Annotated in this window: 65 protein-coding genes and 1 tRNA gene (2 of these 66 only partly in view); 23 read left to right on the forward strand and 43 right to left on the reverse strand. The window is 57.8% G+C overall.

The features are described from left to right. From B9Z52_RS03765 to B9Z52_RS03785, 5 genes are all read right to left on the reverse strand, one after another. On the reverse strand, positions 1 to 88 hold the 5' portion of the coding sequence (locus tag B9Z52_RS03765; RefSeq protein WP_108412516.1) for an AzlD domain-containing protein. 248 nt of this gene lie to the left of the window's left edge; 88 of the gene's 336 nt are visible here — the first part of the coding sequence; it begins with the start codon at positions 86 to 88; its stop codon lies off the left edge, out of view. Then, a complete protein-coding gene (locus B9Z52_RS03770; protein ID WP_108412517.1) occupies positions 85 to 816 on the reverse strand; it encodes an AzlC family ABC transporter permease in 732 nt (243 codons plus the stop codon). The genes B9Z52_RS03765 and B9Z52_RS03770 overlap by 4 nt, the downstream gene beginning before the upstream one ends. Continuing rightward, positions 816 to 1,781, reverse strand: coding sequence for a methionyl-tRNA formyltransferase (gene fmt, locus B9Z52_RS03775; protein ID WP_108412518.1), 966 nt, complete (start codon positions 1,779 to 1,781; stop codon positions 816 to 818). Before fmt ends, B9Z52_RS03770 begins: the two co-directional genes overlap by 1 nt. 5 nt (positions 1,782 to 1,786) lie before the next feature. Further along, a complete protein-coding gene (gene def, locus B9Z52_RS03780) occupies positions 1,787 to 2,293 on the reverse strand; it encodes a peptide deformylase (RefSeq protein ID WP_108412519.1) in 507 nt (168 codons plus the stop codon). Positions 2,294 to 2,358: 65 nt separating this feature from the next. After that, entirely contained in the window at positions 2,359 to 4,011 is a 1,653-nt protein-coding gene (locus B9Z52_RS03785; protein WP_233251803.1) for a phosphoethanolamine transferase, read from the reverse strand. A gap of 166 nt (positions 4,012 to 4,177) precedes the next feature. On the opposite strand from B9Z52_RS03785, the gene dprA reads away from it, so the two are divergent. Together dprA and B9Z52_RS03795 are read left to right on the forward strand one after the other, a co-directional pair. Continuing rightward, entirely contained in the window at positions 4,178 to 5,326 is a 1,149-nt protein-coding gene (dprA, locus tag B9Z52_RS03790; RefSeq protein WP_108412521.1) for a DNA-processing protein DprA, read from the forward strand. Between the two features lie 121 nt (positions 5,327 to 5,447). Next, positions 5,448 to 6,956, forward strand: coding sequence for an FAD-linked oxidase C-terminal domain-containing protein (locus B9Z52_RS03795; protein ID WP_108412522.1), 1,509 nt, complete (start codon positions 5,448 to 5,450; stop codon positions 6,954 to 6,956). A 211-nt stretch (positions 6,957 to 7,167) separates the two neighbouring features. Here B9Z52_RS03795 and B9Z52_RS03800 read toward each other — a convergent pair whose 3' ends face one another. Next, positions 7,168 to 7,668 carry a transposase gene (locus B9Z52_RS03800; protein WP_108412523.1) on the reverse strand — a complete coding sequence of 167 codons (501 nt, stop codon included), beginning with the start codon at positions 7,666 to 7,668 and terminating at the stop codon, positions 7,168 to 7,170. A gap of 220 nt (positions 7,669 to 7,888) precedes the next feature. Between B9Z52_RS03800 and B9Z52_RS03805 the strand changes: the two genes are divergently transcribed. From B9Z52_RS03805 to B9Z52_RS03825, 5 genes are read left to right on the forward strand one after another with little or no spacing between them, the layout of a single operon-like run. After that, complete coding sequence (locus B9Z52_RS03805; RefSeq protein WP_108412698.1) at positions 7,889 to 8,407, forward strand: MarR family winged helix-turn-helix transcriptional regulator; 519 nt, start codon at positions 7,889 to 7,891, stop codon at positions 8,405 to 8,407. Positions 8,408 to 8,430: 23 nt separating this feature from the next. After that, positions 8,431 to 10,119, forward strand: coding sequence for an FAD-dependent monooxygenase (locus B9Z52_RS03810; RefSeq protein ID WP_108412524.1), 1,689 nt, complete (start codon positions 8,431 to 8,433; stop codon positions 10,117 to 10,119). Between the two features lie 9 nt (positions 10,120 to 10,128). Further along, a complete protein-coding gene (locus B9Z52_RS03815; RefSeq protein WP_108412525.1) occupies positions 10,129 to 10,317 on the forward strand; it encodes a DUF2783 domain-containing protein in 189 nt (62 codons plus the stop codon). A gap of 26 nt (positions 10,318 to 10,343) precedes the next feature. Beyond that, positions 10,344 to 11,669: a fumarylacetoacetase gene (gene fahA / locus B9Z52_RS03820; RefSeq protein ID WP_108412526.1), complete on the forward strand. Its 1,326-nt coding sequence runs from the start codon at positions 10,344 to 10,346 to the stop codon at positions 11,667 to 11,669. A gap of 53 nt (positions 11,670 to 11,722) precedes the next feature. After that, on the forward strand, positions 11,723 to 12,694 hold the full coding sequence (locus B9Z52_RS03825) for a Bug family tripartite tricarboxylate transporter substrate binding protein (RefSeq protein ID WP_108412527.1): 972 nt from the start codon (positions 11,723 to 11,725) through the stop codon (positions 12,692 to 12,694). Between the two features lie 111 nt (positions 12,695 to 12,805). On the opposite strand, the gene B9Z52_RS03830 is transcribed toward B9Z52_RS03825, so the two are convergent. After that, positions 12,806 to 14,617 carry a carboxyl transferase domain-containing protein gene (locus tag B9Z52_RS03830; protein ID WP_369907848.1) on the reverse strand — a complete coding sequence of 604 codons (1,812 nt, stop codon included), beginning with the start codon at positions 14,615 to 14,617 and terminating at the stop codon, positions 12,806 to 12,808. A gap of 291 nt (positions 14,618 to 14,908) precedes the next feature. On the opposite strand from B9Z52_RS03830, the gene B9Z52_RS03835 reads away from it, so the two are divergent. From B9Z52_RS03835 to B9Z52_RS17570, 5 genes are read left to right on the forward strand one after another with little or no spacing between them, the layout of a single operon-like run. Beyond that, entirely contained in the window at positions 14,909 to 16,174 is a 1,266-nt protein-coding gene (locus tag B9Z52_RS03835; RefSeq protein WP_158270506.1) for a TolC family protein, read from the forward strand. A 5-nt stretch (positions 16,175 to 16,179) separates the two neighbouring features. Further along, positions 16,180 to 18,384: a type I secretion system permease/ATPase gene (locus tag B9Z52_RS03840; protein WP_108412530.1), complete on the forward strand. Its 2,205-nt coding sequence runs from the start codon at positions 16,180 to 16,182 to the stop codon at positions 18,382 to 18,384. After that, positions 18,381 to 19,592, forward strand: a complete 1,212-nt coding sequence (locus B9Z52_RS03845; RefSeq protein ID WP_158270507.1) for an HlyD family efflux transporter periplasmic adaptor subunit — start codon at positions 18,381 to 18,383, stop codon at positions 19,590 to 19,592. Before B9Z52_RS03840 ends, B9Z52_RS03845 begins: the two co-directional genes overlap by 4 nt. Before the next feature lie 30 nt (positions 19,593 to 19,622). Beyond that, positions 19,623 to 20,279 carry a helix-turn-helix domain-containing protein gene (locus B9Z52_RS03850; RefSeq protein WP_108412532.1) on the forward strand — a complete coding sequence of 219 codons (657 nt, stop codon included), beginning with the start codon at positions 19,623 to 19,625 and terminating at the stop codon, positions 20,277 to 20,279. Further along, complete coding sequence (locus tag B9Z52_RS17570; RefSeq protein ID WP_146182780.1) at positions 20,267 to 20,986, forward strand: helix-turn-helix domain-containing protein; 720 nt, start codon at positions 20,267 to 20,269, stop codon at positions 20,984 to 20,986. The genes B9Z52_RS03850 and B9Z52_RS17570 overlap by 13 nt, the downstream gene beginning before the upstream one ends. Before the next feature lie 14 nt (positions 20,987 to 21,000). On the opposite strand, the gene B9Z52_RS03855 is transcribed toward B9Z52_RS17570, so the two are convergent. Beyond that, positions 21,001 to 21,076, reverse strand: a tRNA-Arg gene (locus B9Z52_RS03855). Between the two features lie 142 nt (positions 21,077 to 21,218). Between B9Z52_RS03855 and B9Z52_RS03860 the strand changes: the two genes are divergently transcribed. Then, a complete protein-coding gene (locus B9Z52_RS03860) occupies positions 21,219 to 21,740 on the forward strand; it encodes a cytochrome c5 family protein (RefSeq protein ID WP_108412533.1) in 522 nt (173 codons plus the stop codon). 40 nt (positions 21,741 to 21,780) lie between these two features. Here B9Z52_RS03860 and B9Z52_RS03865 read toward each other — a convergent pair whose 3' ends face one another. The 12 genes from B9Z52_RS03865 to B9Z52_RS03920 form a co-directional block, all read right to left on the reverse strand. After that, a complete protein-coding gene (locus tag B9Z52_RS03865) occupies positions 21,781 to 22,323 on the reverse strand; it encodes a DUF2946 family protein (RefSeq protein WP_108412534.1) in 543 nt (180 codons plus the stop codon). Next, a complete protein-coding gene (locus B9Z52_RS03870; protein ID WP_108412535.1) occupies positions 22,316 to 23,329 on the reverse strand; it encodes a YheT family hydrolase in 1,014 nt (337 codons plus the stop codon). Before B9Z52_RS03870 ends, B9Z52_RS03865 begins: the two co-directional genes overlap by 8 nt. After that, a complete protein-coding gene (locus B9Z52_RS03875) occupies positions 23,329 to 23,778 on the reverse strand; it encodes a nuclear transport factor 2 family protein (protein WP_108412536.1) in 450 nt (149 codons plus the stop codon). Before B9Z52_RS03875 ends, B9Z52_RS03870 begins: the two co-directional genes overlap by 1 nt. 195 nt (positions 23,779 to 23,973) lie before the next feature. Beyond that, entirely contained in the window at positions 23,974 to 24,387 is a 414-nt protein-coding gene (locus tag B9Z52_RS03880; protein WP_108412537.1) for a F0F1 ATP synthase subunit epsilon, read from the reverse strand. Positions 24,388 to 24,456: 69 nt separating this feature from the next. Further along, the gene (gene atpD / locus B9Z52_RS03885; protein ID WP_108412538.1) at positions 24,457 to 25,860 is read right to left on the reverse strand and encodes a F0F1 ATP synthase subunit beta; all 1,404 of its coding nucleotides are present in this window, start codon (positions 25,858 to 25,860) and stop codon (positions 24,457 to 24,459) included. A 38-nt stretch (positions 25,861 to 25,898) separates the two neighbouring features. Beyond that, the gene (gene atpG, locus B9Z52_RS03890; protein WP_108412539.1) at positions 25,899 to 26,786 is read right to left on the reverse strand and encodes a F0F1 ATP synthase subunit gamma; all 888 of its coding nucleotides are present in this window, start codon (positions 26,784 to 26,786) and stop codon (positions 25,899 to 25,901) included. A 27-nt stretch (positions 26,787 to 26,813) separates the two neighbouring features. Next, a complete protein-coding gene (atpA, locus tag B9Z52_RS03895; protein WP_108412540.1) occupies positions 26,814 to 28,367 on the reverse strand; it encodes a F0F1 ATP synthase subunit alpha in 1,554 nt (517 codons plus the stop codon). A 44-nt stretch (positions 28,368 to 28,411) separates the two neighbouring features. Then, positions 28,412 to 28,954, reverse strand: coding sequence for a F0F1 ATP synthase subunit delta (locus tag B9Z52_RS03900; protein ID WP_108412541.1), 543 nt, complete (start codon positions 28,952 to 28,954; stop codon positions 28,412 to 28,414). A gap of 22 nt (positions 28,955 to 28,976) precedes the next feature. Beyond that, positions 28,977 to 29,447: a F0F1 ATP synthase subunit B gene (locus tag B9Z52_RS03905; protein ID WP_108412542.1), complete on the reverse strand. Its 471-nt coding sequence runs from the start codon at positions 29,445 to 29,447 to the stop codon at positions 28,977 to 28,979. A 37-nt stretch (positions 29,448 to 29,484) separates the two neighbouring features. Further along, a complete protein-coding gene (atpE, locus tag B9Z52_RS03910; RefSeq protein ID WP_019429175.1) occupies positions 29,485 to 29,733 on the reverse strand; it encodes a F0F1 ATP synthase subunit C in 249 nt (82 codons plus the stop codon). A 57-nt stretch (positions 29,734 to 29,790) separates the two neighbouring features. Next, on the reverse strand, positions 29,791 to 30,669 hold the full coding sequence (atpB, locus tag B9Z52_RS03915) for a F0F1 ATP synthase subunit A (protein ID WP_108412543.1): 879 nt from the start codon (positions 30,667 to 30,669) through the stop codon (positions 29,791 to 29,793). Positions 30,670 to 30,691: 22 nt separating this feature from the next. Continuing rightward, positions 30,692 to 31,177 carry an ATP synthase subunit I gene (locus B9Z52_RS03920; RefSeq protein ID WP_233251804.1) on the reverse strand — a complete coding sequence of 162 codons (486 nt, stop codon included), beginning with the start codon at positions 31,175 to 31,177 and terminating at the stop codon, positions 30,692 to 30,694. Between the two features lie 251 nt (positions 31,178 to 31,428). Here B9Z52_RS03920 and B9Z52_RS03925 point away from each other — a divergent pair, with 251 nt between their 5' ends. Genes B9Z52_RS03925 through lipA form a run of 4 tightly spaced genes read left to right on the forward strand, consistent with a single transcriptional unit; the run spans position 31,429 to position 33,909 of the window. Then, a complete protein-coding gene (locus B9Z52_RS03925; protein WP_108412545.1) occupies positions 31,429 to 31,875 on the forward strand; it encodes a CopD family protein in 447 nt (148 codons plus the stop codon). A gap of 27 nt (positions 31,876 to 31,902) precedes the next feature. After that, positions 31,903 to 32,202 (forward strand): DUF493 family protein, encoded by a 300-nt coding sequence (locus B9Z52_RS03930; RefSeq protein WP_108412546.1) that lies wholly within the window; start codon positions 31,903 to 31,905, stop codon positions 32,200 to 32,202. A gap of 2 nt (positions 32,203 to 32,204) precedes the next feature. Beyond that, a complete protein-coding gene (gene lipB, locus B9Z52_RS03935) occupies positions 32,205 to 32,867 on the forward strand; it encodes a lipoyl(octanoyl) transferase LipB (protein ID WP_199222027.1) in 663 nt (220 codons plus the stop codon). A 46-nt stretch (positions 32,868 to 32,913) separates the two neighbouring features. Further along, positions 32,914 to 33,909, forward strand: coding sequence for a lipoyl synthase (lipA, locus tag B9Z52_RS03940; protein WP_108412548.1), 996 nt, complete (start codon positions 32,914 to 32,916; stop codon positions 33,907 to 33,909). 36 nt (positions 33,910 to 33,945) lie between these two features. Here lipA and ptsP read toward each other — a convergent pair whose 3' ends face one another. From ptsP to B9Z52_RS03965, 5 genes are read right to left on the reverse strand one after another with little or no spacing between them, the layout of a single operon-like run. After that, positions 33,946 to 35,703 (reverse strand): phosphoenolpyruvate--protein phosphotransferase, encoded by a 1,758-nt coding sequence (gene ptsP / locus B9Z52_RS03945; protein ID WP_108412549.1) that lies wholly within the window; start codon positions 35,701 to 35,703, stop codon positions 33,946 to 33,948. A 43-nt stretch (positions 35,704 to 35,746) separates the two neighbouring features. Then, entirely contained in the window at positions 35,747 to 36,016 is a 270-nt protein-coding gene (locus tag B9Z52_RS03950) for an HPr family phosphocarrier protein (protein ID WP_108412550.1), read from the reverse strand. Continuing rightward, positions 35,985 to 36,428: a PTS sugar transporter subunit IIA gene (locus B9Z52_RS03955; RefSeq protein WP_108412551.1), complete on the reverse strand. Its 444-nt coding sequence runs from the start codon at positions 36,426 to 36,428 to the stop codon at positions 35,985 to 35,987. The genes B9Z52_RS03950 and B9Z52_RS03955 overlap by 32 nt, the downstream gene beginning before the upstream one ends. A gap of 10 nt (positions 36,429 to 36,438) precedes the next feature. Next, positions 36,439 to 37,686, reverse strand: a complete 1,248-nt coding sequence (locus tag B9Z52_RS03960; protein ID WP_199222028.1) for an MFS transporter — start codon at positions 37,684 to 37,686, stop codon at positions 36,439 to 36,441. Further along, complete coding sequence (locus tag B9Z52_RS03965; RefSeq protein ID WP_108412552.1) at positions 37,683 to 38,231, reverse strand: hypothetical protein; 549 nt, start codon at positions 38,229 to 38,231, stop codon at positions 37,683 to 37,685. The genes B9Z52_RS03960 and B9Z52_RS03965 overlap by 4 nt, the downstream gene beginning before the upstream one ends. A gap of 52 nt (positions 38,232 to 38,283) precedes the next feature. Between B9Z52_RS03965 and B9Z52_RS03970 the strand changes: the two genes are divergently transcribed. Both B9Z52_RS03970 and B9Z52_RS03975 read left to right on the forward strand, forming a co-directional pair. Continuing rightward, positions 38,284 to 39,525: a CaiB/BaiF CoA-transferase family protein gene (locus tag B9Z52_RS03970; RefSeq protein ID WP_108412553.1), complete on the forward strand. Its 1,242-nt coding sequence runs from the start codon at positions 38,284 to 38,286 to the stop codon at positions 39,523 to 39,525. Continuing rightward, entirely contained in the window at positions 39,525 to 40,256 is a 732-nt protein-coding gene (locus B9Z52_RS03975) for an alpha/beta fold hydrolase (protein WP_108412554.1), read from the forward strand. Before B9Z52_RS03970 ends, B9Z52_RS03975 begins: the two co-directional genes overlap by 1 nt. A 13-nt stretch (positions 40,257 to 40,269) precedes the next feature. Here B9Z52_RS03975 and B9Z52_RS03980 read toward each other — a convergent pair whose 3' ends face one another. After that, positions 40,270 to 40,968, reverse strand: a complete 699-nt coding sequence (locus B9Z52_RS03980; protein ID WP_108412555.1) for a DUF4197 domain-containing protein — start codon at positions 40,966 to 40,968, stop codon at positions 40,270 to 40,272. Positions 40,969 to 41,007: 39 nt separating this feature from the next. On the opposite strand from B9Z52_RS03980, the gene B9Z52_RS03985 reads away from it, so the two are divergent. Beyond that, positions 41,008 to 41,484: a TlpA disulfide reductase family protein gene (locus tag B9Z52_RS03985; RefSeq protein ID WP_233251813.1), complete on the forward strand. Its 477-nt coding sequence runs from the start codon at positions 41,008 to 41,010 to the stop codon at positions 41,482 to 41,484. A gap of 36 nt (positions 41,485 to 41,520) precedes the next feature. On the opposite strand, the gene B9Z52_RS03990 is transcribed toward B9Z52_RS03985, so the two are convergent. Then, on the reverse strand, positions 41,521 to 41,973 hold the full coding sequence (locus B9Z52_RS03990) for a cytochrome c (RefSeq protein ID WP_108412556.1): 453 nt from the start codon (positions 41,971 to 41,973) through the stop codon (positions 41,521 to 41,523). A gap of 81 nt (positions 41,974 to 42,054) precedes the next feature. On the opposite strand from B9Z52_RS03990, the gene B9Z52_RS03995 reads away from it, so the two are divergent. Further along, on the forward strand, positions 42,055 to 42,732 hold the full coding sequence (locus tag B9Z52_RS03995; RefSeq protein ID WP_108412557.1) for a cytochrome b/b6 domain-containing protein: 678 nt from the start codon (positions 42,055 to 42,057) through the stop codon (positions 42,730 to 42,732). Between the two features lie 82 nt (positions 42,733 to 42,814). Next, positions 42,815 to 43,306 carry a GNAT family N-acetyltransferase gene (locus B9Z52_RS04000; protein ID WP_108412558.1) on the forward strand — a complete coding sequence of 164 codons (492 nt, stop codon included), beginning with the start codon at positions 42,815 to 42,817 and terminating at the stop codon, positions 43,304 to 43,306. A 328-nt stretch (positions 43,307 to 43,634) separates the two neighbouring features. Here the strand turns inward: B9Z52_RS04000 and B9Z52_RS17965 are convergent, their stop codons facing one another. Further along, positions 43,635 to 44,141, reverse strand: a complete 507-nt coding sequence (locus B9Z52_RS17965) for a transposase (RefSeq protein WP_199222029.1) — start codon at positions 44,139 to 44,141, stop codon at positions 43,635 to 43,637. Positions 44,142 to 44,266: 125 nt separating this feature from the next. Beyond that, a complete protein-coding gene (locus B9Z52_RS18260; protein ID WP_369907846.1) occupies positions 44,267 to 44,485 on the reverse strand; it encodes a hypothetical protein in 219 nt (72 codons plus the stop codon). Here B9Z52_RS18260 and B9Z52_RS17975 point away from each other — a divergent pair. Next, complete coding sequence (locus tag B9Z52_RS17975; protein WP_199222030.1) at positions 44,423 to 44,683, forward strand: hypothetical protein; 261 nt, start codon at positions 44,423 to 44,425, stop codon at positions 44,681 to 44,683. The two genes, B9Z52_RS18260 and B9Z52_RS17975, sit on opposite strands and share 63 nt — an antisense overlap. A gap of 86 nt (positions 44,684 to 44,769) precedes the next feature. On the opposite strand, the gene B9Z52_RS04010 is transcribed toward B9Z52_RS17975, so the two are convergent. The 14 genes from B9Z52_RS04010 to fusA all read right to left on the reverse strand — a co-directional run. Next, a complete protein-coding gene (locus B9Z52_RS04010) occupies positions 44,770 to 45,276 on the reverse strand; it encodes a peroxiredoxin (RefSeq protein WP_108412559.1) in 507 nt (168 codons plus the stop codon). 96 nt (positions 45,277 to 45,372) lie between these two features. Next, positions 45,373 to 45,642: a 30S ribosomal protein S17 gene (gene rpsQ, locus B9Z52_RS04015; RefSeq protein ID WP_108412560.1), complete on the reverse strand. Its 270-nt coding sequence runs from the start codon at positions 45,640 to 45,642 to the stop codon at positions 45,373 to 45,375. A 9-nt stretch (positions 45,643 to 45,651) separates the two neighbouring features. Continuing rightward, the gene (gene rpmC, locus B9Z52_RS04020; protein WP_053172813.1) at positions 45,652 to 45,846 is read right to left on the reverse strand and encodes a 50S ribosomal protein L29; all 195 of its coding nucleotides are present in this window, start codon (positions 45,844 to 45,846) and stop codon (positions 45,652 to 45,654) included. A 17-nt stretch (positions 45,847 to 45,863) separates the two neighbouring features. Beyond that, positions 45,864 to 46,280 carry a 50S ribosomal protein L16 gene (gene rplP, locus B9Z52_RS04025; RefSeq protein WP_019426900.1) on the reverse strand — a complete coding sequence of 139 codons (417 nt, stop codon included), beginning with the start codon at positions 46,278 to 46,280 and terminating at the stop codon, positions 45,864 to 45,866. Between the two features lie 11 nt (positions 46,281 to 46,291). Beyond that, positions 46,292 to 47,170 carry a 30S ribosomal protein S3 gene (rpsC, locus tag B9Z52_RS04030; protein WP_100120206.1) on the reverse strand — a complete coding sequence of 293 codons (879 nt, stop codon included), beginning with the start codon at positions 47,168 to 47,170 and terminating at the stop codon, positions 46,292 to 46,294. Between the two features lie 12 nt (positions 47,171 to 47,182). Then, positions 47,183 to 47,512 carry a 50S ribosomal protein L22 gene (gene rplV, locus B9Z52_RS04035; RefSeq protein ID WP_019426902.1) on the reverse strand — a complete coding sequence of 110 codons (330 nt, stop codon included), beginning with the start codon at positions 47,510 to 47,512 and terminating at the stop codon, positions 47,183 to 47,185. Positions 47,513 to 47,521: 9 nt separating this feature from the next. Next, on the reverse strand, positions 47,522 to 47,800 hold the full coding sequence (gene rpsS / locus B9Z52_RS04040) for a 30S ribosomal protein S19 (protein WP_108326812.1): 279 nt from the start codon (positions 47,798 to 47,800) through the stop codon (positions 47,522 to 47,524). A 10-nt stretch (positions 47,801 to 47,810) separates the two neighbouring features. After that, complete coding sequence (rplB, locus tag B9Z52_RS04045; RefSeq protein ID WP_108412561.1) at positions 47,811 to 48,635, reverse strand: 50S ribosomal protein L2; 825 nt, start codon at positions 48,633 to 48,635, stop codon at positions 47,811 to 47,813. Positions 48,636 to 48,637: 2 nt separating this feature from the next. Continuing rightward, positions 48,638 to 48,952 carry a 50S ribosomal protein L23 gene (gene rplW / locus B9Z52_RS04050; protein ID WP_108412562.1) on the reverse strand — a complete coding sequence of 105 codons (315 nt, stop codon included), beginning with the start codon at positions 48,950 to 48,952 and terminating at the stop codon, positions 48,638 to 48,640. Next, on the reverse strand, positions 48,949 to 49,569 hold the full coding sequence (gene rplD / locus B9Z52_RS04055) for a 50S ribosomal protein L4 (RefSeq protein WP_053172821.1): 621 nt from the start codon (positions 49,567 to 49,569) through the stop codon (positions 48,949 to 48,951). The genes rplW and rplD overlap by 4 nt, the downstream gene beginning before the upstream one ends. Then, positions 49,569 to 50,234, reverse strand: coding sequence for a 50S ribosomal protein L3 (gene rplC / locus B9Z52_RS04060; protein WP_108326904.1), 666 nt, complete (start codon positions 50,232 to 50,234; stop codon positions 49,569 to 49,571). The genes rplD and rplC overlap by 1 nt, the downstream gene beginning before the upstream one ends. 182 nt (positions 50,235 to 50,416) lie before the next feature. After that, entirely contained in the window at positions 50,417 to 50,731 is a 315-nt protein-coding gene (gene rpsJ / locus B9Z52_RS04065) for a 30S ribosomal protein S10 (RefSeq protein WP_100133892.1), read from the reverse strand. A gap of 74 nt (positions 50,732 to 50,805) precedes the next feature. Continuing rightward, positions 50,806 to 51,996, reverse strand: coding sequence for an elongation factor Tu (gene tuf / locus B9Z52_RS04070; protein WP_108412496.1), 1,191 nt, complete (start codon positions 51,994 to 51,996; stop codon positions 50,806 to 50,808). 205 nt (positions 51,997 to 52,201) lie between these two features. Beyond that, positions 52,202 to 54,067: the 3' portion of an elongation factor G gene (gene fusA / locus B9Z52_RS04075; protein ID WP_108412563.1), read on the reverse strand. Its footprint extends 237 nt past the window's final position; only the last 1,866 of its 2,103 coding nucleotides appear in the window; its start codon lies off the right edge, out of view — the gene reads right to left on this strand; the stop codon is at positions 52,202 to 52,204.

The following is a 54,067-nucleotide window of genomic DNA, read 5'->3' on the forward strand; positions in this document are numbered from 1 at the left end:
TGGAGATGAAAAAGAAGCTGCGCGTGAGCACCGTCACCAGCGCCAGCCCCACGATGACCGCCAAGGTCCACAGATCGGTGCCGTTCATGCTTTGACTCCTGGCACGGGCCGGACTTTCTCGACCGTCAGGCACAAAATCACCGCCACGGCGATCGCCACCACGATGTTGAGCTTGAGCGGCAGGCTGTAGGCCACCACCGCCGCCGCCCCGGCCACGACCGAGGACAAGATGCGCATGCGCGAGCTGGCCAGCGAGCACTGGATGCCCAGCAAACACAAAATGCCCGCAAAGCCCAGACCCCAAGCCGTCGGGATCAGGTTGGCCAAGGCCACACCTGCAAAACTCGCCACGATCCAGGACAGCCAGTTCAGAAAATCATTGCCCGCCAAATAGGCCTCTTGCTCCAGCCGACCCTCGGCGGTCTCGGCTGGGTGGGCGTATTTGCGGGCAAACAGCACATAGCTGATGTCGGCCGTCAGGTAGCCGTGCAGCATGCGCTGCCAACGCGGCAAATGGATGAGAAAAGCGCGCAAGTGCAGGCTGAACACCACAAAGCGCAGGTTCACGCAAAAGCCGGTGGCCAAAATCACCCAGGCCGGAGCGCCCGCTACGATGAGCGGGATCGCCGCCAGCTGCGAGCTGCCGGCAAACACCAGCAGCGTCATGGCGCTGGCCTCGAACACGCTCATGCCCGACTTGACCATGGCCACGCCCGTCATGAGCCCCCAAGCGGCGATGCCGGGGGACTGCGGCGAGACCTCGCGCATGCCCTGCACAAAAGCCGGATGCCGGTTCAGGCGCGAGAAGAAAAACATCAGACCACCACCAGACGCTGACCCACTTGCAGCGGGCAACCGCGCAGGAAATCGGCCGCGCTCAGGCGCTTGCCACCGGGGCGCTGCAATTGCATGAGGCACAGCTGGCCCTCGCCGCAAGCCACGCGCACGCCGCTGGCATCGGCCTGCACCACGGTGCCGGGCTCGGCAGCTTGGGCCAGCGGCTCGGCCAGCGCTTGCCAAAGCTTGAGGGTTTCGGTGCCGCCAGCGGTGGTCAAAGGCACCGTCATGCCGGGGAAAGGGTCAAACGCCCGGATGCGGCGGGCCAGCACCTCTGCGGGCAAGGCCCAGTCGAGTGCGGCTTCGGCTTTTTCGATCTTGTGCGCGTAGTTCACGCCTTCGGCAGGTTGCGGCACGCGCTTCAGGTGGTCGATGTCGGCCAACGCCTGCACGATGGCCTCGCCGCCCAAAGCGGCCAGCCGGTCGTGCAGCACGGCGGTGGTGTCGGTGGGCAAGATGTCTTCCGTGCGCACCAACAGCATGTCGCCAGTGTCCAGGCCCGCGTCCATCTGCATGATGGTGATGCCGGTCTGCGCATCACCGGCTTCGATCGCGCGGTGGATGGGGGCCGCGCCACGCCAACGGGGCAACAGCGAAGCATGGATGTTCAGGCAGCCGCGCGGCGGCAGGTCCAGCGTCCACTGCGGCAGGATCAGGCCGTAAGCGGCCACGATCATGGCCTCTGCGTTGGCGGCCAGCAAGGCCTCGCGGGCAGCGGCCGCGTCTTCGGGGTATTTGCCGTCCAGCCGCAAGCTGCGCGGCTGGGCCACCGGCACGTTCTGCTGAAGGGCCCATTGCTTGACGGGCGAGGGCTGCAGCTTCATGCCGCGTCCGGCCGGGCGGTCGGGCTGGGTCAGCACCAACACGATCTCATGGCCTGCCGCGTGCAAGGCGGCCATGGCCACCTGGGCAAATTCGGGCGTGCCCGCAAAAATCAGACGCATACCGCTCAGCGCTCGGCTTTTTGGGCTTTGACCATCTTGGTCTTGATGCGGCCTTGCTTGAGGGGCGAGAGGTATTCCACAAACACCTTGCCCTTGAGGTGGTCCAGCTCGTGCTGAATGCAGATGGCCAAGAGGCCCTCGGCTTCGATGTTTTGCGTTTGACCATCGCGGTCCAGGGCCGTGACCTTGACGGCCGTGGCGCGCTCCACGCCGTCGTAAATGCCGGGCACCGACAGGCAGCCTTCATCGCCTTTGACGCGCTCATCGCTCATCCAGATGATCTCAGGGTTGATCAGCACCAAAGGCTTGTTGCGCTCTTCCGAGGTGTCGATGACCACCAGACGCTGGTGCACATCGATTTGCGTGGCGGCCAAGCCGATGCCGTTGGCCTCGTACATGGTCTCGAGCATGTCGTCGATCAAGGCGCGCAGACGGTCGTCCACCGCAGCCACGGGCTGGGCCACCTTGTGCAGGCGGGGGTCGGGATAGCAAAGAATGGGAAGCAGGGCCATGGATCAAATAGGGCAAAGGTCAGAACCGATCCCCTATTGTCCCTAATTTCGAATGGACCTGCCGTTCAACGGCCAGCCGAGCAGCCGGCAAAGATGTCCAACTGTGGCTTGGACAGGCCCGTGGCGACCTGGCTCAAGCCCAGCATCGAGTGGAACAGGTTGTCGTGTGACATCGGTTTGTCCGCCTGGCTTTGCAGACAGGCCATGCGCCAGCCGCGCTGCGCTTGCATAGGCTTGGACAGCCAGGCCAGCATGGGCACATGGGTTTGCTCGCGCGGGGCCATGCGGTAGGGCATACCGTGCAGGTACAAGCCCTTCTCGCCCAGCGACTCGCCATGGTCCGACAGATACATCAAAGCCGTGGGACGCGCTTGCGCCTGCAACCACTTGACGGTTTGAGACACAAAGTGATCGGCATACAGCACCGAGTTGTCGTAGCCATTGACGATCTGCTCAACCGGGCAGTTTTGCAGCGCGCTGCTTTGGCACTCGGGCTTGAACTGCTTGATGGCCTGCGGCGAACGCTTGTAATAGGCCGGGCCGTGGCTGCCCATCTGGTGCATGACCACCACCGTGCCTTTGGCGCGCTTGACCGGGTCCAGCAAGGCCAGCTGTTTGGGCAACTCCTGCAGCATGATTTCATCGAAGCATTCGCCGTCCTGGCACAGCTCTGGCACCTTCAAGGCCTGGGTTTCCCATTTTGAAACCCGATCGCACACGCCTTTGCATCCGGACTGGTTGTCGATCCACAGCACGGCAAGCCCCGCGCGCTGCAACACGTCGAGCAAGCCTTCATAAGGTTGATCGCTGTTTTCATAAGCGGTCTTGCCCAGGTGCGAGAACATGCAGGGCAAGGATGTCTGGGTGCTGGTGCCACAGGAGCTGACGTCCGAGAAATACACCAAGTCGCCTTGCGCCTTGAGCTGGCTCAACTGCGGCGTGGTCTGGCGCGTGTATCCGGACAAGCCAAAGTTGGCAGCACGCACCGTCTCGCCCACCACCAGCACGATCAGGGGCGCGTCTTTTTCCGAATCCGGCACGGCCAGCAGCTTGGCGTCCTCACCAATGGGCAGCAAGGGTTTGGCCGCTTGCGAAGCCTGCCCCACCGACAAACGCACCACCGCATACACGCTGTTGAAGGGGTTGGCCATGTAGCGCAAGGTGGTGTGGTTGCGCATCAAGGAAGCCAGGTCCTGAAAAGACAGCCACACGAACACGAACATCATGACCCAAGCCAGTACAAACAGGCCCAGCTGGCGCAGCGCAAGCGGTTTGAAGCGCACCGCCTTCACAGGCTGACGCCACCACCAAACACCCGGCAAGAAGACCCCAAAAAACACGGCAACCAACATCCGCCATGACAGCAGATCGCGCACCTCGCGCGCATCTGTATGGACGACATTGGCAATCATGCTCGGATCAATCACCACGTTGTAGGTCAGCATGAAATAACTGCTGGATGTCACCACCATCATGAACACGATACCCGCCGGCTTGAGCCATCTGGGCCACACCAAAAGGAGCAACAACCAACAAATCATGCTGTACAAAACCAGTATCAGGCTGCCCAGGGTCATCACAGCCTTGAGCCCCTGAGACTCCGGCAATTGCCACACAGCGATCCACATCGGCAAGTTGCCAGCAACACTGAGCCATGCGGCCAACACCATCAACATGGAGGTGGGATGCCACGGCTGGCTTTTGAATAGACTGTTCATGCGGCGCTTTGTAGGTGAGAGCGGGCCTGATTTTAGTCGTCGCAGTTTCATACGCGCAGTGCTTTCCACGAACTCTGAGCCCACACCTGTGTGACTTGACGCCGACCGGATGAGGCCACCACAATGCTTGCAAAGACAGGCAACCAGGCTGCACAGGGAGACATGGATGGTGAATACCCCCGAAGAGTTGGGCGCATGGCTGCGGCTGTCGCTCACGCCCAGCGTTGGCAACGAGAGCGCACGCAAACTGCTGGCCGCTTTTGGTCTGCCGCACCGCATCTTTGCCCAAACCGAATCGGCTTTGCGCCAAGTCGTCTCGGCCGCGCAGGCCAGGCATTTGGTGGGCACACCCGATGGGTGGGCGGAACTGAGTCGCGACACCTGGACATGGCTACAGCACAACCCCGATTCGACCATGGCGCACGCCATGGTCACCTTGGGCGATGCAGACTACCCGGCACCCCTTTTGCGCATGCCCGACCCACCACTGATACTTTACGCTCTGGGCCAAACCGCTGCACTGGGCCGCCTGAACGCAGAACAATGCTTGGCCATGGTAGGCAGCCGCAACCCCACCCCTCAGGGCCAGGCCAATGCGCGTGAATTTGCGCGAAGCTTGGCAGGCAGCGGTCTGACGATCGTCTCAGGTCTTGCGCTGGGCATCGATGGGGCGGCGCACGAGGGGGCTTTGCTGGGGGCACCAACGGGAGCGCTGGCCACCGTGGCCGTGGTCGGCACAGGACTGGACCGCGTCTATCCGCGCCAGCACCGCGAACTGGCCCACAGCATCGCGCAGCGCGGCCTGATCCTCAGCGAGTACCACCTGGGCACGCCACCGCTGAACGCCAACTTTCCAAAACGCAATCGCCTCATCGCAGGGCTCTCACACGCGACCTTGGTGGTGGAAGCGGCCCTGCAGTCGGGCTCACTCATCACCGCCAAACAGGCACTGGAGCAAGGTCGCGATGTGCTGGCCATTCCGGGCTCCATCCACTCTGCTCAGGCCAAGGGCTGCCACGCCCTGATCAAGCAAGGTGCCAAGCTTGTGGAATCGGCGCAAGATGTGCTCGAAGAGCTGCGCTTGCCTGACCCATTCGCTCAAGTGCCATCGACACTGGTCAATGCAAGCGCCAACGAAAAAACAGAAGATGCATTGCTTCGCTGGATCGGCCTGGATCCAGTCGGTCTGGATGCTTTGCAAGCTTGCTGCGGCTGGCCGACCGCGCAACTGCAAGCGCAGTTGCTGGAATTGGAGTTGTTGGGCCAGGTTGGACGCTTGCCTGGCGGACTGTTTCAGCGCATTGGCTTTACCTGACCCATCAATGCACAACCCATGTCTGTGACGTCTTAAATTCACGCCATCGTCAAAGATTCTTCAGCCCCGCACACGTGGCTTGCGCTTACAGTTGCGTCTTACTTTCAAGGTTTTGCATGCCATGAGCGCCAACACCCCCGCCGAAACCCGCGAACTGAACACCACCGAACGTGCCGAGCGCCAACGCGCTGTGGTGCAGGCCCTGGGCCGGGTGCTGCCGGCTGACGCCATCCTCTACACCCCCGAAGACACCACGCCCTACGAGTGCGATGGCCTGACCGCCTACCGCGAACGGCCCCTGGTGGTGGCGCTGCCCGAAACCGAAGCGCAGGTGCAAGCCCTGCTGCGGGCCTGCCACGCGCTGCAAGTGCCGGTGGTGGCACGCGGTGCGGGCACGGGCCTGTCGGGCGGCGCCATGCCGCACCGCATGGGCGTGACGCTGTCGATGGCGCGCTTTAACCAGATCAAAACCGTGGACCCCGTGAGCCGCACGGCCGTGGTGCAGTGCGGCGTGCGCAACCTGGCCATCAGCGAAGCGGCTGCGCCCTACGGCCTGTATTACGCACCCGACCCGTCGAGCCAGATCGCCTGCACGATTGGCGGCAACGTCGCCGAAAACTCAGGCGGTGTGCACTGCCTCAAATACGGCCTCACCGTCCACAACGTGCTCAAAGTGCGCGGCTTCACCGTCGAAGGTGACCCCATCGAGTTTGGCAGCGATGCGCTCGACACCTCGGGCTATGACCTGATGGCCGTGTTGGTGGGCAGCGAAGGCATGCTGGCCGTGACGACCGAAGTCACCGTCAAGCTGGTGCCCAAACCGCAACTGGCCCGCTGCATCATGGCCAGCTTTGACGATGTGCGCAAAGCCGGTGACGCGGTGGCCGCCGTGATCGCGGCAGGCATCATCCCGGCGGGTCTCGAGATGATGGACGGCCCCATGACCATCGCGGTCGAAGACTTTGTGCACGCAGGCTACGACCTGAGCGCGGCGGCCATCTTGCTGTGCGAGAGCGACGGCACGCCCGAAGAAGTGGAAGAAGAAATTGGCCGCATGAGCGAGGTGCTGCGCGGCTGTGGGGCCACCGCCATCACGGTGAGCCGCGACGAAGCCCAGCGCATGAAGTTCTGGAGCGGCCGCAAGAACGCCTTCCCGGCGTCGGGCCGCATCAGCCCCGACTACATGTGCATGGACTCGACCATCCCGCGCAAGCGCCTGGCCGACATTTTGGAAGCCATCTCCGCGATGGAAGAAAAATACGCTCTCAAGTGCCTGAACGTGTTCCACGCAGGCGACGGCAACCTGCACCCGCTGATCCTGTTCGATGCGAACGACCCCGACCAGCTGCGCCGCTGTGAGCTGTTTGGCGCCGACATCCTGGAAACCAGCGTGGCCATGGGCGGCACCGTCACGGGCGAGCACGGCGTGGGCATCGAGAAGGTCAACAGCATGTGCGTGCAGTTCAGCTCTGAAGAAAACGAACAGATGTTCGCCGTCAAGCGCGCCTTTGACCCGCAAGGCCTTTTGAACCCCGGCAAGGTCATTCCGACGCTGAACCGCTGCGCCGAATACGGCAAGATGCTGGTGCGGGCGGGGGCGATCAAGCACCCGGATTTGCCACGGTTTTGAACTGTTGGTTTTTGCAGGTCGGCGGCTTTAGCCCCGACGTGCGGCCTTGGCAAATCTGGCATCTTCAACGCCACCAAGGCATCGTCGGAGCTGAAGCTCCGACCTACAGGAAACCCGTGTGTTGGTAGTCTTCTGTAGGTCGGCGGCTTTAGCCCCGACATGATGAACCACTCGCACTTGTCGGGGCTGAAGCCGCCGACCTACAAACGCTTCACTCTCTGACGCCAGGCAACACGCCGGGGGCCGTGCCCCAATCAGCAGGGTAAATGCCGTTCTTCACATACCGGTGAAAAGTGCTGTGCGGCCAATCACCGACCTGCGGCACAAGCCCATGCTTGACCGGGTTGAAATGGATGTAGTGCGTGTGCTGCTCCACATCCCGCTCGTCACGCAAGGTTTGCTCCCAAAAACGCGCTTGCCAAAAAGTCTGAACACCCATGCGCCCACGCAAGCGATGCACAACGCCTTGCTTGATCAGCATCCAGCGGGTCGAAAAATCGGCGTCATCGCCAGGCAAACGCCAGATGCAATGCAGGTGATCAGGCATGACCACCATCGCCAGGGTTTCAAATGGGCGTTGCGCACGCACAAGCCGCATCACATCACCCAAGGCAGTAACTGCCGACGTCTCTCGCAGCCACGGTGCACGCTGATGGGTCACGACGGTGAAAAAGTACGTGCCCCCCGGGATGTTCGATCGACGGTATTGCATGGCGGGCTCTCCCTTTTTGAATGGATTGAGCCACTCTTTTTATGAGTCATCAAGCATTCATTTTGACAAAGCATTTGTTGGTCAGTGGCTTCAGCCCCGACAAGTGCATGCGGTCCACCATGTCGGGGCTGAAGCCACCGACCTACAAAAATTCATCAACCCCAACTGGTTGCGCACGCAACCAGTTTTCTCTACAATCTGGCCAAAACCCATTTGGCCCATGACCACACCCCCAAAACCGCCCAGCGCTGGCACACCTGGCGCGCCACTCAACCGCACACTGACCTACCGGCTGCATCAGCTGCACAAGCTGACCGACATGGACAGCCAGTCGGTCTATCCAGAGCGCACGGGCCTGTCGATGAGCGACGGGCGGTGCCTGACGACGATTGGGACGTTTGAACCTTTGTCGGTCAAGGAACTGGCCGACAAAGCCAACCTGAACAAGGGCCAGGCCAGCCGCGCTGCACAGGCGCTGGTCGATCAAGGGCTGGTGCGCAAAGCCGACCACCCGGGTGATGGCCGGGGCGTGGTGCTGACACTCACGCCTACCGGACGCAAATTGTTCACGCGCACTATGCAACTGATCAGCCAACGCAACGACGAAATTTTTGGCTGCCTGACGGCCAAAGAACAAGCCACGCTGAGCGCCATGTTCGACCGGCTGATTGCCCATGCCCGACCGGGAGTTGTGACGGATGCCCCGCAGGGTGCCCATTCATCCATCCAGCACCGCTGATCCTCAAACCACAACACCAGACCATGCACACCCCCAGCACCGAGGCACGCCCTTCGATCTATTACACCTACGAGGTTTTCAAGCCCTGGCTGGCCTCGGCACACCCCCAGCAAGACCGCCAAAAAGTCGTGATCGTCGGCTCCGGTCCAGCCGGCATGGTCACCGCGCTCGAACTCGCTCGCCACGGCGTGCCCAGCGTGGTGCTGAGCGCCGAGCTGCAGCTCTCACAGGGCAGCCGGGCGATTTGCTTCACCCGCCGCTCGATGGAAATCTTGCAGCAAGTGGGCGTGGCCGACCGCATGACCGCAGGCGGTTTGTCCTGGCGCTTTGGCAACTCTTATTACCGGGGTCAGCGCGTGTTCCGCATGGAAGCGCCGCACGACCCCGATGACCGCTTCTTTCCGATCATCAATGTGCAGCAGCAGTTCATGGAGGAGTACCTGCACGACGCTTGCAAAGCGAACCCGCTGATCGACTTCCGCTGGGGCAACAAGGTCAACAAAGTTGATCAGAAGGACGGCTACGCCCTGCTGGAAGTCGACACGCCCGAAGGCCCCTATGCGTTGGAAAGCGACTGGGTCGTGGCCGCCGACGGGGGCCGCTCAGGTCTGCGCAGCGCCATGAACCTGCAGATGGAAGGCGCGTCCTACGAAGGCTTTTTCGTGATCGCCGACATCAAGATCGACTTACCCTTTCCCACCGAGCGACTGGCTTATTTCGACCCCGAGTGGAACCCCGGCAACACCATCTTGATGCACCGCGAACCGAACGGCATCTGGCGCGTGGACTACCAGCTGCCGCCGGGCGAGACGCCCGAAGAAGCGCTGCGCCCCGAATCGCTCAAGGCCCGCATCAACGCGCAGCTCGCCATGATCGGGCACGCAGGCTTGAAGTGGGAGATGGACTGGTCTTCGGTCTATTCAGCCCGCACGCTCACCTTGCCCGAGTTTGTGCACGGCAGCGTGATCTTCACAGGCGACGCGGCGCACCTGCTGCCCATCTTTGGGGTGCGGGGGGCCAATACGGCGTTTCAGGATGCGCAGTCGCTGGGCTGGCATCTGGCTTTTGTGGTCAAGGGTCTGGCAAGCCACAAGCTGCTGGCCAACCACAGCACCGAGCGCGTGGGCGCGGCGCGCGAGATCATCACCGAAGCGGGCAAAAGCACACGCTTCATGGCGCCGCCCAGCCGGGGCTTCAGGTTGCTGCGCGATGCGGTGCTGTCGCTCTCGCTCACGCAAGAATTTGTGCGCCCCCTGTACCACTGGCGCACCTCGCGGCCGCACGAGTACACCCATTCGGTACTCAACAGCGCGGGTGATGACAACGGCCTGTTCAAGAGCGGTCCGGCGCACGGCGCACCGCCGCAAAACGTGCGCTTGGGCGTGAACGACTTTCTGCTCGACCACCTGGGCGGCGGTTTTGACCTGCTGTACTTCACCGACACGGATTTGCCTGAGGCGCTGCAACAAGTGATCAGCGCAGCGCGTGCAACAGGCATGCCCCTCACAGTGACCGCCGTGGGGGCGGCTCAAGCTGTGGTCGGGGCCGACCAGTACTTGCCCGACGCCGATGGCCATCTGCGCCAGCGCTATGGTGTGGCCGCCAACGGTGGTGCCTATTTGCTGCGCCCCGACCAACACGTTTGTGCGCGCTGGATCACACTGGATGCCACGCGCCTGCAAGCCGCACTGACTAACGTCTTGCCGCAATAAGGAAAAAAGATGACCGACAAAGCACTCACCATCGGCGGCCTCGAAACCGTCTACGACGCACTGGCCACGGCCATTGACCAAGCAGGCGCTGACAAGGCCGAGCTGTTTCTGGTGAAGCTGGCCTTGCTCCAGGCCCAAGCACTGGGCGATGCCACGCGATTTCAGCAGCAGGTCGACACCGCCCTGCAAGACCTTTGAATCCCCGACACAAGAACGAGACCCACATGAGCACACTGAACGAAACGCACAACCCCGCGCTCCAAAGCTGGGTGGCCTCGGCCAACGCCCCGGACACCGACTTCCCCGTCCAGAACTTGCCGTTCGCGGTGTTCCGCCGCAAGGGGGCTGGCGAAGCCTTCCGTGGTGGCGTGGCCATTGGCGACCAAATCCTGGACTTGGCCGCTGTGGCCAAGGCTGGCGTGTTGACCGGTGAAGCCGCTGCCGCTGCGCAAGCGGGTGCGCAAGACAAGCTCAACGCCCTGATGGCCCTGGGCACGACGGCGTGGAGCGCCCTGCGCATGGCCCTGTCACGCGCCCTGCGTGAAGGTGCTGCCGAACAAGCCGCCTTGCAAGCGTGCCTGGTGCCGCAAGCCGAAGCCGAATACGACGTGCCCGCCCGGATTGGCGACTACACCGACTTTTACACCTCGGTCCACCACGCGACCAACATCGGCAAACAGTTCCGCCCCGACAACCCGCTGCTGCCCAACTACAAATGGGTGCCGATTGGCTACCACGGCCGCGCGTCGAGCATTGGCATCTCGGGCCAGCAGTTCCCTCGCCCTGTCGGCCAAACCATGCCGCCCGGTGCCACCGAGCCCGCATTCGGCCCCTGCAAGCGCTTGGACATCGAGCTGGAGCTGGGCATCTTCATCGGCAGCGGCAACGCTTTGGGCGAGCCGGTCGCCATCACCGAAGCCGAAGACCATGTGTTTGGCATCTGCCTGCTCAACGACTGGTCGGCCCGCGACATCCAGGGCTGGGAGTACCAACCACTCGGCCCTTTCCTGGCCAAGAACTTCGCCTCCACAGTCTCACCCTGGGTGGTGACGATCGAAGCGCTGGCCCCTTACCGCGTGGCCTTCACCCGCCCCGAGGGTGACCCGCAGCCCATGGCCTATCTGGACTCGGCCGCCAACCGTGCCGGTGGCGCGTTCGACATCCAGCTGCAAGTGGGCCTGCAAACGCCCCAAATGCGCGAAGACGGCCAGGCCGACGCCAGCATCTGCCGCACCAGCTACCGCCACGCCTACTGGACGTTGGCCCAAATGGTCACGCACCACACCGTAAACGGCTGCAACCTGCAGCCGGGCGACCTGCTGGGCAGCGGCACCCTGTCAGGCCCCACACTCGACCAGGCGGGCGCACTGATCGAGCTGACCACCGGTGGCAAGAACCCGATTGCCCTGCCCAATGGCGAGCAACGCACGTGGCTGGAAGACGGCGACAGCGTTGTGCTGCGCGGCTGGTGCGAGCGCGATGGCGCAGCGCGCATTGGCTTTGGCGAATGTGTGGGTACGGTGTTGCCTGCTCGTGCGTCTAAGGTTTGAACCCCACGCAAGTGATAAATTCAACAGATCAGCACCTCGACCCGGAGACCCACATGACTTTTTTCCAACCCGCACGCCGCCGCCTCGTTCAAGCACTGGCCCTCAGCAGCCTGCTGCTGGGCAGCCTGGCCCAAGCCGACACCACCATCAAGCTGATGGTGGGTTTCCCGCCTGGCGGTGGCACCGATGCGATTGCGCGTTTGCTGGCTGAAAAACTCAAAGAGCCTCTGGGCGCCAACGTGATTGTCGAAAACAAGGCCGGTGCCGGTGGCCAGATCGCTGCCCAAGCCCTGAAGGCCGCGCCCGCGGACGGCACGGTGCTGTTTTTGTCGCACGACCACACCATCTCGATCCTGCCGCAAGTGGTCAAAAACCCTGGCTTCAACCCCGCCCAAGACTTCACGCCGGTGGCCGGCTTTGCCACCTTTGTGAACGGCTTGGCCGTGTCCGGCGGCACGCCCGCCAAATCGTTCAACGAGTACGTGGCCTGGGTCAAATCCAAAGGCAAGGACACCGTGGGCGTGCCCGCGCCCGCGTCGGTGCCTGAATTTTTGGTCAAAGTGATCGGCGAAAAATACAAGCTGGACCTGGCCGCTGCGCCCTACCGTGGCAGCGCCCCCATGATGGCCGACATGCTGGGCAACCAGATCGCGGCGGGCGTAGCCTCGGTGCCCGACTTCATTGAAAACCACAAGGCGGGCAAAGTCCGCATGGTGGCCTTGCTGGGCAAGGACCGTCAGGCGCTGTTGCCCGATGTGCCCACTTTTGCAGAACTGGGTTTGACGGGCTTTGAAGACCTGCCTTACTACGGCATCTTCGCGCCCGCAGGCACACCCAAGGCCGTGGTCGACCGCACCTCGGACGCCTTGGCCAAAGTGCTGGCCCAACCGGACGTGAAAGCCCAACTGACCGCCATGGGCCTGACCGTGGGCCACATGACGCCTCAGCAACTGGGTGCCCGCGAAAAGGCCTACACCGCCACCTGGGCCCGCATCATCAAGGCCAGCGGTTTTCAGGCGCAGTAAAGGCAGACATCATCGGTTACCTGGCCCAGTAGGAGCCGCACCCTGTGCGCGATGCCTGCGCCGCCCCAGCGCCTGAATCGCGCACAGGGTGCTGCTCCTACAGGCTGCGCTTCACCAAGTATCGATCGACAATGGCCCTGCAGCTGGCGCTACCCGCCCTGACTGCAGACCCGCCACCAGCCACTGGCGGGTGTCGGCGGGGTCGATGACGGCGTCGATCTCCAGCGTGGTGGCCATGTTCAGGGCACTGCCGTTGTCGTATTGCTGGGCCAGCAACTGGTCGAACAAGGCCTCGCGCTCGGAGCCTTCCGGCAAGGCTTCAAGTTCTTTGCGGTAACCCAGGCGGACCGCGCCCTCCAGGCCCATCGCGCCAAACTCGCCGGTGGGCCAGGCCACATTGCACAGCGGCTCGTGAAAGCCCCCTGCCGTCATGGCCATCGCGCCCAGGCCATAACCTTTGCGCAAGACCACACTCAAATAGGGCACCCGCAAATGGGCTGCCGCGATGAACATGCGCGAGACGTGACGCACCTGCGCTTTTTCTTCCATGTCCGGCCCGACCATGAAGCCGGGCGTGTCCACCAAGCTCACGATGGGCAAGCCGTGCGCGTTGCACAGCTGCATGAAACGCGCCGCCTTGTCGGCGGCATCCGCATCGATCGCGCCGCCCAGGTGCGAGGGGTTGTTGGCCAGCATGCCCACCGGACGGCCTTCGATGCGGCACAGCGCGGTGTGGATGCCCACGCCAAAACCAGTGCGCAGCATCAGCAGGCTGCCGACATCGGCGATGCCCTGCATGGCCGTGCGGGTGTCGTACACACGCAAGCGGTTTTCGGGCACCACCTGGCGCAAAGCCTCTGCTGGGGGGGCTTGCCCATCGGACTGAGCGCCTTGAAAAAACGAGAGGTAATGCCGGGCCGCCGCCACCGCCTGCGCTTCGTCGTCCACCAGCACATCGATCACGCCATTGCCGTGCTGCACGGCGCTGGGGCCAATCTGCTCGGGCTTGAACACGCCCAGGCCACCGCCTTCGACCATGGCCGGGCCGCCCATGCCGATGTTGCTGTCCTTTGTGGCGATGACCACGTCGCAGCAACCGAGGAAAGCCGCGTTGCCCGCAAAGCATCGCCCCGCCACCACGCCCACCACCGGCACGCGGCCATTGAGGCGGGCAAAGGCGGCGAAGGTCGTGAGGTTGAGCCCGGCCACGGTGGCCACGTCCACATCGCCTGGCCTGCCGCCACCACCTTCGGCAAACAGCACCACGGGCAAGTTGTTTTGCAGCGCGATGCCCAACATGCGGTCGGTCTTTTGGTGGTTGCGCATGCCTTGCGTGCCAGCCAGCACCGTCGCGTCGTAGGCCATGACCACCACGCGCTGGCCGTGGATCTGGCCGATGCCAGTGACCATGCCGTCCGCCGGGGTGTTGCGCATCAGGTCGTCGGCCGAGCGGCGGCGGCTTTGCGCGGCGACGGCCAGCGCGCCGTATTCGATGAAGCTGCCGGCATCGCACAGATCGGCGATGTTCTCGCGCGCCATGCGCAAACCCAATGCATGGCGCTTGGCCACGGCTTCTGGGCGCTGCGCATCTTGCGTGAAGGCCAGGCTCGTTTGCAGTTGCTGCAGATCCGCCCGCATCGCGCCAGGATCGGGTGTTGCGAAAGGTATGGCTCTGGACGCAGCATGGACCGATGAAGGCGCGGCATCGCGCGTTGCGATGAGCTGCAAGGTGCCCAGGGCCTCTCCCTCGTTGACCGACTCACCGGGCTGAAAGAACAGCTCATCCAAGCGGCCCGCATTCGGTGCCCGGATTTCATGCTCCATTTTCATGGCCACCACAATGACCAGTACATCGCCTGCGGCTACTGCATCGCCCGACTGAACGAGCCACTGAACCACCTGCGCCTGAAGGGGAGATCGGATGTTTTGCATCGGCTCATTCTCAAGGCAAGTGTCTTGAGCATCAGGTCAACTCAGAGACAAGGCATTTTTCAATTTCGCCGTCGCAAATCGCCATTTAGCGTACGCTAAATAGCGGATTTACAAATAACTTTTCGACTTGAAAATTGCACTTTTAATGTAATTGGTAATTGATCTTCGATGCATCAACTTGTTCATCAAAAACCGATTTGTCCGTTTTTGCCTTTTAAGGAACGCCAAATTGGCACATCTCTGATATTCGCGTTGACAGTTTTTGCACTGGCATGTGACAACTTGAGCGCACAAACTTTACCGCAAGTGGTGGAGCGCGCCTTGCAAGCCTACCCCTCAATCCAATCGGCCAATGCCAAGGCTCAGGCAGCACGCACCGAGATTGACAAAGCCCGAAGCGCCCATCAACCCCAAATTGGGATGACCTTGGCCAGCAACCACTATGCATCGGGAACAACACCCTCTTCAGTGGGCAGTTCAAGCCTATCACCCACAGCCAAAGTCAACCTCTGGTCTGGCGGAAAAATCGAAGCAGAGGCCACGCGCGCCGAAGCCCTGACACGGGCCGCCGAGTTCCAACGTGACGGGACCGTTGAAGATGTTGCCTTGCAAGCGTCCGAGGCTTATCTGAACTGGGACAAGACCGCTGATTTATACAGTTTGGCAGTGCGTAATCTGAATTCGCACAACGAAACATTGAGCGATATTCAAAAAATTTCTGCGGTGGATGTCGGTCGTCGGATTGATTACGAGCAGGCCTTGGTGCGCACGGAAAACGCGGCCTTGTCTTTACAACAACGCAAAGCCGATTTGGTCCAAGCCATTCAAAGATTGCGCCGGTTCTGGCCCGATGAGATGGACGCACGTCCCGTGGGTCTTGACATTGCCGTGTCTGAAAACGGTGTCCTGGGCCAAATCCCGATGAGCTTGCCTGCGGCCATGGAGCGGGTCAACGACGAGTTGCCCAGCTTGGCGCAATACAGAGCGCAAGTACAAGCCGCCGAAGCAGCAGTCAAGATGGCCAAAGGTCAGTATTGGCCCACGCTGGACGCCACCATGAACCGCCAGTTCAACAGCTCCACACTGCGCTTTGAAACCTTCACTCAACTTCAACTGAATGCGCCGTTGTTTACAGGTGGTGCCACATCCGCCTTGGTGGAAGGCGCGCAGGGCCAACTAAAGGCTGCGCAATTTTCATTGGACGAGGCCAGACTGATCGCCAAGGAGAAAGCTGCTTTGGCCTGGCAAGAATGGGCTTCAGCGCGCTCACGTGCGCTGGCCGGCACATCGCAATCTGATGTTGGCGACAAAGTGGTTGAAGCTTATCGCCTGCAGTTTCGTGTTGCCCGTCGTTCATTACTGGATTTGCTGAACATCCAGTCCGATGCATTCAATTACCGCAGTGCCGCACGCGCCGCTTTCCATGACGAACGGCTGGCGCGTGCGCGCCTATTGGCCGCTACCGGCGAATTGTCCAAGCGCTTTGCATCCGAACCCGGTCTTGTCATTCAGCCCGCCAAGCTCGACACCACTGATTTGAAAAATTGACCCACATGGCTGATCTCACTCCACTACCAGCTGGCGCCAAGCCACTTCAAGCTGCATCAGCTGGCACAACTGCCGCTGCAGATCCGATGTTGATGTGCATGGCCATGACCACAAAGCTTCTGTCCAAACCCGTACATGTACAGGTCCTGCGGTCAGGATTTGCATTGGACGCGCAAGGAAGGGTGCCCCTGGAAGCCTATCCCGATCTGGCACAAAAGCACGGATTGATGGCCGCATGGTCTCGCATCAAAGTTACAGACATACCGACGTATGTTTTACCCGTCCTGCTCCCACTTAAAGACGGCCGTGCCTGCGTCTTGCGAGACGTCGAAGGTGGCGATGCCATTGTGTTGTGGGCTGACTCAGGGATGGAAAATCAACGCATCTCGATATCCGAGTTGCAGTCATTGGCTCGCCCTGAGGTACTGGCCGTCAAACTCGCATCCAAGCGACACGACCAGACACTGGCACCTATGCACGAGAAGGCATTTAGCTGGTTTTGGGACACTTTGTGGCGCTTCCGTCACTTTTATGTTGAGTCTATGGTGGCCACTGTGGTCGCCAACATCCTGACACTGGCTTCTGTCTTCTTCACAATGAATGTCTACGACCGCGTCGTCCCAACGCAAGCCTATTCGTCCCTGTGGACGTTGGCCATTGGCACCTCTATTGCTATTGTGATGGAATTTGTGATGCGCTGGCTCAAAGCACGCTTGGTGGATTTGGGCGGTAAAAAAGCAGACTTGGCCATCAACGCCACTTTGCTGCGTGAAATCATGGCCATTCGCCTGGAGCATCGCCCGCAATCTGTGGGCATCTTCGCCAGTTCAATGCGGGATTTCGAATCGCTACGGGATTTCTTTTCTTCATCGTCATTGGTGCTCTTGGCCGACATGCCCTTCGTGCTGATGTACCTGGTCTTGATTGCCTTGGTGGCTGGACCTTTGGCCTTGGTGCCTGCAGCAGTCATTCCTGTCTTGCTCTTGATCGGCCTTTATTCACAAAAGCCACTGATAAAGGCCATGCGCGAAAACATGAAGGAAGCTGGCGATAAGCAAAGTGTATTGGTCGAATCAGTCCTCAATTTGGAACTCCTCAAAGCACACAACGCAGAGAGTTATCTGCAGCGCCGCTGGGAAATGGCCAACGTAGCTGGTGCCGACTCTTATAAAAAAATCCGCGGCCTGACCAACTGGATCATGGGCTTGACCACCGCCATCCAACAGTTGGTCACGGTTGTTATGGTCGTTGGCGGCGTGTACATGATCCATGCCAACCAATTGACATTGGGTGGCTTGATCGCTTCTGTGATTTTATCTGGTAGAGCAATTTCGCCTTTGGCCAGCGTGATGTCTCTGGCCTCTCGCTATCAACAAGCGTCATCCTCTCTTGAAACTCTTGACGGTTTAATCAAGCGCCCACGTGACCGAATCCATGGTCGAAATTATGTGATGCCCGAATCGATTGCAGGTCATCTGCAAGCTGATGATGTGGAGTTCGCTTACCCCGGTCAGCACAAAATTCCAGTGATCAAAAAAGTTTCCATGATGGTCCCTGCTGGCGAAAAAGTTGCCATGCTGGGCCGCGTTGGCAGCGGGAAAAGCACTTTGCTTCGCCTGATGGCAGGCCTGTACGCACCATTGGGGGGCAGCATCAAGCTCGATGGTCTGGACATGCAGCAAATCGAACCTTCTGAAGTACGCAATTGCATTGGTTATGTTGGACAAGATCCACAGTTGTTCATGGGCACTCTGCGTGAAAACTTGGTGTTGTCAGACAGTTGGATACATGACACCAAGATTAATGAAACACTCAAAACACTTGGCATTTATGACCTTGTAGCCAATCACCCATTAGGGCTGGATATGCCAATCACAGAAGCTGGCGGGGGTTTGTCTGGTGGTCAACGCCAGCTGCTGTCGATCGCTCGCATGATGCTGCGCAATCCTCAATTGGTCTTTATGGACGAACCAACGGCCAACATGGACCAAAACAGTGAGTTACGTGTGATCAGCGTGCTCAAGGATTGGTTACAGGGCCGTACTTTGCTCATGTCTACCCACCGCCCGCAACTGCTGGAATGGGTTGATCACATCGCCATCATTGATGCCGGTCAATGTGTCGCTATGGGCCCCAAACAAGAAATGATCAACAAGTTATCGCGTGGTATCGATGTCAATGCACCTCGCCCACATGGAGCGGCAGCATGAGCAATAAAATTTGGGGGGGCTCTGGCTTTGGCATCTCAACGGTTGAAGATGATGAACGCCGTGCCAGCAAAACCTTGATTTGGGCGACAGGGGCCACCTTGTTACTCGCTCTAGCATGGGCCGCTTGGTTTCAACTAGACGAAATCACGCGAGGTCAAGGCAAAGTCATTCCCTCCAGCCGTGAACAAGTCATTCAAAGCCTGGACACGGGTGTACTCAGTGAAATGCTTGTTCGAGAAGGCAGTGTTGTCGAGAAGGATGAAATACTGCTGCAAATTGACGATGCTCGGTCTGGTGCTGTTTTTCGTGAGGCCCAGGAGAAATTCATGTCCCTGTCTGCGCTGGCTGCACGTCTGAAGGCGGAGGTTTACGGCACACCCTTGAACTTTCCGGCTGAGTTGCGCAACGAGCCAAGTCTGATTCAACAGGAAACACAGGCTTATCACGCACGCAAACGTGCTTTGACCGAATCATTGCGATCTCTGGACAACTCTTTGGATGCCGTTACGCGCGAGCTGAGCATGACAGAACCGCTTGTAAAGCAAGGTGTCATGTCCGAGGTGGAATTGCTTCGTTTGCGTCGTCAACATTCTGACTTGATGGGACAGCGGGCTGAGCGTCAAAACAGGTACCTGACAGACGCCAACAATGAATTGGTTCGCGTGGCATCCGAATTGTCTCAAACCAAGGAAAACGCTTCAGCTCGTGAGGATGCATTTCGCAGGACAACTGTTAAATCGCCGATGAAAGGTATTGTCAAAAATGTACAGGTCACCACCGTTGGAGGCGTGATTCAGGCAGGTCAACCCATTCTTGAAATCGTGCCGACTGAAGACGAAATGCTGGTGGAAGCCTATGTCAAGCCCTCTGACGTTGCATTTCTTAAAGTCGGTCAAAAGGCCGTCGTCAAACTCACGGCCTATGACTTCAACAAATACGGCGGCTTGGAAGGCGTCCTTGAACACTTGAGTCCCGACACTTTGCGCGATGAGCGACAGAAAAAACCAGGCAACCCCGTCGAACTTGAAGAGGGTTTATATCGCATCCTGGTCCGCGTCAAAGAATCAGAAGGTCTGCGCAATGGCCTAAAACTCACACCAACACCCGGCATGACTGCCACCGTTGAAATTCGAACTGGCCAAAAATCTGTTCTTGAATACCTTTTCAGACCACTGCAAAGCGTTAACCAAGCGCTTCGCGAACGATGAGCCATCACTCTCTACATTTCAGGAGACCCCATGAGTGCTGAACAATCTTTAACTGCTGTTATGGAACCGTCCATTATTTTCAAACCTGTCGCAGAACCCAATGTTCCGCAGTTCTTGAGCACAGCTGAAGCTGCTCGAATGCTGGGTTTGTCGACAACTCTGGTTCAGACCTTGGTTGATCAAGGCGAACTCAAAGGGTGGAAGACACGTGGCGGACACCGCCGGATTTCTCTGGACTCCATTCAGGACTACCAAAGCACCTCACGCAGCAGCATGGGCATGTCCCTCAAGTCCAGTGTCAAACCGAGGGTCACTGTTGTTGTCGAGTCTGCCCAGTTGATGGAGCAATTGATGACTGCCAACGCCAACTGGACTATCCCGGTTGAAGTGACCTTTTTCGATTCCGTGACTGAGGCTTTGCTTGAATTGTCCAGCAAACGTCCCGATATGCTTGTTGTCGAAATGTCCATGCCTCGGGCGCAGCAAGAGAAAACCTTGCAAGCCCTTGAAAATTTCAACAACAGGGGGCGCTCTCCCTTGTCAGTTGTTTTGATCACAAAAGAAAAAGACTTGTTGTCAACCAATGCCGTGGGTTCAACGTCTTCTATCCAAGTCATTTCTGGTCCCATGTCACCGATTTGGATGCACGCTTATTTAACTGGCGTGGTCGCGTCATGCCAGATCTGAAATTCAATCCACTCTCCTGGCCCCCTGCATCAAGTCGTCAAAGCAATGCACTGGGTCACGCTCGAACGCTACAAGCGGCAAATCGCCAAGCTTTAAGGCATTTAGGCTTGCCGATTGAATCTACAGGTGATCCCAAAGGCCGAGTACTTCGCCAATTGCGATTGCATCAATGCATCGATCCTGCATGGCTTGCCACTGAAGCTTGCATGTCTTTGTCGCAGCTTTATGAACTGGAGGATGGTTCTAAATCTCGTTTTTACTCTGACTCATTGCGCAGGCAAGCGGGTCGTCGTGTCGCTCACCTTTTAGGTACTGACTGGGATCGCATACCCATAGGAGAATCGACGAAATTTAGCAGCTCATCAAATGTTGTTCTATTACAGCGTTCTTCTGGGTTCACCCCGCATACGCCTTCTCTTGCAGTACTTTCTGGTGATGCAATGGCACATACCACTGTATCGAATCTAAATACGGCTATAACTACCAGCGAGTTCAGCCCGTCTTTACCTGTTCAAATCATTTCATCAAGCCCCGCCGATGAGTGCTTGTTACGTGAAATGTCCGAAATGGAAGTTGCAAAAACGCCAGAATCCATCGGCAAGCGATCTTCTAGATGGCCTGTGTGGATCGCCATGATTTCGGTCATCGCTGCTGGTGTTGGTGCTGGCTATGTCTTCGTTCTGTACAGCCCTTACAGTCTGTATTGAGTCAACTAATAATTTGGTGCGGCTGGCGGGGATCGAACCCACGACCCTTGGCTTCGGAGGCCAATACTCTATCCACTGAGCTACAGCCGCATTGCTGTTCGCCTCTACATTATCTCACGGCTTGACTCTTTCACTTTGAGTTACACCCTCTGTGAAGCTTGGACAGCTATAATGCCGGGTTGATTCCGGTCAATCCATCAGGTCCTATGGACCAGCCTAACAAGAGGATGTCATGAGCGACAACAGCCACGATCACCACGAAGCCCACACCGGGCCGGTGAAAACCCCCAAGCAGATGCTTTTGCTGAGCTTGGCTTCTTTCATCATTCCGGTGTTCATCATCATCGGCTTGGTGTTTTATGTCACTTCAGCCAACAAGGAAGCACCCGGTGCCAGCGATGCTGAGCGATCGGTCGCTGAACGCATCCAGAAAATTGGTTCAGTTGAAATCCGCGATGCCAACCGTCCCTTGAAATCTGGCGAAGAAGTCTACAAAGCGCAGTGCTCGGCTTGCCACGCCACAGGCGCCGCCGGCTCGCCCAAGTTTGGTGATGCTGGTGCTTGGGGCCCTCGCATCAAGCAAGGCTTGGCCACTTTGACCAACTCAGCTCTCAAAGGCAAAGGTGCTATGGGTGCACAAGGCGGCGGTGATTTCAACGATGTCGAAATTTCGCGCGCTGCTGCATACATGGCCAACAATGCAGGTGCAAAGTTCGAAGAGCCCCAGGCACCTCCTGCTGAAGAGAAGAAGTAATATTTTTCTCATGCAAAAACCGGCTCTCAAGCCGGTTTTTTTATGCCTGGTCAAACTGGCTTTGTGGACTGAGCACAAAACCATATCGAGCCGGTAACGCCAATGTCTCGCATTCTTCCGGCGTCCACATTCCTATCTCAATCGCTTGTGCCACCAATTCAACATCGAGGGTGTGCACCAGACCCAAGCCCAGCGGTGTGTGCAAATAAACACGCCCTGCCTCATCGACTAGGCAGGCCAGCACGGTGCTGATTTGACCCGTATGTGCACTGGGCACGAATTGTTCGTCTAGGCGAAAGATGAACGGGGCAGACTCCAGTTCAACATAGACACGCTGCGGTCCATTCTGAAAATACCAGCACCCACGATCATCGACCTCGTAGTTGCGTTCAATGAAAGAAATCAGTTTTTCATGCAGCAACACGGAGCCTTTGGTGTTTGCCTGGTCACCCTGAAACGCCCCCAAGGCTTGTACCCGGTCATCTCGCATGCGCCAATGACCACGGCTGTCCAGTCCAAGCCAGCCAAAACAATCTGGCACGTTGGGCCATTTGGCCATGGCTTGTCGGACCATATCATCCATTGACATGCTCCCGTCGTTTCAAAGTTAGCCCGACCGCTTGCATGAGCCATCCGCCCACCGCATCGGGTAAACCTCGGACATGACCAGGCAGCACGCCTTGCGCAAATCCCACATGTCCCCCTTGCGCGGGTTGCCACAAAGTCACCCAAGGCGATACGTCTTTCGCTTGCGGCAGGCTGTGTGCGGGCACAAATGGATCGTTCAGTGCGTTCAGCACAAGGGCGGGTATGGTGATATTTTTCATCAAGGGCTTGGCCGAAGCCCGCCTCCAATAATCGTCTGTGTTTTTGAAGCCGTGTAATGGGGCTGTGAAGACATTGTCAAATTCATAAAGATCACGGGCTTCCAACAAGCGTTTTCTGTCAAACAAACCCGGGTATTGCGACCACTTGGCTAAAGCCTTTGGCTTCATGCTGCGCAAAAACATGCGCGTGTAGACCTGCCTGTTAAAGCCCTTGCCAATGGCCAGTCCGCTCAGTGCCAGATCAAGTGGCGAACAGATTGAAGCCACAGCATCGGCTGCCGCTTGTGCCTCGGTACCATGCTCTGCGGCCCATCGCATCAGTGCATTGCCGCCCAGTGAGACGCCGACCGCCATCAAAAACTGGCCATGACTTGCAACATGCTCACGCCTTAAACGCTGCAATATCCAATCAATTTCTGGGTGATCGCCTGAGTGGTAAGCACGTGGGGCTCGATTGAGTTCCCCACTACAGCCTCTGAAGTGGGGTACTGCAAAATTGACATCATGCTCTGCAGCCCAATCAGCAAAAGCTTGCGCGTAGTGACTTTGCGAAGAGCCCTCTAAACCATGAAACATGACCAAAAGAGGACGGCCCTCTCTGCGAGCATGCTGCCGATCGACATCAATAAAATCACCGTCAGGCGTTGTCCATCGCTCACGCGTCAGTGGCAAAACGATTGCCCGACGCTTTTGAGCACACACTGCGGCCCAAATGGTCTGCACATGCCCCCCGGGGAGCCAAAAAGGTGCACGCTCGAACATCAGTGAAAAATCGTTGGTTTTATACCTTGATCTGCGGCATCATGCGCGGTGCCAGGACTCGTGTGGTGCACGACCATACGCCAGCCTTGTGGTGTTTTATGATAAACATTTGTGGCAATCACCCAAGCATGCTGTGGTCCATTTTGACCAATCAATTCAACACGTTCTACAAGGTGGTGTACAGCGCAGGCTAAGGACTCTATCTTGTGGATCCGCTCTGGATAAGCTTGCACACTGCCCTTGGCGAACATGGCTTCAAACACACTGCGTACGGCCCCAGGGCCGATGATGCGTGGACCGCCAGGATGCACACAAACAATATCATCCTCTTCCGCCCAGCAGCTCATCAATTGCTCAATGTCGGCGTTATGCAAAGCCTCATAAAAAGCATGTTCGATGTCATCGGTTGTTCCGCCGACAAAGCTAGCTTGCATTTTTGCGCGTTTCATAGGCAACGGTTTGACTGTAAAGTTACTCTTCCAATTGTGCCGCCATCTATGATTCATCACAAAAAGAATTCTGCTCACTTTTGATTCTATGTACGCCTGCGTACGAATTCACAGTCAAAATAAAACCCGGTCACACACCTGTGCCGGGTTTCATGAAAAAGACACTTCGTATCCATCAAAGGATACATCGGCTTTTTATTTCTTGCGGTAACGACGCAAGGCAGACAACTGTGCGGCCAGCATGACCAGCTCGTTCTGAGCACGGGTCATGTCGATCTCACTCTTGGCGTTACGCAAGGCTTCTTCAGCCTCTTGCTTGGCCGCGTTGGCTTTTTCTTCGTCGAGGTCTTTACCGCGGATCGCAGTGTCGGACAGCACGGTCACGCAGTCAGGCTGCACTTCCAGGATGCCACCGGCCACGAAAACGAATTCCTCGCCGCCGTCAGCCGTCTCGATGCGAACCGACCCGGCTTTGATGCGGGTGATCAGCGGTGTGTGGCGTGGGTAGATGCCCAATTCGCCAGACTCACCGGGCAAGGCCACAAACCGGGCTTCGCCCGAGTAGATGGACTCTTCGGCACTGACCACATCAACGTGGATGGTGTTCATGTTTACTCCTTAAAAAGGTGCATTCAAGCGGGCACCGGGGGACTGATACAGCCGCCCCGAGGCACTGCTTTAAGCCGCCTTTTTGGCCTTTTCGAAAGCTTCGTCGATGGTACCGACCATGTAGAAAGCTTGCTCTGGCAGGTGATCGCACTCGCCAGCCACAATCATCTTGAAACCACGGATGGTTTCAGCCAATGTGACGTACTTGCCTGGGGAGCCGGTGAACACTTCAGCCACGTGGAAAGGCTGCGACAGGAAACGCTGGATCTTGCGGGCACGGGCCACGGCCAACTTGTCTTCAGGCGCCAAGTCGTCCATACCCATGATCGCGATGATGTCGCGCAGTTCGCGGTAGCGCTGCAAAGTGCCTTGCACAGCGCGAGCTGTTTCGTAGTGGTCTTGACCCACAACCAAGGGGTCCAGCTGACGGCTGGTGGAGTCCAGTGGATCGACCGCTGGGTAGATACCCAAAGATGCGATGTCACGGGAGAGCACAACGGTCGAATCCAAGTGAGCGAAGGTGGTCGCTGGCGATGGGTCGGTCAAGTCATCGGCTGGCACGTAAACGGCCTGGATGGAGGTGATCGAGCCGACTTTGGTCGACGTAATCCGTTCTTGCAGACGGCCCATTTCTTCGGCCAGCGTAGGCTGGTAACCCACAGCAGAAGGCATACGGCCCAACAAGGCGGACACTTCGGTACCGGCCAAGGTGTAGCGGTAGATGTTGTCCACGAAGAACAACACGTCTTTGCCTTCGTCACGGAAGGATTCGGCGATGGTCAGACCTGTCAAAGCGACGCGCAAACGGTTGCCTGGTGGCTCGTTCATCTGACCGTACACCATGGCCACTTTGGACTCAGGCAGGTTCTCGAGGTTCACGACGCCAGAGTCGGCCATCTCGTGGTAGAAGTCGTTGCCCTCACGGGTACGCTCACCCACACCAGCAAACACGGACAAACCGCTGTGCGCCTTGGCGATGTTGTTGATGAGTTCCATCATGTTCACGGTCTTGCCCACACCGGCACCACCGAACAAGCCCACCTTACCGCCTTTGGCGAACGGGCAAACCAAGTCAATCACTTTGATACCGGTTTCCAGCAGTTCTTGTGAGGGGCTCAGTTCGTCGTAAGCAGGGGCTTTACGGTGAATGGAAGCGGTGAGTTCCTGGCTGACAGGACCACGCTCGTCGATGGGCGAACCCAGCACGTCCATGATGCGGCCCAGTGTGGCTTTGCCCACTGGAACGGTGATGGCTTTACCGGTGTTGGACACGATCAGGCCACGACGCAGACCGTCGGAAGAACCGAGCGCAATAGTCCGCACGATGCCATCGCCGAGTTGCTGCTGCACTTCCAGGGTCAGCGCAGAGCCTTCCATTTTGAGTGCGTCATAAACCTTGGGCATCTGGTTGCGTGGAAATTCCACGTCGACCACAGCGCCAATACACTGAACAATTTTTCCTTGGGCTTGCATTTTTCGCTCCAAATAATTTGAATTTGCTGAACGGGGAATCAACCGCTGATCGCGGCTGCGCCAGAGACGATTTCCGACAGTTCTTTGGTGATGGCTGCTTGGCGGGTCTTGTTGTAAACGAGCTTGAGCTCGCCAATCACATTGCCAGCGTTGTCTGTAGCGGCCTTCATGGCCACCATGCGTGCAGCATGTTCTGAGGCCATGTTTTCTGCCACGGCCTGGTAGGCCAAGGCTTCGGCATAACGGATCAACAAATCATCGATGACCGACTGTGCATCGGGTTCATAGATGTAATCCCAACCATGAGCCGGAGCACCCGCTGCCTTGGTGTCTGCTTCCATCTTGGATGAAGACAGGGGCAGCAACTGGTCGATGGTGGGCACTTGTGCCATGGTGCTGACAAACTTGTTGTAGCAAAGGTACACAGCGCTCACCTCACCAGCGGCATAAGCGTCCAGCAACACCTTGACGGGGCCAATCAGCTTGTCCAGGTGAGGCTTGTCGCCCAGATGCGTCACGTGCGCCACCACTTTGGCGTTGACGCGGTTCAGGAAACCCAAACCTTTGCCGCCAATCGCCACAGCCAGAGGCGTTTTGCCTTCAGCTTGAGTTTCACGCAATTTACCTGTCACGGCGCGCAGCAGGTTGGTATTCAAGCCACCGCACAAACCTTTGTCCGTGGTCACCACGATGAAGCCGACAGACTTGCCGTCGTTTTTCTTCATGAAGGCGTGCACGTATTCAGGGTTGGCTTGCCCGAGATTGCTCGCAATCGTGCGAATCTTCTCGCTGTAAGGCCGGGCCGTGCGCATACGCTCCTGCGCTTTGCGCATTTTGGAGACGGAAATCATCTCCATGGCCTTGGTGATCTTCTTGGTGTTTTCCACCGATTTGATCTTGGTGCGTAGTTCCTTGCCCGATGCCATCAGCGGCTCCTTTTGATCAGGTAGAAATTAAGCAAAGCTTTTCTTGAAAGCTGCCACAGCGGTGTTCAATTCGGCTTCTGCCTCTTTGTCCAAAGCTTTGGAGCTCTCGATCTTGGCCAGCAATGCGGCGCACGTGTCCTTCAGGTACGCGTGCAAACCGTGCTCGAAGGCCAGGACTTTCTTGACGTCGATGTCGTCCATGTAGCCTTTGTTCACAGCAAACAAGCTTGCGCCCATCAAGCTGATCGATAGAGGGCTGTACTGGGCTTGCTTGAGCAATTCGGTCACGCGAGCACCGCGGTCCAGCTGCTTGCGTGTGGATTCGTCCAGGTCAGAAGCGAACTGCGCAAATGCAGCCAATTCACGGTACTGGGCCAAGTCGGTACGGATACCGCCCGATTGGCCTTTGATGACCTTGGTCTGAGCGGAGCTACCGACGCGAGACACCGAGATACCGGCGTTGATCGCAGGACGGATGCCGGCGTTGAACAGGCTGGTTTCCAAGAAGATCTGACCGTCGGTGATCGAAATCACGTTGGTGGGCACGAATGCAGACACGTCGCCAGCTTGGGTTTCAATGATGGGCAATGCCGTCAAGGAACCTGTTTTGCCTTTGACGGCGCCTTTGGTGAAGGCTTCGACGTAGTCGGCGTTCACGCGGGCTGCGCGCTCGAGCAGACGGCTGTGGAGATAGAACACGTCGCCAGGGTAAGCTTCGCGGCCTGGTGGGCGGCGCAAGAGCAGCGACACTTGCCGGTAAGCCACGGCTTGCTTGGACAGATCGTCATACACGATCAAAGCGTCTTCGCCGCGGTCACGGAAGTATTCGCCCATCGTGCAGCCGGAGTAGGCGGACACGTACTGCATGGCAGCAGATTCGGAGGCGGAAGCGGCCACGACGATGGTGTATTCCATCGCGCCGGCTTGTTCCAAAGCGCGCACCACGTTTTTGATCGATGAGGCTTTTTGGCCAATCGCGACATAAACGCAGGTCATGTTCTGACCTTTTTGGTTGATGATGGCGTCGATCGCGACAGCTGTTTTACCAGTCTGACGATCGCCAATGATCAATTCACGCTGACCACGACCCACGGGCACCATGGAGTCGATGGACTTCAGGCCAGTTTGCATGGGCTGGTCAACCGATTTACGTGCGATCACGCCGGGGGCGACTTTTTCGATCACGTCGGTCATTTTGGCGTTGATGGGGCCTTTGCCGTCGATCGGCTGACCCAGTGCGTTCACCACGCGGCCAATCAGTTCAGGGCCCACGGGCACTTCCAAAATGCGGCCTGTGCACTTGACAGTGTCGCCTTCGGAGATGTGCTCGTACTCACCCAAGATCACGGCACCGACCGAGTCGCGCTCGAGGTTCAGGGCCAGACCGTAAGTGGCAGCGCCTTCAGCAGTCGCTGGGAATTCGAGCATTTCGCCCTGCATCACATCCGACAAACCGTGGACGCGAACGATACCGTCGGTCACAGACACCACGGTGCCCTGGTTGCGGATATCGGCGCTGGCGGACAGCCCTTCGATGCGGCTCTTGATCAGTTCAGAAATTTCTGCGGGATTGAGTTGCATGACTCTTTCCTTCTTTCTTTAAATATGTCCGGTCTCAATCCGCATCAAGCGGTGAGGGCCGATTTCATTTGTTCCAGTCGGGCCTTGACAGAGGTATCGAGTACCTCGTCGCCCACCACCACACGAATGCCACCAATCAGGGAGGCATCTTGCTCTACGCGCACATTGAGCTTGCGCGCAAAGCGTTTTTCGAGCGTGGACGACAAATCGGCCAAAGCCGAAGCGTCGATGGGGAATGCGCTGTATACAACCGCATCAGCGGTGCCACCTTGCGTATTCAAGAGAACCCGGTACTGCTGTGCAACGACAGGCAGTGCACTGAGACGACGGTTTTCGATCACCAGGTGCAGGAAATTCTTGCCAGCCTCGGGCAGTGCCACATTTGCATGTTTTTGCACCACGTCTGAGATCAGCTCGAATGCCTGCTCGTCGGACACTTTGGGGCTGTCGATGAACTGCTGCAGTTGCGCGTTGTCAGCAACAGCAGCCAGTTCATCCAGCCAAGTGGCCGTGCCAGCGAGATCGGATGCCTGCGCTTTGAAAAGCGCTTCGGCATAAGGGCGGGCGATGGTAGCAAGTTCTGCCATGGTCTTCTCTGGCTGGAGCTTTTTACAGCTCGGTCTTGAGGCGGCTCAGCAGATCAGCGTGGACACCAGCGTTGACTTCCTTGCGGAGAATCTGCTCGGCGCCTTTGACGGCCAAGGCTGCGACCTGCTCACGCAGGGCTTCGCGCGCCTTGACAGCTTGCTGCTCAGCTTCAGCTTTTGCAGCGGCGATGATCTTGTTGCCTTCTTCGGTGGCACGTGCTTTGGCTTCGTCAACGATGCCATTTGCACGGCGCTCAGCGTCAGCCAAGCGCGAAGCCGTCTCGTTGCGCGACTGGGCCAATTCAGATTCCACACGCGCATTGGCGTTGCTGAGTTCTGCTTTGGCTTTGTCTGCGGCAGCAAGGCCGTCAGCGATTTTCTGTGCCCGTTCGTCGAGCGCTTTTGTGATCGGGGGCCACACGAATTTCATCGTGAACCACACCAGAATCGCAAAAACGACCATCTGAATGAACAGAGTAGCGTTAATGTTCACGGTTCAGTCCTTCTTCTTGCGTGAAGAGGTACGTGGATTACTTCAGAACGAAGGGGTTGGCGAAGGCGAACAGCAAAGCGATAGCCACACCGATCAGGAACGCAGCGTCGATCAGACCTGCCAAGATGAACATCTTGGTTTGCAGTTCGTTCATCAACTCAGGTTGACGAGCGGAAGATTCGAGGAATTTGCCGCCCATCAAAGCGATACCGATGGAAGCGCCGATAGCACCCAGACCAACGATCAAACCACATGCCAATGCCACCAGGCCGAGAATGTTTTCCATGAGAAGCTCCTAAAAGTTAGTGGAAAAAAGAAACAAGAAACGAGGGAAAAAGTATCATCAATGTGCGTCGTGCGCTTGACCTGTGTAGATCAGCGTCAACATCATAAAGATGAATGCTTGCAAGGTGATGACCAGGATGTGGAACAGTGTCCACACGGTACCGGCGACGATATGGCCAATGGCCAGACCCACGCCAGTTGCCGACAATGCCCAGCCGCCACCCATGAGGGCAATCAACATGAACACCAACTCACCCGCAAACATGTTGCCAAACAGTCGCATGCCATGCGAAACCGTCTTGGCCAAATATTCAATCATCTGCATCAAGAAGTTAATCGGATACAAAGCCCAGTGGTCACCAAAGGGCGCAGCAATCAGCTCGTGAGCCCAGCCGCCCAAGCCCTTGATCTTGATGTTGTAGACCAAGCAGATGAACAGCACCGAGCAAGACAGACCCAATGTCGAAGACAAGTCAGCCGTAGGCACCACACGCAAATAATCTTTGAAGCCCAAAGTCGGACCAGCACTGTGCCAAGCACCAGGAATCAGATCCACAGGCAACATGTCCATGGCGTTCATCAGGAAAATCCAGACGAACACAGTCAGCGCCAAGGGAGAGATCAGCTTGCGGCTTTTGGCGTTGTGGATAACGCCCTTGGCCTGATTTTCAACCATTTCTGACAAGATTTCGACAGCCGCCTGGAAACGACCAGGAACACCGGAAGTGGCTTTGCGCGCTGCGGCCCACATCACCAAGCAACCCACCACACCCAACACCAAGGCGAACACCACGGAGTCGAGGTTGAACAAACTGAAATCAACAATGCTAGTTTGCTTCACGCCTTCAAACGAGAAGTTCATTTGCAGGTGTTGCAAGTGATGCTGGATGTACTCTCCAGCCGTCGGGGCATGTGCGCCAGCGTGTTCAGCAGACATAAATCACCAATCAGTTCATAAATCAATTCGGCTTCGATTTCCGCTGCATCCAGCCCAGCGCCATGGCCAGCCAATACACCTTCATCGTCACCACGAAGCCCGCCACCAGGGCAAGCCAACTCAAATCGGAAATCGCTTTGGGCGCCACCAGAAGCAACGCCACGGTCAAGACAATCTTGACCAATTCCCAGACGAACAACCCTGCCAAAGCAGAGCCCGGTTGCTGCTTGCGCATTTGCCGGGACAAAGCCCTGACAAACACCACGGCGGGAATCACCACCGCAACCGCACCCCAAGCCACCGATGCCGCCAGTCGAAACTGACCGCTGAACCCACCGGTCAACACGGCAAGCAAACCACCCACCAGCACTTGGAGCGACAAGACACGCAAAGGCGATGCCATCGGGTGCTGTTGCCGCCAAGCCTGCGCCTGTTCGGCGGTCAGGGGCTTGAAATCGGACTCAAGGTCTTCATTTACAGAATCTTCGCCATCCCAGTCAGCAGACATGCCTTCTGGGTGCACCTTTTTTGTGCCCGGTTGAGCGTCTGAGGAGATTTTCACCATCTCAAATTACACCGAGGTTACGTACACGGCAAGTCCTGCAAAGCCTTCGATTATACGTAGAAACCCCCGCCTGACCAGCCATTACCCGTGAGTTTGGTCGGACTTTCGCAGAAATTGGGGTCAGACAAGAGCGACAATCACCGTTCTGACGGCGCAGATGGCCGTTTCTTTTTCGCCTAATACCAGGAGTTTTCATGTACGAGTGGTTCAAATTTTTCCATTTGGCCGCTGGCGTCATCTGGCTGGGGGGCATGGCCATGGTGATTCTGGCTCTTCGCCCGGTGGTGCTCACCCGCTGGACACCCGCCGAACGCCTGCCCTTCATGACGGCTGTGCTTTCCCGCTTTTTTGCCTTGGTCTGGCTCAGCATCGCCATATTGATGGCCACGGGTCTGTGGATGCTCTCGGGGGCCGACATGAAACTCGCCCCCAAAGGCTGGCATGCCATGTCGGGCATTGGTCTTTTGATGTGTGCCATCTTTGCGCACATTTGGTTTGCACCATTTCGCCGCTTGCAAGCGGCCGTTCAAGCCGCCGACTGGCCCGCTGCTGGCAAGGCCCTTGGGCAAATCCACCCGCTGGTGCTGACCAATTTCACACTGGGTTGGTTGGCCGTAGCGGCCGTCATCATCTGGCGCTGAACACAACGCAACGATCACAGGACTTCCATGAGTGCATCCATCACCCCGCCTGAAGGCATCGACCCACGCAAGGACAGCCTGATCGAATACCCATCGATCTTCCCGATCAAGGTCATGGGCGCCATGGTCGACGGTTTTGCCGAAGCCATGGTGCAAGTGGCATTGCAGTTTGACCCCAGCTTTGATGCTTCCAAGATGGAACTGCGCCCCAGCAAAGGCGGCAACTACCTGGGCGTGACGCTCAACATCACCGCCACCAGCCGGGAGCAGCTCGACGATTTGTACCGCGCCCTCACCGGCCACCCCATGGTCAAAATCGTGCTCTGACCATGATCGTTCGCAAGCTGGGGACCGTTGACTATCTGCCCACTTATGACGCCATGCAAGCCTTCACGGTATCGCGTCAAGACGACACCCCCAACGAACTGTGGCTGTGTGAACACCCTCCAGTGTTCACTCAAGGACTGGCCGGACAAGCCGACCATGTGCTCATGCCAGGCAGCATCCCGGTGATCCAGACCAACCGGGGCGGGCAAGTCACCTTCCACGGTCCAGGCCAGGTCATGGCGTATCCGCTGGTCAACCTGCAGCGGGCCGGATACTACGTCAAGGAATACGTCTACAAGCTGGAAGAATCGGTCATCCGCACCCTGGCCCACTTTGGCGTCACAGGCCACCGCGTGGCGGGCGCGCCGGGCATTTATGTGCGACTGGATGACCCCTTCGGCCACGCCGCGCTGACAGGCCCCGCCAACCCGACTGACCCGTTCAGGGGTCTGGGCAAGATCAGTGCCTTGGGCATCAAAGTCAGTCGACATTGCACCTACCACGGCGCAGCCCTCAACGTGGCCATGGACCTCGAACCCTTTGACCGCATCAACCCCTGCGGCTATGCCGGGCTGAAAACCGTTGACCTTTCTACAATCGGCGTAGAAACCACCTGGGACGAAGCGGCCCAGGTGCTGGCCCAACAACTGGCCGCCCGTTTATGACCATCGGCCTTGCGCAGCACGCGAAAGCCATGACCGAAAGACCTCGATGAGCAACAACACAACCGATCGCAACGTGGTGCGCGAAGCGCAAAGCGTTGAAAACTACGACCCCAGCGCCAAGCAAAAAGCCGCGGCCAAACTCTCGCGCATCCCGGTCAAGGTCGAGCAGGCCGAGGTGCTCAAAAAACCCGAGTGGATCCGCGTGAAAGCAGGCTCACCCACCACGCGCTTTTACGAGATCAAGGACGTGCTGCGCGCCAACAAACTGGTGACCGTGTGCGAAGAAGCCAGCTGCCCCAACATCGGCGAGTGCTTTGGCAAAGGCACGGCCACCTTCATGATCATGGGAGACAAATGCACACGGCGCTGCCCGTTTTGCGATGTGGGCCATGGCCGTCCCGACCCACTGGATGTGGACGAGCCCGACAACCTGGCCAAGACCATTGCACAGCTCAAACTGCAGTATGTGGTCATCACCAGTGTGGACCGTGACGACCTGCGCGACGGTGGTGCCGGTCACTTTGTGGAATGCATCCGCAAAACCCGCGAGCTGTCGCCCACCACCCAGATCGAAGTGCTCGTGCCCGACTTTCGGGGGCGCGATGACCGCGCTTTGGACATTCTGAAAGCTGCACCACCCGACGTGATGAACCACAACATGGAAACCGTGCCGCGCCTGTACAAGGAAGCACGCCCAGGTTCGGATTACCAGTTTTCACTGAACCTGCTCAAAAAGTTCAAGGCCCTGTTCCCGAATGTGCCCACCAAAAGCGGCCTGATGGTCGGCCTGGGTGAGACCGACGAAGAAATTCTGGACGTCATGCGCGACATGCGGGCACACAACATCGAGATGCTGACCATTGGCCAATACTTGGCCCCCAGCAACAGCCACCTGCCGGTGCGCCGCTACGTGCACCCCGACACCTTCAAAATGTTTGAGGCCAAGGCCTATGAAATGGGCTTTTCACATGCGGCGGTGGGTGCGATGGTGCGTTCAAGCTACCACGCCGATCAGCAAGCACACTCGGCGCTGAACCGTTGAGCCTCCAGGCGGCGTGTTGCCGCCAGTTCATGTGGTTCAACGCGTGGTGGGCATCAGGGTGGCCGGCTCATCCGAGGCCAGCACCTTCTCGGCCCACAGCGCCAGCTTGGCGGTATCCGATCGCAAAACTTGCTGTTTGACCGACAGCACCTGCGAGGGGTGCATAGAAAAGCTGCGCAAGCCCAAGCCCAGCAACAAGCGGGTCATACCCACATCACCCGCCATCTCGCCGCACACCGACACGCCTTTGCCTTGCTTGACGCATTCGGCAATGGTGTCGGCTACCAAACGCAGCACCGCTGGGTGCAGCGGGTCGTACAAGTGCGCCACCGATTCGTCGGCGCGGTCAATGGCCAGCGTGTACTGGATCAGGTCGTTGGTCCCAATCGACAAGAAGTCAAAATATTTGAGAAACATGCGCACCGACAAGGCGGCTGCAGGAATTTCGATCATCGCGCCCAATCGCACCGGACCATAGGCCACGCCACGCCGATCCAGCTCTTGGCGTGCCTGCTCGATCAAGGCCAGGGTTTGTCGGATTTCGCTGCCATGCGCCAGCATGGGCACCAGCAGATTGACCTTGCCGTGGGCTGCAGCACGCAAGATGGCACGCAGTTGCGTGAGGAACATGGCGGGATCGGCCAAGCTCCAGCGAATGGCGCGCAGGCCCAATGCGGGGTTCAGGTGGGCCGCGTCGTGACGGGCTTCGTCCAGCGGTTTGTCGGCCCCCACATCCACCGTGCGGATGGTCACCGGCAAGCCATTCATGCCATCTACAGCGCGGCGGTAGGCGTCGTATTGCTCATCTTCGCCGGGCAAGTTGCCCTGGCGACCCATGAAGAGGAATTCACTTCGGAACAAGCCCACACCCACCGCCCCTGCGGTGATGGCGGCGACCGTGTCTTCGGGCATTTCGATGTTGGCGATCAACTCGATTTTCTGTCCGTCCAGCGTGACAGCTGGGGTGTGGCGCAAACGGGCCAGTCGCTCGCGCTCCAAGTCTCCCTGGCGCTGCTTGAAACCGTAATCGGCCAGGATGATGGGCGACGGGTCCACGATGACCACACCCGCGTCACCATCGATGATGACCCAGTCGTCTTGCTTGACCAGTTGGCTGGCGCTGCGCGCGCCCACCACCGCCGGGATGTCCAGACTGCGGGCCACGATGGCCGTGTGTGAAGTTCTGCCGCCCACATCGGTCACGAAACCGGCAAACACGCTTTGCTTGAACTGCAACATGTCGGCAGGCGACAAGTCGTGCGCCACCAGCACCAGCGGCACATCCATGGTGTCGCCCAACTGCAATTCTTGCTGAGGCCGTGCGGGGCGCTTGGCCTGCGTGACCAATGAGCTCGTGCCTTTGAGGCAGTGCAAAACGCGCTCCGCCACCTGCTCCATGTCGGCCTTGCGTTCGCGCAGGTACGGGTCTTCCATCTCGTCGAATTGGCGCGCAATGATTTCCAGCTGGCTGGTCAGCGCCCATTCGGCGTTGTACAGGCGCTCTTCGATCCAATGGCGCACACCCGAGGTGAGCTCCACGTCTTGCAAGAGCATCAGGTGCACGTCCAGCAGTGCGACCAGCTCATGCGGCGCGTCTTTGGGCATGTCTTTTTGCAGACGCTGCAGTTCGTCCACCACGGCATCGCGGGCCAGGCGCAGGCGCTCGATCTCGCTGGCCACCTGGTCGGGCTGGATGAAATAGTGCGCCACATCGACCCGGCTGGACGCGACCAGCACGGCACGCCCGATGGCTATGCCTCGCGCCACCGCCAAGCCATGGATGCTGAACGTCATGCGATCACCTCACATGCCGTCTGGACTGGCAGGTCACGCACGCTCACTCGCCTTCACCAAATTTATCGGCCATCAGCGCCAGCAAGGCATCCAGGGCTTCCTGGTCACGTTCGCCATTTGTCTCAAGCGTCACTTCACTGCCCAGGCCTGCGGCCAGCATCATCACGCCCATGATGCTTTTGGCATTGATGCGGCGCTCCCCCTTACTGAGCCAGACTTCGCAAGGAAAACTGCCAGCCAGCTTGGTCAGCTTGGCCGAAGCACGGGCATGCAAACCCAGTTTATTGCTGATGGTCGTGGTGGCTTGGGGCATGTCTCTTTCCTGTTTGATTTTGAGGGGCGGTGCTGCCCACGGTCATGACGCCTTGTGTGCCACCTGCATGCGCACGGGTCACCAATTGGTCCAGACTTTCGTGTCGGTAGCAAACGCTGCGCAGCAACATGGGCAAATTGGCACCGGCCACGAGTCGGGTTTGCGCGCGGTCGTTCAGTTGCTGGGCCACATTGCAGGGCGTGGCACCAAACACGTCGCTGAGCAACAGCACCTCATCGGTGCCCAATTGGGCCATGGCACGGCGGGCATCGGCCAGTGTGGTTTCGGGCGTGTCGTGCGGCAGCACATCGACCGCCAGCACGCCCGATGCGCAGTCGGGAAAAACGTGCAGCGCACATTCGCGCAAGGCGCTGGCCAATGGGGCGTGGGCAATGATGAGGAGGCCGATCATGAAGCGTCGATTATCGGGGCTGATCGTCCTTGCTGAACACAAAGTACAGCCAAGAAACAAATGAACACAACGCAAAACCGGCGAAAGCCACTTGATAAGCCGCCGGTTTGTCCAGCCCCGCACTGCGGGCCGCGTCCACCGCCAAGCCGATGCCCCATTGCACGACAAAGATGCCTGCAAAAATCACCAGGTTGTAGGCTGACAAAGCACGCCCCGCCAAATGCGGCGGGAACGCCATACCCACAGCCGGTTGCGCCAGCGCCACAAAGGTGCTGCAAACACAAAACAAAGCCAAGGTGGCCGCAGCGGCCGAACCCAAAGCCGGGCCACGCCAGACCATGAAGGCCAGCACCACAAAAGTCAGCGGCAAGCCTCTGGCAATGAGGCGATCCACTGGCATGCCCCATTTGGACAATCGCGGCGTGACCAGCCCCCACAGCCAAAAGCTCACCAGCATGCTGAGGTTGATGGCAAACAAACCGGTGGCGGCCTCTTGCGCCGTCCAACCCGCCACCTGGGTCATCCAAGGGCCAGCCCACAAGGTCTGGATCGCCACCATGCCGCCGTAGCTGAAAAAGCCGATCGGCGTCATGCGCCAGAAATAGCGGTTGCGCCAGATTTCGCGGTAACTGCCATCGTCTTCTGTTGGCGTTTTGGCGGTGGCCTGGACCATCTGCCAACGCGGCACCAGCAAGGCGATCAACAACATGGCCAAAGCGATCATCATGCCCAGCATCAAAAACAAGGCGCGCCAACCCCAGATGGGCATCAGCCACTGTACCGGCAATGTGGCGGCGACCATGCCAAACGAGCCCGTCATCAACATCCAGGAGTTGGTGCGCAGTTGTGTGGGCGCATCGAACCAGCGGCGGTACCCGGTCAAAGGCGCCATCAGGCAAGCGCTCACGCCCATGCCGCACAGCACGCGGGCGGCCAGCAAGCCTTGAAAACTCTCTGCCCACGAAAATGCCAAGCAGCCCAGCACCGCCAGCGACAAAAACGCTAGAATGACTTTTTTGGGACCGTGCCGATCCAGCCAGCGCCCCAGGGGCAGCTGGGTGAGCGAAAAGCCCAAAAAGTAGCCGCCAGCCAGCAAACCCAGATCTTGCGCACTGAGCTGGAAATCGGCCGTCAAAGTGGGCGACAAGGTGGCCGTGATGGCCCGCACCAGCGCCGAGAAGAAATACGCCAGCGCAAACGCCAAAAACACCACCACCGCCTGGCGGCGTGGCAGGTGAGCCAAAGTGATGCTGCTCATGGTCGAATCCCATCCAACAAACTGGCGGCCAAATCATGCGGGTCGCGCAGGTCATACACCACCGCATGCACGACACGCACATGGTCTCCCTCGGGCACCGCGCCCCACACGGCCTGCATGAACACCACCTGCCCGTCCGAACGCTGGCCTTGCGCCTGAACACGCACCGCAGAGGCCAAAGGCAAGAAGCCTGGACGCCGCCAAGCCTGCTGCTGACTTGCGGACAGCGGCTGCTGCACGCCAGCGTTCCCGAGCGTGGCTTGCTGCCACCCGGCCAGAACCGCCTGCGCGTCGGCCCCCGCCTGCAGGGATGCCGTCATCACGGCCACCATGGCGGTGCCACTCTCGCAGCCCACCACCTGCAATGGCGTTGGTACGCCCCCCAAAGGCACAGAACGGGTCGTGCGCTCGGGTTTGCAAGGCAGTTGTGCTTTGAGCGAGGCCCCGTCGAAGTTGACTTCGCGCCAATTTTGCTCGGGACTGCAAGCGCTCAAAAAAGAGGCAGCCGTGAGACTGGCCACCAGGGCCCATGAAAAGATTCGCATGGGGTGATTATCCTGATCAGCGAACGTTTCGGTTTTTCGCGACAATGGCCGCATGAATTCACTCGATGGCATCCGCGTTCTCGACCTGTCCCGGGTATTGGCAGGCCCATGGTGTACACAGACTTTGGCCGATCTCGGCGCAGACGTCATCAAGATCGAGCGCCCCGTCAGTGGCGACGACACACGCAGCTGGGGCCCGCCCTTCTTAAAAGACGCCCAAGGCAAAGACACCGCCGAGGCGGCTTATTACCTGGGCACCAACCGCAACAAACGCTCGGTCACCTGCGACATCGCCCAGCCTGAAGGTCAAGCGCTGATCCGCGAATTGGTCACGCATTGCGATGTTTTCGTCGAAAACTTCAAGGTGGGCGACATGGCCCGCTATGGGCTGGACTTTGCCAGCCTGAGCGCCATCAACCCCAAGTTGGTCTATTGCAGTGTGACGGGCTTTGGTCAGACCGGTCCTTACCGCGAGCGCGCAGGCTATGACTACGCAGTGCAAGGCATCGGCGGCTTGATGAGCGTGACCGGTGAACGCGACGATCTTGGCGGCGGCCCCCAAAAGGTCGGTGTTGCCGTGACCGATTTGTTCACCGGCATGTACGCCACCGTGTCCATCCTGGCGGCGCTGCGCCACGCCGAGCGAACCGGCGAAGGCCAGCACGTTGACATGGCTTTGCTCGACACCCAAGTGGCCATGCTGGCCAATCTTGGCTCGAACTACCTGGTCAGCGGCAAAGTGCCCACCCGCGCGGGCAATGCCCACCAGAACATCGTGCCCTACCAGGTCTTTGAGGTCAAAGCCGCAGAAGGCGCTGCACCCGGTAGCCGTGACCACCTGATCCTGGCCGTGGGCAACGATGGTCAGTTCGTCAAGTTCTGTGCCGTGGCTGGTCGACCTGACTTGGCACAAGACCCCCGCTATGCCTTGAATGCCGACCGTGTGCGCCATCGTGCTGAGTTGGTGCCCATGCTGGAAACCATCATGATGAGCCGCACCAAAGCCGAGTGGCTGGCCGCCCTGGAGGCCGCCAAAGTGCCGTGTGGTGCCATCAACCACTTGGGCGAGGTGTTCGAAGACCCGCAAGTGCGAGAGCGCGGCATGGTCAGCGATTGGGCGCACCCCATCAAACCCTTGAAGCTGGTGTCCAGCCCCATCAAATTGAGTCGCACCCCCGTGCGTCAAGATTTGCCGCCGCCCATGCTGGGGCAACACACCCAAGAAGTGCTCGCCGAGGTGCTCGGCTGGTCCCCAGAGCAACTGGGGGCCCTGCGTGGCAAAGGGGTGATCTGATGGCGAACTTCTTGCTGGTGCATGGTGCTTGGCACGGCGCCTGGTGCTGGCAAAGGGTGTTGACCCCGTTGATTCAGGCCGGTCACCGCGCCCATGCCGTCACACTGACGGGCGTTGGTGAGCGCGCCCATTTGCTTCAGCCCGGCATCGACCTGGAAACGCATATTCAGGACATCCTTGCTGCCATGGATGCCGAAGAGATGAGCGATGTGGTGCTGGTGGTGCATTCGTATGCCGGCATGCTCGGCACCGCCGTCGCAGACCGTCGTCCACAAGTCTTGCGCCATCTGGTCTATCTGGATGCGGTCTTGCCCGCACCCGGCGAGAGCTGGAGCAGCACGCACGCACCGGACACGCGGGCTGCGCGCATGGCCGCGTCACAAGCCGATCCTTTGCACAGTTTTCCTGCCCCAGACCCTGCGGTGTTTGGCCTGAGCGGCGATGACCATGCTTGGGTGGCGAGGCGCCAAACACGCCACCCCGGTGACCCTTACACGCAGGTGCTCCAGTTTGACCCCCAGCGTGTGGCATCCGTGCCACGCACTTTCATCAACTGCACCGAACCGCCCCTGGCCACCATCGATGTGAGCCGCCAACGCATGGTGGACCCGCAGTTCTGGGATGGCCATTGGTTGTCCGGCTCCCGGGTGGTCGAGATGAAAACCGGACACGACCCCATGGTCAGCGATCCACAAGGCCTGACCCGCTTGCTGATCGATTGCAGCCGCTGAGCCTGGGCTGCGTTCAGCGCAAAGCGCCAAACACTTTGCTGAGCAGGGCGCTGCCTGCTTCGGCGGGGTTTTGACGGATCTTTTTCTCTTCTTCGCCGATCATGAAATACAAACCCGCCAAGGTTCTGTCCGTGACGTGAGATTCGAGATTGGCCTTGTCTTTGGCCAGCAAACCCATGCCCGACAATTTGCCTGCGATCGCATTGAATTGCTCCACCACGCCCAGCTTGCTCAATGACGCTTTCACGGTAGGCATGAACTCTGCGCTCAGTGGGGCTCGCGTTTTGTCCGCAAAGAACTGCGTCACCGAGTTCTCACCGCCTTGCAAAATGCCCTTGGCGTCCTGAACAGACATGGTCTGAATCGATTGCGTGAGCAACTTCTTAGACAAAGGGACGGCTGCCTCGGCAGCCCGGTTCATCTGCAAGGTCAGGTCATCGAGCTGCTTGCCCAAGCCCATGGTCTTGAGCCATTTGGCACCTTGGTTCAAAGTGTCTGGTAAACCGATGCGCACTTTGTCGTTGTTCATGAAGCCGTCTTGCACACCCAGCAGTTGAATGGCCATATCTGCGCCCTTTTCCAATGCCAGCTTCAAGCCCTTGGAGGCGTCGACCGCACTCAAATCATTCAAACTCAGGGCATGGGCAGGTGCAATCACCCACAGGCCTGCGGCGACCCCAAACGTATTAAACTTTCGACGATGAAGATGCATTTGAAAACTCCCTGGAATTGGCGGCTTGTTTCTGGCCGCATGTGGCTTAGGCTTTGCGCGTTGGGCCTGGCTGGCTTGCTGGTAGCGTGCTCTTCAGACCGCGCGCCCGAATCTTCGTACGTTTTGCTCGATGGTTCGAAAATCACCACCACACAATTGCAAGGAAAAGTAGTTCTGGTGAATTTCTGGGCCACCAGCTGCACCACCTGTGTGGCAGAGATGCCCGAGGTGATCGCCACGTACAACAAGTACAAGGATCATGGGTTCGACACCATTGCGGTTGCCATGAGTTACGACCCACCCAGCTATGTGGTGAATTTTGCGCAAACGCGCCAGTTGCCATTCAAAGTCGCCATTGACAACACGGGTGGCGTCGCAAAAGCCTGGGGCGATATACAGCTTACGCCCACTACGTTTGTGCTTGACAAGCAGGGCAACATCATCAAGCGCTATGTGGGTGCACCAAATTTTGCTGAGTTGCACCAACTGATCGATAAATTGCTGACCTCATCTTGAACGTGGCATCCGGCCACGCTCAGGGCCTGGATGTACTCAGTCCTTGCGGAAAGTGTCGTGGCACGCTTTGCACGAAGCGGCTGCGGGTCCGAATGCGGCCTTGAGTGCTTCAACATTACCGGCTTTGGCAGCCACATTGAGCTTGCCGATTTCAGCTTGCATTTTGTCTGACGCGTCCTTGAACCTGGCTGCTTCTTTCCAGACTTCCGGCTTGGCGCGCGTCTCACCGTTGTCGGTGCCTTCACCGTAGGCTGTCCACGGCAATTTGGCCAATGCGACCACCAACTCGGCGTTTTCAGAAGCGAGCTTTGCGTCGTAAGGCATGCGGCCATTGGCCATGGCACCCAATCGTCCAAAGTGAGTCGCCATCACTGTATAGCTGGCTTTACGGTATTTGATCGCGTCATCCGGTTTAGCAAATTGTGCGTAGGCAGGCAACAAGGTGGCGGCAGTCAAGCAAACAGCAACAATGCGAATCACATTTTTCATTTTGGCTCCAATGGGTTGAAAATGGTCAGGTTACTTTTCGTTTAACCTCGGATCAGTCTCTCACATTTTGGATCGCTCTGCATGAACACCGACTCATCGTTCACTGTCCACATCTGGGATTTGCCTACGCGCATTTTTCACTGGGTCCTAGCCGCTTGCGTGGTGGGGCTCGTCATTTCAGGCAACATCGGCGGGAATGCCATGGTCTGGCATTTCAGGCTTGGCTATGTGGTTTTTGGCCTCCTGCTTTTTCGAGGTGGCTGGGGCTTCATCGGAGGTCATTGGTCCCGCTGGTCCAGGCTGCCTTTGGGCTGGAAGCATGTTCAAAGCTATTTGCAAGGCCAGTCCAGCAGCCAGCAAATCGCCGGCCACAACCCCTTGGGCTCATGGTCTGTCGTGGCTTTGCTGTTTTTTTTGAGCCTGCAGGTCGGGACCGGCCTTTTCAGCGATGACGAAATCGCCAACACAGGGCCTTTGTCCAGCCTGATTTCTGGCACTTGGGTGAATTTGGCCACGAGCTGGCACAAGCATTGGGGCAAGCTGATTTTGCTGGCGCTGGTGTTGCTTCACCTCACGGCTATCGTTTGGTACAGCTGGCGCAAACGTCAAGCCTTGGTCTCGGCCATGTGGCACGGCAACAAAGTGCTACCCGATTCAGTTCCTGCATCATCGGATCAAAACCGTTCACGCTGGCTGGCCGTGTCTTTAATGGTGCTGGCATGTGCCCTAGTTGGTTTTGTAGTTTCGCTGGGTTCGTGATGGCTCACCAGCGCGACAGCCATTCGATCAAGTAGTGCGCATGTGACGCTACACTTTCTTGTGCTTCACTTTTAGTTTTCTCTTGAACACGCCATCTGTTGAATTGTTGCCAGCCCTGACACCGGTCGATCTCGCCAAGGCGTATGCGATCTTCGAAGAATACGCAGCTTCTTTGAAGGTCGATTTGCACTTTCAGAACTTCGACGAGGAGCTCAAAAACCTGCCAGGGGAATATGCAGACCCTCGCGGTGCTTTGCTACTGGCGCACGTCAATGGTGAAGTCGCCGGTTGTTGTGCGCTACGGCCATTGGACGGCTGTGATTACAGCAATGCTGCCGAAATGAAACGCCTGTATGTTCGTCCTGCGTTTAGAGGTTTGGGACTGGGCAGGCAATTGACGGAAGCCATTTTGGATGCAGCACACCGCGCAGCTTACGCATGTGTTTTGCTCGACACCCTCGACGACATGGAAGCTGCAAGAGCACTTTATGAAGACCTTGGCTTTGAAGAAGTCCCGCCGTTTTATCACAACCCCTATGCGGGGGCACATTACCTGAAGGTCGACATCGGCTGATGGTTGCGCGCCTGCTTCATAAAAAAAGGGGCCCTAAGGCTAATGCCAGTCAGTTAAGAGCTGACTGGCATTTTTGCTGGGTATTTGGCAGTCTTTGTTTTGACAACCCGAGGGTATGAACGTTTACGCCTTGGCGGTAAAACAAATAAATGCGCCTGATCAAACAACAGCTGCAACCGTTTAGGCAACGTCCCAGCCGACTCCAGTGGCGCAAAGCGCAACATATCGATGATGGCCATACTCGCAACGTGAAAGCCCATTCGCAATGGCTCCACCTTCACGTGTGCAGCCATCTGTCGCATCAGTCTGCGCAACAACGTATATGCAATCAGCACACCCCATAGCTCCTGTCGCACCAGCTGCGGCTGTTTGCCTCGCAGCGTCCATTGCAACTTTGCAATGAGTGCTTGATCTCCAGAAATCCCAACTCAATCTCCCAGCGCTGCATGTACAGCTTGGCCAGTTCTTGGACCGTATAGCGGCTCGCATCCATCAGCGACGTGATGAACCGGCGCTTGCGCCCACCCAGCTGCACCAGAATCAAACGGGCTTGCCAATGGCTTGGCAATTGAGGATCAATCTTTCTGGCCGTCGGCGACACTGGTATGCTGACCAAACAGTCATGCTCATCGTGTTGGACGATCACTTCGTGTCGCAAGTTGTCTTTGGCTCGCATCAGCGAGTGTCTGTCTTGTCCTTGCGACTGCCAGTTCAGCAAAAAGGCTGCCCAGAAGTAGGCCCGATCAAACACTGTCAGGGACTGATCGATGTTTTGTAAATCTACTGCCAGCGTCAGCTCGCCCTGACTCATGCCGCCCATGCGTGCATCGAGCAACTCATGACGTATCCATCAGGCGGACAGCCCGAATTTGAGGCCACCCACCCGAGCCATGTTGATTACTGCTGCTGCCCAAGGCCAAGCGGTTGGCTGTGGTATCGGGTGTCGCCCAGACAACGCCATCAACGGCCAAAAGGCGCATGCCCAGCACGCGTTGACAAACGCACTCGCAGGCTGTCCACTCCTGACAAAAACAGGCGAAACAAATGCGCCAAAGGCTCTTCTCCCAAACGTTGACACCCGGCAACGGCAGCGCTGGGCACGCTTAAGGATTGGTTGTGCAACGTCAATTGCAACTGCCTGACCCCGTCCCATATGGGTTGATTGCGAAAAAGAGCCAATCCGATGCCCAGCCAAATAACGTGTTCGGCAGGCAGCTTGCGTCTTCATATGGAGGCTTTGCCTGTGGCGCACAGGACAGGAGTAATCCACAGAGGATGGATAAGGCTGCTGAGCTGATCCAGCCGCTCGGGAGTGCTTTGAATTGTTTGGGAAAGATCGTTTTGCAGCCAGCTCATGAAAAAGGGAACCGTGTTTGAACAGGGTTCCCTTTTTAAATTAAAACCGGTCAGCTCTTAACTGACTGGCATTAGCCCTAAGGCCCCTTTTTCAGTAATGCCCAGGCTCAAGCTTTGACTTGAGCAAGCAAAGTTGCCGCATCGCTGACCTCGAACTTGCCGGGGCCTTCAATGTTCAAGCTTGTGACTTTGCCATCTTTGACCAGCATCGAATAGCGATTGCTGCGCAAGCCCATGCCACGCGTGGTCAAATCCAGCGTCAAGCCAGTGGCCTTGCTGAAGTCAGCGCTGCCATCGGCCAACATGCGCACCTTGGTGCCTGTCTTCTGGTCACGCGCCCAAGCCCCCATCACGAAGGCATCGTTGACGCTGACGCACCAGATTTCTTCCACGCCCGCGGCCTTGAAGGCCTCATAACTTTCAACATAACCTGGCACGTGTTTGGCAGAGCATGTCGGCGTGAACGCCCCGGGCAAGGCGAACAAAGCGATCGTTTTACCCGCAGTGGCTTTGGCCACATCCACTGGATTAGGGCCAATGCTACAGCCATTGCCCTCCACTTCAACGTATTCCATCAGCGTAGCTGCGGGCAGAGTGTCTCCGACTTGGATCATGATTGTCTTCCTGTTTGAAAAATGAATGGACGAAAAAAAACGACCCACCATTGTGGGTCGTTTTTCGAAAGATTGCAGCGAAGAAGCTTTTTGAGCTTAAACGGCAGCAGCCTTTTCAACCAGGCGCGTAGCGACCCAGTTTTTGGTTTTCGAAATCGGCTTGCTTTCTGTGATTTCGATCATGTCGCCCAGGTGAAATTCACCTTTTTCGTCGTGCGCATGGTATTTGCTCGACTTGGCCACGATCTTGCCGTAGAGGGCGTGCTTGACACGACGCTCCACCAGCACGGTCACGGTCTTCGCGCGCTTGTCGCTGACCACCTTGCCAATCAAGGTGCGCTTGAGGGATGTTTTAGCTTCCGTCATGGTCACTCCTTACTTGGCGGCTTGCTTTTGGGCAAGGATGGTTTTGGCACGAGCGATGGCACGGCGAGTCTGGCTCAACGTACCGGTGTTGCCGAGTTGTTGCGTGGCTTTTTGCATACGCAGACCAAAGTGGGCTTTTTGCAGCGCCTTGATCTCGTCTTTCACACCAGCAACGTCTTTTTGGCGCAATTCAGCAGCGTTCATTTCTTGTTTCTCCTGAATTATTGGCCAATCATGCGAGCCACGAATGTGGTGCGCAGGGGCAACTTGGCAGCGGCCAATTTGAAGGCTTCACGGGCCAACTCTTCAGGCACGCCCACGATTTCGTAGAGCACCTTACCAGGTTGGATCTCAGCCACGTAGTACTCGGGGTTACCTTTGCCGTTACCCATACGCACTTCAGCAGGCTTGGTGGAAATCGGCTTGTCAGGGAACACGCGAATCCAGATGCGACCACCACGCTTGACGTGACGGGAAATCGCACGGCGTGCGGCTTCGATCTGGCGGGCCGTCAAACGGCCGCGATCTGTGGACTTCAGACCGAAATCACCGAACGCCACCGTGTTGCCACGGGTAGCGACGCCGGTGTTGCGGCCTTTCTGTTCCTTGCGGAACTTTCTGCGAGCAGGTTGCAGCATGTTGTTACTCCTTATTGACCGTCAGCTGCTGCAGCTGGCGCGGCGACTGTGCGTACGCGCTTAACGGCGGGTTTGGCATCACCACCTGCACCGGCGGGCTTGTCGCTACCGTCAGTGGGGGCTGTGTTGGTGCCTGCGGGGCGACGTGGGCCACCACGACGATCGCCTGTTGGGCGGTCGCCAGGACGGGCATCACGACGTGGACCACGTGGGCGGCGCTCTTCTTCGGCACGTGGCTCAGCCAGTGCAGGAGCGTCATTGCGGCCCAGTGTGTCGCCTTTGTAGACCCAGACCTTGACACCAATGATGCCGTAGGTGGTCTTGGCTTCGGAAGTGGCGTAGTCGATGTCAGCGCGCAGGGTGTGCAATGGCACACGGCCTTCGCGATACCACTCGGTACGCGCAATTTCGATACCGTTCAAACGGCCAGCCGACATGATCTTGATGCCTTGGGCACCCAGACGCATGGCGTTTTGCATGGCGCGCTTCATGGCGCGGCGGAACATGATCCGCTTCTCGAGCTGTTGGGTGATGCTGTCAGCGATCAGTTGAGCATCGATTTCGGGCTTGCGCACTTCTTCGATGTTCACGGCCACTGGCACGCCCAGACGAGCAGCGAGTTCTTTCTTGAGCAACTCGATGTCTTCGCCTTTTTTACCGATCACCACACCTGGACGAGCCGAGAAGATGGTGATGCGGGCGCTCTTGGCTGGACGCTCGATCAACACGCGGGAAACCGCAGCGTTCTTGAGCTTGGCCTTGAGGTACTCACGCACCTTGATGTCTTCGGCCAGCATGCCGGCGAAGTCTTTGTTGCTCGCGTACCAGCGGCTTGCCCAGTTACGGCTGACAGCCAGGCGGAAACCGGTAGGATGGATTTTCTGTCCCATAGTTCTTCCTGATTAATTGCCGACCGTCACATACACATGGCATGTGGGCTTGCTGATGCGGTTACCGCGGCCTTTGGCGCGGGCGGTGAAACGCTTGAGCGTGGTGCCTTGCTCAACGTAGATGGTTTTCACCTTCAATTCGTCGATGTCGGCGCCGTCGTTGTGCTCGGCGTTGGCAATGGCGGACTCGAGAACCTTCTTGACGATGCCAGCAGCTTTTTTCTGCGTGAAAGTCAAAATGTTCAGAGCTTGATCCACTTTCTTGCCGCGAATCAAATCGGCGACCAGACGGCCTTTATCGACCGACAAACGGACGCCCCGGAGGACTGCACGTGTTTCCATGGTCTTTCCTTATTTCTTCTGGACTTTTTTGTCCGCAGGGTGACCCTTGAATGTCCGGGTCAATGCGAATTCGCCCAATTTGTGGCCAACCATCTGGTCGGTCACATAAACAGGAACGTGTTGCTTGCCGTTGTGAACGGCGATGGTCAGACCGATGAACTCGGGCAGAACCATGGAGCGACGCGACCATGTTTTGACGGGCTTTTTATCTTTGGTGGCAACGGCTTTTTCAACCTTCACCAGCAAATGGTGGTCAACGAATGGACCTTTTTTCAGAGAACGAGTCATTGGCTACCCCTTACTTCTTGCGACGCGACACGATCATGACCTGTGTGCGCTTGTTGTTACGGGTACGGTAGCCTTTTGTCAGGTTACCCCATGGGTCAACTGCATGACGGCCTTCGCCGGTGCGACCTTCGCCACCACCGTGTGGGTGATCCACTGGGTTCATGGCAACGCCACGAACCGTTGGGCGGATACCCATCCAGCGCTTGACACCGGCCTTGCCCAATTGGCGCAGGCTGTGTTCTTCGTTGGCGACTTCACCAATCGTTGCACGGCACTCGATGTGGATCTTGCGAACTTCACCGGAGCGCATACGCACTTGAGCGTAGATGCCTTCGCGAGCCAGCAAGGTTGCCGAGGCACCAGCCGAACGGGCGATCTGAGCACCAGCACCGGGCTTGAGCTCGATGCAGTGAATGGTCGAACCCACGGGGATGTTGCGGATCGGCAAGGTGTTACCAGCGCGGATCGGGGCTTCAGCACCCGACAGCAGCGTTGCACCGACCTCAATGCCACGGGGGGCAATGATGTAGCGGCGCTCGCCATCGGCGTAGCACAGCAAAGCAATGTGCGCGGTACGGTTTGGATCGTACTCAATGCGCTCAACTTTGGCTGGAATCGCGTCCTTGTTGCGCTTGAAGTCCACCACGCGGTAGTGGTGCTTGTGACCACCACCTTTGTGGCGTGTTGTGATGTGACCGTTGTTGTTACGGCCAGCCTTCTGGTGCTGGGGTTCCAGCAGAGGAGCGTAGCCTTCACCTTTGTACAGGTGGTCACGGGTGACCTTCACCACGCCACGACGGCCTGGGGAGGTAGGTTTGATCTTGATGACAGCCATGATTACGCAGCCTCCCCGGACAGGTTCAGCTCTTGACCTGGTTTCAGCGTGACATAAGCCTTGCGAATGTTGTCGCGACGGCCGATGGTCTTGCCAAAACGCTTGGTCTTGCCCTTGGTATTCACCACAGACACGCCTTTGACCTCGACCTTGAACATCAATTCCACAGCGGCTTTGATTTCAGGCTTGGTAGCGTCCTGCAGCACTTTGAATGTCACAGCGTTGGACTTTTCAGCAACCTGCGTGGCCTTTTCGGACACGATGGGAGCCACCAACACCGACATCAGACGACCTTCGTCAAACTTCACGGCGCTCATGCGAACATCTCCTTGAGTTTGTCCATGGCACCTTTGGTCACGAGGACTTTCTTGAAGTTCACCAAAGACACGGGATCGGCATAACGTGGCTCAACAATCAGGATGTTGATCAAGTTGCGCGATGCCAGGTACAGGTTTTCGTCGACTTCGTCAGCGATCACCAACACGTTGTCCAGGCTCATGGCCTTGAACTTGGCGGCCAAGGCTTTCGTCTTGGGGGTCTCGACTTTGAAGGAGTCCACCACAGCCAGGCGACCTTCGCGGGCCAACTGCGAGAAGATCGAAGCCATACCAGCGCGGTACATCTTCTTGTTGATCTTCTGGGTGAAGTTTTCGTCGGGCATGTTCGGGAAAATCCGACCACCGCCGCGCCACAGAGGCGAGGAAGTCATACCAGCACGTGCGCGACCAGTACCTTTTTGTTTGAAAGGCTTCTTGGTGGAGTGGTGAACTTGTTCACGGTCCTTTTGAGCGCGGGTGCCTTGACGGGCATTGGCCTGATAAGCCACCACGATCTGGTGAATCAGGGCTTCGTTGTATTCACGACCGAACACGGTTTCAGGCGCGTCCACTTTGGAGGCGGCTTGACCTTGGTCGTTCAGGAGTTCGAGCTGCATCAGTTCGCTCCTTTAGCTTTAACGGCGGGACGCACAGTCACGAAACCACCTTTGGAACCGGGGATAGCACCTTTGATCATCAACAGACCACGGGCTTCGTCAACGCGGACCACGTCCAAGTTCTGGGTGGTGCAAGTGACATCGCCGAGGTGACCCGACATTTTCTTGCCAGGGAACACGCGACCAGGATCCTGCGCCATCGAGATCGAACCGGGCACGTTGTGCGAACGGCTGTTACCGTGCGACGCGCGCTGCGATTTGAAGTTGTGACGCTTGATCGTGCCGGTGAAGCCCTTACCGATGGAAGTGCCTTGCACGTCCACTTTCTGGCCCACAGCGAACACAGCAGCCACGGGCACAGCAGCACCAGCAGCGTACTGGGCAGCCGTGTCGGCGGTCACGCGGAATTCTTGAATGATTTCACCGGCTTCAACACCGGCTTTGGCCAAGTGACCAGCGATAGGCTTGGTCACACGCGATGCCTTGCGGGCACCAAATGTCACTTGCAAAGCGACATAGCCATCGTTCTCTTGGGTTTTGACCTGGGATACGCGGTTGTTAGAAACATCCACCACTGTGACAGGCACTGCGTCCCCATCATCAGTGAACAGACGCATCATGCCCACCTTGCGACCCAGCAACCCGAGGGAGTTGCTCAGACTCATTGTTTTCTCCAAAACTTCCACCGCGGCCACTTCAATTGGCAGCCACGTTTTTGCGTGAAAGACTGTTAATAAATCTCACCCCAAAACGGAGTGAGCCTGAAATTATAGCCCGGCTGGCCATTTCTAGCAAGTCAGGCTATTTTTCAAGTGATTTGGGCGGTTCAAGACCACCCCAAACTGCATTACTGCAACTTGATTTCCACGTCTACGCCGGCGGGCAGATCGAGTTTCATCAAGGCATCCACAGTTTTATCTGTAGGGTCCACGATGTCCATCAAACGCTGGTGTGTGCGAATTTCCAACTGGTCACGGCTGGTCTTGTTGACGTGAGGTGAACGCAGGATGTCGAAACGCTTCATGCGGGTTGGCAATGGCACGGGGCCCTTGACAATCGCGCCGGTGCGCTTGGCAGTTTCAACGATCTCAGCAGCGGACTGGTCGATCAGTTTGTAGTCAAACGCCTTCAGGCGGATGCGGATTTTTTGCTTGGATGACATGTCAATTCCTTGTGGTAAGTGTTCTGATGACAGCGCGCAAAGGCCAGGCCCTTGCGACACTGAACCACAAAAAATTAAGCAATGATCTTGGCAACAACGCCAGCACCGACGGTACGGCCGCCTTCGCGGATGGCAAAGCGCAAGCCCTCTTCCATCGCGATGGGGTTGATCAACTTCACAGTGATCGACACGTTGTCACCAGGCATCACCATCTCTTTGCCTTCTGGCAATTCGATCGCGCCCGTCACGTCAGTCGTACGGAAGTAGAACTGGGGACGGTAGTTGTTGAAGAATGGCGTGTGACGGCCACCTTCGTCTTTGGACAAGACATAGATCTCGCCCGTGAAGTGGGTGTGTGGCTTGATCGAGCCTGGCTTGCACAGCACTTGGCCGCGCTCGACGTCTTCGCGCTTGGTGCCGCGCAGCAAGATGCCGACGTTGTCGCCAGCTTGACCTTGGTCCAGCAGCTTGCGGAACATCTCAACGCCCGTGCAAGTGGTCTTGACCGTGTCTTTGATACCCACGATTTCGATTTCTTCGCCGACTTTGACGATACCGCGCTCGATACGGCCAGTCACCACAGTGCCGCGGCCAGAGATGGAGAACACGTCTTCCACGGGCATCAAGAAAGCACCGTCCACTGCACGCTCAGGTGTAGGGATGTAGGTGTCCAAAGCGTCAGCCAGCTTCATGATGGCTTCTTCGCCCAAAGGACCCTTGTCGCCTTCCAGGGCCAGCTTGGCTGAACCTTGGATGATCGGTGTGTCGTCGCCTGGGAAGTCGTACTTGGACAACAACTCACGCACTTCCATCTCGACCAGTTCCAACAACTCAGCGTCGTCGACCATGTCGCACTTGTTCAGGAACACGATGATGTAAGGCACGCCAACCTGACGAGCCAACAAGATGTGCTCGCGGGTCTGAGGCATAGGGCCGTCAGCAGCGGAGCAAACCAGGATCGCGCCGTCCATCTGGGCAGCGCCCGTGATCATGTTTTTCACATAGTCAGCGTGGCCTGGGCAGTCCACGTGCGCGTAGTGACGGTTAGCCGTCTCGTACTCCACGTGTGCGGTGTTGATCGTGATACCACGGGCTTTTTCTTCGGGTGCAGCGTCGATCTGGTCGTACGCTTTGGCCGAACCACCGAATTTGGTAGCCAACACAGTGGTGATGGCAGCAGTCAGTGTCGTTTTGCCGTGGTCAACGTGACCAATGGTGCCGACGTTGACGTGCGGTTTGGTCCGTTCGAATTTTTCTTTAGCCATTTTTCAATCCTTAAAAAGAGCAATGCCCGTGTGTTGGTTTAATGTTTGCATCAGGTTGCTTGATCACTCCGCACGGGCACAGAGTGGCACTTGATCGCAGACAGTTTCTGAACTTTCAGATCTGACTATGGCTTGCTTTTCACTTGCTTTTAGTCAGAGGTGCCCGAGCAAATTCGCAGGCGAATTTGGTCCGGCACACAGTCTTTTATTTTGCGCGTGAAGCGACGATGGCTTCGGCCACGTTGCGAGGAGCTTCAGCGTAGTGCTTGAATTCCATCGTGTACGTTGCACGACCTTGCGACATGGAGCGCAGTGTGGTCGAGTAGCCGAACATTTCGGACAATGGCACTTCTGCTTTGATCGCTTTGCCGCCACCGACCATGTCGTCCATGCCTTGGACCATGCCACGGCGTGAAGACAAGTCGCCCATCACGTTACCAGCATAGTCTTCAGGGGTCTCGACTTCCACCGCCATCATCGGCTCCAGAATCACGGGGCTGGCTTTGCGGCAACCTTCTTTGAAGCCAAAGATGGCGGCCATCTTGAAGGCCATTTCGTTCGAGTCCACGTCGTGGTACGAACCGAAGTGCAAGGTGACCTTGACGTCCACAACGGGGTAGCCCGCCAGCACGCCTTGACCCAAAGCTTCGATCACGCCTTTTTCCACCGCAGGGATGTATTCACGGGGAACCACACCGCCCTTGATGGCGTCAACGAATTCAAAGCCCTTGCCAGGTTCCTGAGGTTCAACCTTCAGAACCACGTGGCCGTATTGACCCTTACCACCGGACTGACGCACGAACTTGCCTTCGGCCTCTTCGACGGTCTTGCGGATGGTTTCGCGGTAAGCCACTTGGGGCTTGCCCACGTTGGCTTCCACACCGAATTCGCGCTTCATGCGGTCCACGATGATTTCCAGGTGGAGTTCGCCCTGGCCGCCGATGATGGTCTGACCAGATTCTTCGTCGGTTTGCACGCGGAAAGATGGATCTTCGGCAGCAAGACGGGACAGCGCCATGCCCATTTTTTCTTGGTCAGCCTTTGTCTTAGGTTCAACAGCTTGGCGGATCACCGAGTCAGGGAACACCATGCGCTCCAAAGTGATGATCGCATTGGGATCGCACAAGGTTTCGCCTGTGGTCACATCTTTCAAGCCCACGCAAGCAGCAATGTCGCCAGCGCGGATTTCGTCGACTTCTTCACGGTTGTTGGCATGCATCTGCACGATACGGCCAATGCGCTCTTTTTTGCCGCGCACAGAGTTGTAAACGGTATCGCCCTTTTTCAGAACGCCGGAATACACACGCACAAATGTCAGCTGACCCACAAATGGATCGGTCATCAGTTTGAAAGCCAGCGCAGAGAATTTCTCTTCGTCGTCGGCCTTGCGTGTAATTTCTTTTTCGTCTTCGTCAAAACCCTTGATGGCTTTCACGTCGAGAGGAGAAGGCATCAGTTCGAGAACCGCATCCAACATGCGCTGCACGCCTTTGTTCTTGAACGCTGTACCGCACAACATGGGCTGGATTTCGCTGTTGATGGTGCGAACGCGCAAGCCTTGCGTGATTTCTTCTTCGGTCAAGTCGCCTTCTTCGAGGTACTTGTTCATCAGCTCTTCAGAGGCTTCAGCAGCCGCTTCGACCATTTTCTCGCGCCACTCTTTGGCCACTTCGACCAAGTCGGCAGGAATTTCTTCGAAAGTGAACTTCATGCCCTGGGAAGCTTCGTCCCAGATGATGGCTTTCATCTTGCGCAGATCGACCACACCCGTGAAGTTTTCTTCGGCACCGATTGGGATCACGATCGGCACTGGGTTGGCCTTCAGGCGCAACTTCATCTGCTCCACGACTTTGAAAAAGTTGGCACCGGTACGGTCCATCTTGTTCACAAAGGCCAAACGTGGCACTTTGTACTTGTTCGCCTGACGCCACACGGTTTCAGACTGGGGCTGCACGCCGCCCACAGCGCAATAAACCATGCAAGCACCGTCCAGAACACGCATGGAACGCTCAACTTCAATCGTGAAGTCAACGTGGCCGGGGGTGTCGATGATGTTGATGCGGTGGTCTTC

Source organism: Limnohabitans sp. Jir72 (genome assembly GCF_003063575.1).
In the GTDB taxonomy this organism is placed as follows: domain Bacteria; phylum Pseudomonadota; class Gammaproteobacteria; order Burkholderiales; family Burkholderiaceae_C; genus Limnohabitans_A.

Excerpts from the sequence above, each read along its gene's own strand:
- B9Z52_RS03965 (WP_108412552.1), bottom strand. The coding sequence starts at position 38,231 with ATGCGAATCTTTTCATGGGCCCTGGTGGCCAGTCTCACGGCTGCCTCT.
- B9Z52_RS03900 (WP_108412541.1), bottom strand. The coding sequence starts at position 28,954 with ATGGCAGAACTTGCTACCATCGCCCGCCCTTATGCCGAAGCGCTTTTC.
- atpG (WP_108412539.1), bottom strand. The coding sequence starts at position 26,786 with ATGGCATCGGGCAAGGAACTACGCACCAAGATCAAATCGGTGGAAAAC.
- B9Z52_RS03870 (WP_108412535.1), bottom strand. The coding sequence starts at position 23,329 with ATGTTCGAGCGTGCACCTTTTTGGCTCCCCGGGGGGCATGTGCAGACC.
- B9Z52_RS03960 (WP_199222028.1), bottom strand. The coding sequence starts at position 37,686 with ATGAGCAGCATCACTTTGGCTCACCTGCCACGCCGCCAGGCGGTGGTG.
- B9Z52_RS03825 (WP_108412527.1), top strand. The coding sequence starts at position 11,723 with ATGACTTTTTTCCAACCCGCACGCCGCCGCCTCGTTCAAGCACTGGCC.
- lipA (WP_108412548.1), top strand. The coding sequence starts at position 32,914 with ATGAGCAACAACACAACCGATCGCAACGTGGTGCGCGAAGCGCAAAGC.
- B9Z52_RS04010 (WP_108412559.1), bottom strand. The coding sequence starts at position 45,276 with ATGATCCAAGTCGGAGACACTCTGCCCGCAGCTACGCTGATGGAATAC.
- rplB (WP_108412561.1), bottom strand. The coding sequence starts at position 48,635 with ATGGCTGTCATCAAGATCAAACCTACCTCCCCAGGCCGTCGTGGCGTG.
- rpsJ (WP_100133892.1), bottom strand. The coding sequence starts at position 50,731 with ATGTCATCCAAGCAAAAAATCCGCATCCGCCTGAAGGCGTTTGACTAC.
- rpsQ (WP_108412560.1), bottom strand. The coding sequence starts at position 45,642 with ATGACGGAAGCTAAAACATCCCTCAAGCGCACCTTGATTGGCAAGGTG.
- B9Z52_RS03995 (WP_108412557.1), top strand. The coding sequence starts at position 42,055 with ATGAACACCGACTCATCGTTCACTGTCCACATCTGGGATTTGCCTACG.
- B9Z52_RS03860 (WP_108412533.1), top strand. The coding sequence starts at position 21,219 with ATGAGCGACAACAGCCACGATCACCACGAAGCCCACACCGGGCCGGTG.
- atpA (WP_108412540.1), bottom strand. The coding sequence starts at position 28,367 with ATGCAACTCAATCCCGCAGAAATTTCTGAACTGATCAAGAGCCGCATC.
- B9Z52_RS03810 (WP_108412524.1), top strand. The coding sequence starts at position 8,431 with ATGCACACCCCCAGCACCGAGGCACGCCCTTCGATCTATTACACCTAC.
- B9Z52_RS03980 (WP_108412555.1), bottom strand. The coding sequence starts at position 40,968 with ATGCATCTTCATCGTCGAAAGTTTAATACGTTTGGGGTCGCCGCAGGC.
- rpsC (WP_100120206.1), bottom strand. The coding sequence starts at position 47,170 with ATGGGACAGAAAATCCATCCTACCGGTTTCCGCCTGGCTGTCAGCCGT.
- B9Z52_RS03990 (WP_108412556.1), bottom strand. The coding sequence starts at position 41,973 with ATGAAAAATGTGATTCGCATTGTTGCTGTTTGCTTGACTGCCGCCACC.
- B9Z52_RS03975 (WP_108412554.1), top strand. The coding sequence starts at position 39,525 with ATGGCGAACTTCTTGCTGGTGCATGGTGCTTGGCACGGCGCCTGGTGC.
- rplC (WP_108326904.1), bottom strand. The coding sequence starts at position 50,234 with ATGAGTCTGAGCAACTCCCTCGGGTTGCTGGGTCGCAAGGTGGGCATG.
- B9Z52_RS03805 (WP_108412698.1), top strand. The coding sequence starts at position 7,889 with ATGACCACACCCCCAAAACCGCCCAGCGCTGGCACACCTGGCGCGCCA.
- rplP (WP_019426900.1), bottom strand. The coding sequence starts at position 46,280 with ATGCTGCAACCTGCTCGCAGAAAGTTCCGCAAGGAACAGAAAGGCCGC.
- def (WP_108412519.1), bottom strand. The coding sequence starts at position 2,293 with ATGGCCCTGCTTCCCATTCTTTGCTATCCCGACCCCCGCCTGCACAAG.
- B9Z52_RS03865 (WP_108412534.1), bottom strand. The coding sequence starts at position 22,323 with ATGGATGATATGGTCCGACAAGCCATGGCCAAATGGCCCAACGTGCCA.
- B9Z52_RS03815 (WP_108412525.1), top strand. The coding sequence starts at position 10,129 with ATGACCGACAAAGCACTCACCATCGGCGGCCTCGAAACCGTCTACGAC.
- B9Z52_RS03920 (WP_233251804.1), bottom strand. The coding sequence starts at position 31,177 with ATGTCTGCTGACTGGGATGGCGAAGATTCTGTAAATGAAGACCTTGAG.
- B9Z52_RS03875 (WP_108412536.1), bottom strand. The coding sequence starts at position 23,778 with ATGAAACGCGCAAAAATGCAAGCTAGCTTTGTCGGCGGAACAACCGAT.
- fmt (WP_108412518.1), bottom strand. The coding sequence starts at position 1,781 with ATGCGTCTGATTTTTGCGGGCACGCCCGAATTTGCCCAGGTGGCCATG.
- B9Z52_RS03985 (WP_233251813.1), top strand. The coding sequence starts at position 41,008 with ATGTGGCTTAGGCTTTGCGCGTTGGGCCTGGCTGGCTTGCTGGTAGCG.
- atpD (WP_108412538.1), bottom strand. The coding sequence starts at position 25,860 with ATGCAAGCCCAAGGAAAAATTGTTCAGTGTATTGGCGCTGTGGTCGAC.
- B9Z52_RS03840 (WP_108412530.1), top strand. The coding sequence starts at position 16,180 with ATGGCTGATCTCACTCCACTACCAGCTGGCGCCAAGCCACTTCAAGCT.
- B9Z52_RS03850 (WP_108412532.1), top strand. The coding sequence starts at position 19,623 with ATGAGTGCTGAACAATCTTTAACTGCTGTTATGGAACCGTCCATTATT.
- B9Z52_RS17570 (WP_146182780.1), top strand. The coding sequence starts at position 20,267 with ATGCCAGATCTGAAATTCAATCCACTCTCCTGGCCCCCTGCATCAAGT.
- ptsP (WP_108412549.1), bottom strand. The coding sequence starts at position 35,703 with ATGACGTTCAGCATCCATGGCTTGGCGGTGGCGCGAGGCATAGCCATC.
- B9Z52_RS03970 (WP_108412553.1), top strand. The coding sequence starts at position 38,284 with ATGAATTCACTCGATGGCATCCGCGTTCTCGACCTGTCCCGGGTATTG.
- rplV (WP_019426902.1), bottom strand. The coding sequence starts at position 47,512 with ATGGAAACACGTGCAGTCCTCCGGGGCGTCCGTTTGTCGGTCGATAAA.
- B9Z52_RS03770 (WP_108412517.1), bottom strand. The coding sequence starts at position 816 with ATGTTTTTCTTCTCGCGCCTGAACCGGCATCCGGCTTTTGTGCAGGGC.
- dprA (WP_108412521.1), top strand. The coding sequence starts at position 4,178 with ATGGTGAATACCCCCGAAGAGTTGGGCGCATGGCTGCGGCTGTCGCTC.
- B9Z52_RS03950 (WP_108412550.1), bottom strand. The coding sequence starts at position 36,016 with ATGCCCCAAGCCACCACGACCATCAGCAATAAACTGGGTTTGCATGCC.
- B9Z52_RS03880 (WP_108412537.1), bottom strand. The coding sequence starts at position 24,387 with ATGAACACCATCCACGTTGATGTGGTCAGTGCCGAAGAGTCCATCTAC.
- B9Z52_RS03930 (WP_108412546.1), top strand. The coding sequence starts at position 31,903 with ATGAGTGCATCCATCACCCCGCCTGAAGGCATCGACCCACGCAAGGAC.
- rplW (WP_108412562.1), bottom strand. The coding sequence starts at position 48,952 with ATGAGCGCCGTGAAGTTTGACGAAGGTCGTCTGATGTCGGTGTTGGTG.
- atpB (WP_108412543.1), bottom strand. The coding sequence starts at position 30,669 with ATGTCTGCTGAACACGCTGGCGCACATGCCCCGACGGCTGGAGAGTAC.
- rpmC (WP_053172813.1), bottom strand. The coding sequence starts at position 45,846 with ATGAACGCTGCTGAATTGCGCCAAAAAGACGTTGCTGGTGTGAAAGAC.
- B9Z52_RS03845 (WP_158270507.1), top strand. The coding sequence starts at position 18,381 with ATGAGCAATAAAATTTGGGGGGGCTCTGGCTTTGGCATCTCAACGGTT.
- atpE (WP_019429175.1), bottom strand. The coding sequence starts at position 29,733 with ATGGAAAACATTCTCGGCCTGGTGGCATTGGCATGTGGTTTGATCGTT.
- rpsS (WP_108326812.1), bottom strand. The coding sequence starts at position 47,800 with ATGACTCGTTCTCTGAAAAAAGGTCCATTCGTTGACCACCATTTGCTG.
- B9Z52_RS03925 (WP_108412545.1), top strand. The coding sequence starts at position 31,429 with ATGTACGAGTGGTTCAAATTTTTCCATTTGGCCGCTGGCGTCATCTGG.
- B9Z52_RS03800 (WP_108412523.1), bottom strand. The coding sequence starts at position 7,668 with ATGCAATACCGTCGATCGAACATCCCGGGGGGCACGTACTTTTTCACC.
- rplD (WP_053172821.1), bottom strand. The coding sequence starts at position 49,569 with ATGCAGCTCGAACTCCTGAACGACCAAGGTCAAGCCGCCTCCAAAGTG.
- B9Z52_RS03785 (WP_233251803.1), bottom strand. The coding sequence starts at position 4,011 with ATGAACAGTCTATTCAAAAGCCAGCCGTGGCATCCCACCTCCATGTTG.
- B9Z52_RS03955 (WP_108412551.1), bottom strand. The coding sequence starts at position 36,428 with ATGATCGGCCTCCTCATCATTGCCCACGCCCCATTGGCCAGCGCCTTG.
- tuf (WP_108412496.1), bottom strand. The coding sequence starts at position 51,996 with ATGGCTAAAGAAAAATTCGAACGGACCAAACCGCACGTCAACGTCGGC.
- lipB (WP_199222027.1), top strand. The coding sequence starts at position 32,205 with ATGATCGTTCGCAAGCTGGGGACCGTTGACTATCTGCCCACTTATGAC.
- fahA (WP_108412526.1), top strand. The coding sequence starts at position 10,344 with ATGAGCACACTGAACGAAACGCACAACCCCGCGCTCCAAAGCTGGGTG.
- B9Z52_RS03795 (WP_108412522.1), top strand. The coding sequence starts at position 5,448 with ATGAGCGCCAACACCCCCGCCGAAACCCGCGAACTGAACACCACCGAA.